Source organism: Pseudomonas sp. TMW22080 (assembly GCF_022496745.1).
Taxonomy (GTDB): Bacteria; Pseudomonadota; Gammaproteobacteria; order Pseudomonadales; family Pseudomonadaceae; genus Aquipseudomonas; species Aquipseudomonas bubulae.
Genome location: NZ_SCFF01000001.1, coordinates 399848 through 457518, shown reverse-complemented (window position 1 = coordinate 457518; position 57671 = coordinate 399848). Strand labels below are relative to the sequence as shown.

Genomic DNA, 57671 nt, shown 5'->3' with positions numbered 1-57671 from the left:
CGCAGCATATAGCGGTACTGGCTGACGGTAAAAGGCACTCGTGACGATTCCGGGTCATCGGCCGCAAACACTTCTTCACGCAGTACCAACCCGCTCAGTGCCAGAGCCATCCTGCGTCCGGAAGCAGGCGGTGGCAGTACGCTGTCTTGCTCCTTATCGGTTTCCAGGCGGGTCAGCAGTGTGTTACCTGGCGCAAGGGCCAACCTGTCGCCCACCCAGTATTGGTCCTGCGGCATATCAAGGGCTTTTCCGGTGTGAAACCAGGTCTTGCGCAGCAAGGGTGCCGTTGCTGCCTTGTCGAGTTTCTGGCCGGCAGGGCCCTCGGTGTCGGTTGCCATCAGCAAACCGAAGCCCTGGAACTTGCGTTCCAGACTGTCGTAGAAACCTTCCCTGTAAGTGAAGCGTTGGGTCAGCTGATTGCCGCTGATCTGATCCAGCTGTTGCTGCTCGCTGACCAGATGCAGCGCAAATGGCAGGCCACCGGTGCGCTGTGTCCGTTGCTGCTTTTCGTCCAGCCACTCCTGGGCACTGCTGCGGTAGGTAACCCGGCCTGATGCCCCCATGTTGTTGTCGGTACCGATCAACAAATAGGGTTTTTGCCGGACAAAGTCGTATCGCCAGTGACGGGCTGAAGGCAGAAGGACGGAGAGGATCAGGCTGGTGCAGCCCAGCCCTTGCAGGTCGGCCACACTGACCTGGCAAAAGCGGTCATGCTTGACCCCCTCGGGCCAGGGCAGCGCTGTGGGCACGGCTTGCAGGCCGTTGCCGCAGAGGTTCATGAAAATCAGTGCCCGATCGGGCTGAAGGTAGATCAGGTCACTGGCGCCGGAGCCATCCAGATCGGCCAGCAGTACTCGCGAGGCCTCGAATTCGGCGTAGGTGAAGGGCAGGGTGGCGAATACGAACCCTTTGCCAAATCGGCCCCGGCCCAGATTTGGCCAGCACTTGATTTCATCATGACGAATGCGTACCAGATGTTGCTGGCCACTGCCCAGCAGATCGCTGAACGCCATCAGTTCAGTTTCGCTATTGCCGGGCAGTGGCAGATCGTTATCGGGATGCGGCATGTCCGCGGCAGGGGCAAAACCCTGCGAGCCCTTGTTGCGATAGAGCCGCACACTGTTGCGGCCAATCAGCGCCAGGTCGTCAATACCGTTGCCCATCAGGTCGGCGAGCTGGGCTGTCGGCTGGAAGAACTCCTGCGGCAATGCTGCAAAAGGCGCGAAGTTTGCCCAGCTCCGGTCGTTTTCCAGGGTGAAAAAACCGCTCATGCCCGGCTGGGCGATGATCCACTCCAGTTGGCCGTCGCCATTGAGGTCCGCCAGGGACTGGTACAGCGCACCGGTCTGCTGCGCCACCGGGATACGCTCCAGCATTTGCAGCGGGCCATAGGCGACGTCATCAGGCTCGACCGGGTTGGCAGCCCGGACGGGTTCGCGGTAGTACCAGCTTTTGTCAGAGCGCCAGAGCACTCCCGGCAAGCCGTCGTTGTAGAGGTCAACCAGTTGATAGCGCTGGTTGTCGTTGATACCGTCCAAAGCGTCAAAGCGTTGATAGCCTGAAGGCATGCCAGTTAACTGGAAGTCGCTGTAAGTCAGCTCCAGGGGCGGCCAGTGGCAGATCTTTGCGCTGGCATCGCAGGCCTGGCTGTGCAGGGCCTGCAACAGGCTGCCTGCGGTTGCGGTGGTCATGTACTCCAGCAGCAGCCGGCGGGTCAACACCGGTTCGCGGCCCATTGCTGGCTCTTCAGGAAAGTAGTGGAACATCAGGACTTGCCGGCAAAGACGCCGGCTCGCCAGTTCAAAGCCATAGGCATAGTGACACAACGGATCACTGCGTTCCGGCCATGGTTGTTGCACCCCATAGGAAGGGAGGCGTGTCAGATCAGTTGTGCGTTCGCCGTAGTCAAAGAGCAATTCAAAATGCCATTGTTTTTGCGCCGGTGTTTCTACCGTCCACAATTCCAGATGCTCCCTGGGCACGATATTGGTGTAGCCGATACGGGCAAGGTAGCGCTGGGCGCTGTAGTCTCGAGGGCCACTGCCCCGGGTGTCAGCCTTGTACTGATAGTGGATCTGCTCGCCGTGGGGATTGAGGCTTTCCTCAAGCAGCCATTGGGCAACATGGGCAGGCGCCTGCGGATCGGCGATGCGGGCCGCGTGCGTTTTGCCAAACAGGTACAGGTTGCCGTCTGCGCCCTGGACCAGCCAGAACCCTGCGGGGTCTGACGTCGATGACCAGTGCTCAATGCGATCGAAAGTGGTTTCGTGGCGTGGCAGGTAGCGCACCACAGTGTAGGTGGTGTTCAGTTGAAACCTGTTGAAACGGCTGCTGGAACGGGTTTGCAGCATGCCTTGGGCTGTCCGTTCGGGGAGCAGTTCCGTACCTGACGGACCGATAAATACATCCTCACTGTCATAGGCGGGTACGCCCTTGAGCGTGCTGCGTGCAATCGAGCCAGCAGAGGCTGCCCAACCGGTTCCGAACGGGCCATTACCCAGGGTACTGTTGTAAGTCAGGCTAATGGCCGGGTCGAAACCCCGGCCCGGCGACAGTGGCAGGGGAACCTCGAACGATGCCGCACCGGTCATACCGACGGCTCCCCATGTGGTGCCGATACTTTGTATTGCGCCTCCGCCCTTGGGCAAGGACGGGGTTTGCACCTCGCCTGTGCCGTGTTGTTGGGTCGTCATCCCTGACCTCCTGCGCTTCTCGCGGTGTAGCGCACATGCACGATGATGTCGCTGAGGGAATTGAGCATGGATGACTGGGCTGCAGGGTTGGGAAACGCCAGTCGCCATTTGGACACTGCCCCGGTGTACTCGAAGGGCAGATAGCGTTCGTCATTGTCGAAGTTGAGGGTGAACAGGCCGCTGTCATTGAGCCCTGTGGACAGTGCGACCTGCTCCCTGACCCGCATGTTGTCGAGCATATCGTCGTCTTTTGCAGACAGGTGGGTTCGGTTCCAGGTCTGGGTCAGGGTCGCGCAAATGTCTTCATAAGGTCCGAGCGTGGCAGGCAGCGAGACGCTGACGCTTTTTATCCGGCGCAGGTAATGACCGGGGTAGTCGTCGTCGAACAGCGCCTTGCTCAACTCAAAATCCACGGTGCCATTGACGATCATTTCGTGCTTCAGCGACGCCCAGTCCTTGTTCAGCGTGGGCACCCGATCCTTGCCATGCAACAGGCGCAAGGACAGGGTTTTGCTGATTTCCAGTTCACGCTGGTTACGTTGCATATAGGCAGTATTCATGTTCTGCAGGTCGAGCTTGAGCGACTCGCCTGCGGTCAGCCCCTTGAATTGATTGTGCCAGTGGCTGCTTTGGATAAAACGGGTGTTCCAGTCCGCACGTTCAAATTGCCAGCATGCCTGTGCGCTCAAGCACAACGAATGGGCTGCGTCGTAGGCCTGATAGTAGAAAGAAGCCAGATGACTATTGAGCCACTGATACAACTGTGCGCTGGAAAAATGCTTGCTGAGCACCTCGTAGGTGAATCTGGCCTGCTCCATAGCTGTTTCCGTGTGTCTGAGTTGCAAGCGCAGCACCGTGCTCTGCTGTTCGTGGGCCTGCAGTTGCAAGTCGGCTTGAATAAGCTCCTGACGGCACTGCTCCAGGGCCTGGGACCACTCCTGGACGCGGCGGTTGAACAGCGCTGTACGATCCAGATGACCGGCATTGGCGCGTTTTTCATTAGCCATATTTCGGGCCGCAGCCTGAATCGCATAAAAGGCGCCTTCATAGCGCATCCCGCCGTTGGAAGTGCCGAAAATATTGGGTGCCAGCATCGCCAGCCCTGCAGCAGCCTCGGCTACGGATGCTTTGGTTTCCCACTGTGCGCTTTCAAGATATTGCTGGCTGGCCTGTGCTTCGGCTGGAGAGATACCCTCATTGAGCAGTTTTTCGAAATACTGCTGGCGGCTTACCAGTACCTGGCGACCGGCCAGCAGCGCCTCGCGGTTGGCTTCGTCAGCCCGCATGCCCTGGCGTTGTTGATCGACGGCGATTCTGGCGAGGTCCCAGGCATGTTGTTGCTGTAATTGAAGGTGCTCGTTCTGCTCTTTGCGCTCGAACAGCACAAGCAGGGTATTACCGAGCTGGATGACATTCTCGACCAGGGTCGCGGCATGGGCATGGACAACCTGGTAGCGATAATGGCCGATTTCCCTGGTTTGTTGGCGGGTCGCAGACAATGGGTCAGAGCTGGCATTGTGGGCGTAGTGGCTCAACAGCAGGTGCGGAGCCAGCGCGGGTGCGAACAGTGCCTGTTGCAAGGGTTTTGCGCTGATACTGAGGTGATGTCGAAGGTTGTAGAGACGACTTTCAAGTTTGTCCCAGCGTGACACCAGATCCGGATTCAGGGGCAGGTACAGGGTGCTCTGGCTTGATGCACCCAGATCCTGCAGGGTTATGGGTTGCCAGGGATCGGCTCGGCTGATTTGCGGCCTTGGCCCCAGCAGGCTACTGGCCCGAACGTACCAGAGCTTGGCCTCTGCCAGGCTATCGGCACTGGCTTGACGATAAGCGGCATCGCCGCGATTGAGCAGGATGTCCAGGTACAACATATATAACGCTTGGCGGAAACAGGACGGGCTACTGAGGGCTATCTGGTGCGGATCGTCCGGGTTGTCCTGCTGGTAACCCGGCTCTGATTTGTCCTGGGTCAGGGCGGGCACTTTCCAATATCTTGAGTGTTGCTGCGGTTCAGTTGCCCTGCTTTCTGGATCGAAGATGTATTTGAGCCAGGATTGGGCCTCGGCATAACGCTGCTCCATGTTCAATCGGCAGGCCACCAGCCAAGGAAGGAAGAGGAACAACTCCCGGAAATACTTGCCATGGGCACCATGAAAATCCAGGGAGTGGGGCTTGGCATTGCTGGTAAGCGCCGGTTCGTGCGATTGATTTGTGGCTATCGTAAACAGCCGGTCGAGACTGACATTGGCGGCGGCGCTCAGGTGTCTGCCAATAGTGGTGTTCATGTGGATCGGCGCACGAAGGGTTCTCGGTGAAGCCACATCGCTGTACTTGAGAAGGGAGCCGCTGAAGTCGATAAACTCGGCTGTTCCTTCAGGCTGCGCCGGGCTGCGTGAGATTCTGGGCGCCAGAGGTGTAATGGGGGTGGCGTTATTGGGATCCAGTTTCAGTCTCAGTGACTTCAGTGCATAACCTCGCAGGCTGCGGCTGTTATGGCGTGTGTCCGTGTCGTAAATCAATACTCCGTGAAGGATCGTGATTGGCCGGGTACCCGTGCTTGCAATGCTGCTCACTTCCTCTTCAGGCCGTAGCGTTTCAGGATTGAGTTGAATATGGGCGCTGAACAGATGGGCCGGGGTCAGGCTTGTAAATACGCCGTTGAGTGCGCGGCGGGAGGTATTGGGTTCACCGACGATATAGCTGTTGTTGCGATGGATGTTGTAAGGGTGCGGTGTGTTTTCGTCCCGTGGAGTCATGATCACGGGCTTGTAGTGGCGGGTATATAACGTGGCAATGACACTATCAAATAACCAGTCGTTCTGACTGTTCACTTGCTCATTGAGTGTGGCGTAAAAATGAAGAGTAATGCGGTGGTCGGAATGAGCGTTTTCAAACAAGGTATTGAAAGCGTCGTATTCGATGTATCTGCCTTCCAGCGAAACGTTCCAGTCTTTGCGTACGGCACTTAACCTTTGCGGTTTTACGACGCTGAGGGCGTCGTCGGGAAATTCATATATCAGGCTGGAATAGGTAACGCCGGTTTTGTGACTGGTCATTGAGACCGATACCCAGCTGCAGGGTGGGATCAGTTCGGTCTTGAGAGTCAGCAGCGAGCTATGTTCCAGCTTGAGTTTGCCGCTGCTACCGGGAAGCGGCCGCAGAAGGGCAAGATGAAGAGTAAGTTCGGCCCGGTTGGTACTCGCCCTGAAGGTTACCGACTGCTGTTCGGGGAATGCTTTTTCAAGCCTGGCGTTGACTTCCAGCGCACAGGATGTGGTGTTGAAGACAATATCGCTGTGGTAGTGCTGGTCACTTATATAAGCCTGTTTGTTCTCGAAGTTCCATCCTGTAAATGCCGGGGTCGGGGTACTGCTGACGATGTCTGTTATTGCGACGGTTTCGCTGGTCGGGGCGTGGAAATTGAAATTTCGCGAATTGTTGTAGATGAACAGGGATAAATAACGTTTCGCCAGTTTTTCGTGTTCAGCGTTGGGTTTAAGGTCTGCCACCGTGCCCCTTGAGAATAACCGCTCACTGCTGAAGTCCTGGTCGAGTCTCACGGCCTGGAAAAAGTCGCTGCGGGTGTGATCCCTGCCGGCGACGGGCTTTTGCGGAGCATGGGCGTTCAGCCCTAAAAACAAGGATGCCGGGCTAGTACTGGTGTCCAGCACTGCCACTGTTTCAGTCGCCTGCATCAAGGCGTTCTGGTCCAGTTTGTTAAGCTCTTTCATCACGCAGTATTCATCACTGCACACCCGTGGCACGCTCCAGCTGCCATCGTATTTCATGTAGCAAAAGTAAAGGCGGAACTGAATGAAACGACTTTTCAGGTAGTTTTCCAGGCGTGCTTTATAGTTTTTTTCCGATTCGTCAGGCTCTGACCAGAAATAATCAGCGCTGTAACTGGCCGCTGCCGGGGATATGCATTGAGCCCAGACAACAAACAGGCGGTTGTTAAAGCAAATCGGACGGACGCTGTGCTCCGGGATGTTTTCCGAGGCAGGCAGAGGTATTTTTTTCCAGTCAGACCAGGCGCCGGGCTGTGGTGCGTCCTGCTTGAGGGCAGGGGCACTCCCTGTGGCGGGATGCAAGTAGCGCCTGGACATATCCAGCGAGCGCCAGTAGTAAGTGTTCTCGACAGTTGATCGGGCAACAAAGTAGTAAGTGCTCTCGGCGAACCTGTCTTTTTCACCATCAATGTAACCATTCAGGGTCTTGAGGCTGCAGATCTCTTCAAATCGGGCCAAGTAGCGTTGAATGGCAGGCAGTATATTGTCCGAGTTAATTCGACATTGATTAATGTCGTTTTCAAGCTGCTGGAAGCTTTCGGTTTTATCACGGCGTAACATCGGGTTCAGATAGTTGGCCGGAAAGCTGCGCAACTGTTGAATCGCACGCCAAACCGAATAGGCATGCAGATTGTTGCGCCAGGTGTTTTGTTGTTTGGTTGTCATGCCAAGTTTGTCGTAGCCAGGCTCCAGCCCCACTGAAATGGCGTTGATATATTGCTGCAGGCTGGCAATGGCGCTGGCCACACGACTGGTAGGCACTGCCTGACTGACTTGCACATCCAGCAGCCAGTAGGTGTACAGGTCGTTGGCGTTGTTGATTGTGTGCTTGCGAGCCGGGGTTTGCAGGGTGGTGTCTTCAGGCAGCACGTAGGTGAGGTAGAACGCGAGCAAGGCATCGCGCAGCTGCTCATTGAGTTGCCGGTGGCGTTGGTCAGACATGGACATTCCTCGGAAAGATGTATGAGCGTTGCGCTCATGGGGCGGTGGCGAAGACGGCGCTGCCGACCTGCTGCCAGTCATCGGAACTGAAGGTGGCGGTCAAGCCTGTCGCCATCAGCAACATGCTTGCCGAAAGACCTGTCTGCCTGGCGGTCTCATGGCAGCGCATTAGCCAGTCCAGTTCAGTCATCGAGCGCACGCGTTTTTCCAGCAGGGGCTTTATCAATACCTCTATCTCGCTGGCGTTCCACCCCAGCATCTGGGCCAGCAATTCGCTGGTTTGCGAGTTCAGACCGGTTTGTTCGCCGTTCTGTTTTTGAGGGTTGGCCTGGTTCAGATAATTGAGCAGTGTGGCGTGGTTAATCCCGTAAACGTCGCTGAAATGACTGAACCTCTGGAACAGATACAGGGTGCTCAGGGTTAACTTGAGGGTTGAATGTGCCGATTGCTCGGACTCCAGCCAACCGGGGTCAAGCAGAAAAGCCTGCAGGGCTTCACGGCTGATGGGCAGTTGCAGCTCGGTTTCTGCATGGGGAAAGAACAGCAGCAGGTGTTTGAGGGATTCATTGGGTTTATCACTGCCAAGGGCACTGGCGAAAATACGCGAAGCTTGCCTGAAGGCCTGTTTCATCAGCTCGGGGGCCTCGCTGGCCAGGGAGGTATCCTTGAGTAATTGATCTATTTCTTTCTTGAAAGGATGCAATTGTGAGTAGGCTGCGGACAGCTGCGTATTGAGTATCTGCTTGACCCGGGCCTTGAGTGCCTGGTTGCGCCCCGCATCGGGGCTCAGGTTGACGTATTTGTCGACCATGTAGGCCACGCCTTTTTCCAGGCTGTCCGCTTTGGGTTGCGCGGGCAGCATGGACTGGACCCGGAGCAGTCCTTTGGCCAGCAGCACATTCCAGGTGTAGGCAAGGGGTTTGCTACCGGCTTCCGGTTGCGGCAAGTCCAGCTCATCGAGTGTGGATTGCGCCAGCAGATATTGGGGCATGCGTTGCAACACCGCCTCGACCTGCGTGAGCCGCTGCTGTACGGAGGAGGGCAGCAACGTGCTCTCCAGTAACAATTGCTGGCGTAACTGTTGAACGCTTTTACCGCTGTCATTGAGCCAGCTAACCGCCCAGTCCAGTTGCATCAACACATCGAGAAAGTCCGCTGGCGAGTTGCTGCCTGACTGACGCAAGCCCGGCTTGACCAGTTGCTGGTGGTAGGTTTTGCCCCCCAGCAACTGGCACAGATGATCGCAGTCCAGGACTGACAGTCCGAACATTGCGGGTAATGTGGCCTGTCGGTAAAAGCTGGAAAACGTCTCGATATTCCGGCGAGGCGTGGCGAAATATTGCTTGGTACGGGTTTTCAGCAACCCCAGGGACTGTGGTGTGTCTTCGAGGCCCAGAGCGCCACAGGCCCGATACAGAACCCCTTGTGTCGTACCGAGATCCAGCGGCTGGTTGTCGAGAGTCAGGGGGGAGTTGAGCCAGTGCGGCGGGTTGAATACCTGGTCGAATAGCGATGGGTGTTGCCCGACCCCATGAACGGGCATGTGGTAAAGCCATGCCGAAAATGTTCCGGGCGTCAGGCCATAGCGTTGGTTCAGGTAGCGAAAGACACCCATTGCACGCAGGCTGTTGTCGTTGATGGCAAGGTGTTCAGGGCTGCTGCCTTCACAACCGGCGATGCTATAGAGCAAGGTATCCAGATCTGCGAAAGGCATATTGAGCCAGCGTTGCAGGCGGATCATCCGTTGCAAACGGTCATGACGCTGTGGAGTTGTGTTTTGCAGGTGGTTTTTTTTTGATGAGTCGATGCTCAGGCCCAGTTTCTTTTGCCCTGTTCTGTAGGGGCCATTGATAAAGCGAGCGCCTGCAGTGTGATCCCGGGCAATCTGATCTGCCGTCTGCACGACGTTGCCAGACAAGCGCGGCTGATAGCTGGCGTGGGCAAGCAGTTCATGGAACTGTTCGGTGCTCAGACCGGTGTGCTGCATGAACTGTTGTTGGTCAGTGATGGGCTGGCTGTGGCCATAGTGTTTTTTGTAAAAGGTGTCTGTGCCCTGTTCTTCAAAGTCCTCGGTCAACAGGTTTTGTTGTGCAGGGCTGAGCAGGGTGAGCAGACGCTGCGCCTCATAGGCTTGCTGCTGCACCGTTCCGTACTTGTTCTCCGGCTGCTGGTCATAGGGCAGTTTCAGGCTGATGCGATAATTCAATGCACCAAGCCCCGGCTTGTTGCCCGCAAGCCCCAGCACGCATTGCTGATGGGCCAGGTCGAAAGGCAATTCAAAGGGGTAGCGTAATTCGGCCAGCACCTGATGCACCGTGCGGTCGCCGTAAATGTCGCGATGCGTGTCCAGGTAGGTTTTGACCGGTGCGTTCAGGGCCTCGTTGACCAGCGTCAGCAGTGGCAACTGACGGGAAGTGTTTTCAGCATTGATCACCAGTTCCTTTAGCGCAGGTACACGTTGAGCGAGGGTGATTTTGTCTTGAGTGCCTTTGCCGGTTTGCTCCACTTCCAGGGCAAACCGGTAGAGCGCCTGCAGATACGCCGCGGGCGAGTCGACTGCGGCGAGGGAAGTCGGTGAGCAAAAGGTATCCCAGTCGTCTTTGAACAGGGCTGACCAGGTGGGGCCCGAGTCGGGAGAGGCGGTGTCCGTTGGCATGGTAAATCTCCTGTGCACGCAGTGGGTGATCCACGGCGCGTGCAGAAAATTAGCATTGCCATACCTGGCGTCTCGGCCAGCTGAAAGCACTGAAAAGCTTGGGAATTGTCGCTGAATGACAAGCGTTCGTGTGTTCCGGACGCAGGCCTTTTATGCAAGAGGGTGAAGGCAGGAGGCTACATGCCCCCTGCAATGCAGCATGATCAGAAGTTGATCGAGGCACTCAACCTTGCCGTCAGCGGCGCCCCCTGGAAGACATAGTTATCGCCCATGTATTCGCCCACATCGCGCCAGTAGCGCTTGTCGAACAGGTTATCGACGGTCAGGCGAAACACGGTGTCGTAACCTTCGATACGGGTGCTGTAGCGGCTGCCGATATTGAAGATGGCGTAGGCGTCGGCCTGTACCGTACCCACCTGGCTGGCGTATTTCTTGCCGCTGTACTGCACGCCGCCCAGCAGGGCCAGGCCGTCGATCCAGGGCAGGGCGTAGTCGCCGTAGAGGCTGGCGCGCAGGGTGGGTACGTTGATGGTCTGGTGGCCTTCATATTCGGGCGTGCTGCTACCGCTGACCCGGGAGCGGATCGCCGCGACGCTGGCCGCAATCTGCAGCCGGTCAGTGGCCCAACCGTTGGCCGCCAGCTCAATGCCGGTGTTTTTCTGCTGGCCCTGTTGGACGTAAGTGAACTCGCCATTTTCGGGGCGAGCATACTGGTACGCCTGGCGGATCTGGAACAGTGTGGCGCTCAGGCTCATGCGCTGCCAGTCGTATTTGATCCCGGCCTCTATTTGCCGCGACACGGTGGGTGGCAGGATGTCAAAGGCATTGCTGGCAAACCACGGCGCTGTGCCACCCAGGGACAGGCCCTTGCTGTAGCGCGTATACAACGTCATGTTTTGCACCGGTTTGTAGATCAGCGCGGCCTGGGGCAGGAATTCATAGCGTTGGGTGTGGCGGGTGGTGTCGCCCTGATCGTCGAAGGTCTTTTCATCCAGACGCACTTCGCGCCCGCCGATCATGGTCTGCCATTGCTCGTTGAAGCTGATCAGGTCATTGAAAAACACCCCGTACTGGCGGCTGTCCAGGCGGCGATGGCTGTCGTTGAGGGCGCCGTTGTAGCGCTCGAGGTTTTCAGGCTCGCTGTCGATATTGCCACTGCCGAGCCAATGGTTGATGGCTTCACGATTATTCACCACGCGCCGGAATGCACTGCTGCCCACGGTCAGCTCATGACCGATTGCGCCGGTATGGAAGCGACCGCTGAGCGCTGCCTGCACCTCATCATTGCGCCGGGTATCGTCAGGGCTGCGGAAGTCATAGATGTCGTAGCCGCCCTCGGGGGTGAAGTAGTTGCCGACATTGGGTGTAACGCAGCCGACAGTACAACCGCCCCAGGCAAACGAGCTGTAGTCGTCGATCACCACCTTGCTGCGTGAGGCGCTCAGACTGCCTTTCCAGCTGTCGTTGAAGCGGTATTCGAAGTTGCCGTTGATATTCAGAGAATCAATGGTCACAGGTTTCGAGCCGCTCTGGTGCGCCAGCAGCTTTTTCGGCGAGGCGTGATGCGGCAGTTCGCTGCCGCCGAGCAACTGATAGCCCGGCACCGAACGCTGCTCCTTGTTCTGATACTCCACGTCCAGTTGCAGCAGGGCATCGGGGTTGATGTTCCAGTCGAACGCCACAGAGGCGAAGTCACGCTGGCCGTTGGCGTGATCGACATAAGAGTGAATATCTTCATGGGCAACGTTGGCACGCAGGCCGAACTGCTGTTCGCTGCCGAACCAGCCCCCCACATCGGTGGCGATGTAACCGCTGCCGCGATCGTCGGTAGACACCGTTACAGAGCGCACATCGGCTGCCCGCTTGGTCACATAGTTGACCGCACCACCGGGCTCGGAAACGCCGCTTTGCAGGCCTGAAAGCCCCTTGAGCAGCTCTACCTGCTGCTTGTTTTCCAGCCCGACATTTTGCTCGCCGGTGATGGTGCGACCATTGATCTTGTAGCTGCTGGCCGAGTTCAGCGAAAAGCCGCGCACTACAAAATTCTCGTAGTAGCCGACGGGCGCGTAGCTTTCGCCGACCGATGCGTCGTTTTTCAGCACATCGCTGAGCAGGCGGGCTTGCTGGTCTTCAATCAGGGCATCGGTAAACACCGCAATGGCGGCCGGCGTATCGAGCAAGGGCGCCGCCTCGAAACCACCGACCCAGGCGTTGTCGGCTTGATAATCGCCGTTGTCCGTGGCCGTCACGGACGTCGCCGGCAGTTCGGTCCCGGCTGCATGTGCCGCAGGCATGGCGCTGCCCAGCAGCAGGCCGAGGCTAAGCAAACTGAGAGAGAATCGCGGGGCGGACTCTCCCTGGCTGAAAGTCCGGTAAAGCATGTTCATGCACAGCTCCTGAACGGTGGGCAGGCTTGAGACCCGAGCCTGTTTCTCAAACGCGCCATCATACAGTCGCAAGCCGGGTTGCGCTTGGCGCTTCGCCATCAGGGAGCCTGGCATGACGGCCTGTCAGGGCCTGGCCCGACGGGTTTTTTGCGCAGCCGTTACAGCCTGTGGCTCAAGGCAATCCTTGATTTAGACGTGTTGCATGGGTTATAGCTAAAAAGGTCAGTCGTAGTATTACAGGAAATTAAAACGCCCTTATGGATGGAATCACACGTATCAATCGCCAGTTGGGCTCACACTTCGCATCCCTGATTGCAAGCTGTGGGCCTCACGTCAAATGCTGCATCAGTGCAGTCACAGGGTTTGTTTCCCGCTTTCTCGCAAACTTCGCTATCCCCCACCTGAGACCCTGCTTCTCGGGCAGCTGCGCCAACTGGCGCCATTGTTACATCCCTCCGCCTGATTATTTCTGACCGCCAGCCGTTCCGGTGCACTCACGCCCCGCTGTCAATGGTGCGTTCTGCTGCCCGGGATTTGTATTTGAAACCACGTTTTTGATCCAAAGCGTTTCCGCGGGCAGCCAATAATTGCTCGCGCTACAAGGAGCTGTGTTGATGATTTATTTTCAGGGTAAAAGAATTTTCAGTGCCATCTTCGATATGGACGGCACCATGTTCGACACCGAGCGCTTGCGCTTCAAAACGCTCAAGCAGGCCGCCGAGGAGATTTACGGCACGCCACTGAGTGAAGAAACACTGATCGGCTCATTAGGCCTGAGTGCCAAAAAAGCCGAGGCCCTGGCCAGGGCCAACCACGGCGAAGACTTCCCCTATGCCCAGGTTCGCCAGCGTGCCGACGAGCTGGAGCTGGCCCATGTGCGTGACCACGGCGTGCCGATCAAGGATGGCCTGCTGGAAGTGCTGGAGCGCTTGCGCAAATACGGCCTGACCATGGCGGTGGCTACGTCGAGCCGTCGCGCCATCGCCGAGGAATACCTGATCAATGCCAATGTGCTGAAGTATTTCGACGTTACCGTGTGCGGTGATGAGGTGACCCAGGGCAAGCCCCACCCGGAGATTTTCCTCAAGGCGGCCAGCGCGCTCAATTGCCTGCCAGAGCATTGCCTTATGCTGGAGGACTCGCAAAACGGTCTGTTGTCGGCCATTCGTGCCGACGGCCAGCCGATCCTGATTGAGGATATCAAGCCGCCAGCGCCTGAAGTCGCGGACTGCGCCCTCAAGGCCTACACCAGCATGCACGGTTTTTTGGGTGACCTGAACGAGTGCATGCCCGATCTCGGTCCTCCCGCGCTGACCGACAGTTTCCCGCCCACCCTCAATCAGTTCAGCGCCGGTATTCATGGTTTTGGCGCAATGGGCGGCGGTTACCTGACGCAGATTTTCTCGCACTGGGACGGCTACACCCGACCCTGCGAGATCATCGCCGCCACCCGCTCACGCATGCTGCGCGAGACCATCCAGGCGTTTGGCCGCTTCAGTGTGCGCTACAGCGCCACGTCCTTCGATCAGACCATCGATAACCTGCGCATGATCGATATGGACGACGCCGAAGCAGTGATCCGCATGTATGACGTGGCGGAAATCATCGGCCTGAGCCTGCCTGAAACGGCAATTCGCAAGCAGGCCGGGGTGATTGCCCGGGGCCTGGTGCGCCGCTACGAGCGCCGGGGGCGTGAGCTGACCATTTTGATTGTGCTGAACAAGGTCGGCGGTGCGGACTTTGTGCGTCGCCATGTGCAGGCGCAACTGGAGTTGCTGGTGTCTGCCGAGCTGTGCCGCAAAATTCTGGACAACACCCACTTTGTAGAAACGGTGGTCAGCCGCATCGTCTCAAAGTTGTCCAACGAAGCGCTGGTGCGCCAGTTGCGGATCAAGTCGAAGATGTTCCAGAACAGCCTCGATGACGAGCCTGACGCACCTCGCGCCGCACCGCGCACTCCGGTGCCCGAGTACGAGCGCCTGATCAGCCGCTTTCGACCTTTTACCCAGTCCAGCAACGCCTTGAGCCAATTGCATCTGATCCTGTTCAACAGCGAGCCGGACATGCCCCTGTACGCCCAGCGCTGCAGCAATCTGCTTGAGCGCTTGCGCCAGGTGAAGACGGTCGACGACATCACCCAGCCACAAGTCATCAAGAACCTGCTGTGGAATGGCCCGCACGCGATCATTGCCTGGTATGCGAGCCTGCTGGGGTACTCCTGGCTGGGGCAGGGCATGGGCGACCCGCGCGTCAGTGAGCTGGCGCAGCGCTTGATCGGTGAGGCAGTCGGCCCGGCACTGGTGGCCGAAAACCCGCAGATGGAAGATGCCGTGGCAGCATTTTCAGCCACCTTTCTGGAGCGCTGCAATACCTCCTTCAAGGACCCCTGTGCCCGTGTCGGACGTGATCCACTACGCAAACTGCAACGTAACGAACGGATCTTTCGCAGTATCGATCTGGCCAGAAAGCACGGGATTGACAGCAGTGCCCTGCAGTTCGGCGCGGCGCTGGCGTTGCACTATGCGCTGCGCAGCACTGACAGCAAGGATCTGGAGTGCCAGCAGATGCGTAGTCTGTATCAGGACAATGGCAGCATCGAGGCGGTCCTGACGTTTACCGGCAGCTATAACGGCCAGCCGTATCCGGGGTTGGACCCGGTCACGGATGCGGCGTTGATTGAGGCAATTGCCGGGTATTTTCATGGCCCGCTCTGTGCTGAATTCGTCATGCCCACGGCCTGAACCGATCAAGCCGTGAGCCTGAGGATGGTCCAGTCTGAAAGGTCTGTTCAAGGAGCTGACCATGAAACGACTGACCCTGGCCCAGGCTTACGAGCTTGCCGAATCGATCCTGTTGCATAACGGTTTCAACCAGGCCCATGCCCGCGCGGTGAGCGCCACGGTGCTGGCCGGGGAGCGCGATGGTTGCGCGTCCCACGGTCTGTACCGGGTATTGGGCTGTGTCAATTCACTGCGCGCGGGCAAGGTCTCGGCCGATGCCGCGCCGCGGGTGATCGACCAGGCGCCGTCGATAGTGCGGGTGGATGCAGCCGGCGGGTTTTCCCAGTTGGCGTTCCAGGCGGGTTTGCCGCTGTTACAGGAAAAAACCCGGGCCAACGGCATTGCAGCCCTGGCGATCAATCGTTGTGTGCATTTTTCCGCACTCTGGGTGGAAATCGAGCAGTTGACCGCGGCGGGGCTGGTAGCGCTGGCCTGTAACCCGAGCCATGCCTGGGTGGCCCCGGCGGGCGGCTGCCAGCCGGTGTTCGGTACCAACCCCATTGCCTTTGGCTGGCCACGGGCGGGGCGTGCCCCGTTTGTCTTTGACTTTGCCACCAGTGCCATTGCCCGTGGCGACATCGAGTTGCATCGTCGGGCTGGCAAGGCTATTCCTGAGGGCTGGGGGGTTGACGCTCAAGGACTGCCGAGCACCGATGCCAATGTGGTGCTTGATACCGGCGCGATGCTGACCTTTGGCGGGCATAAAGGCTCGGCACTGGCGGCAATGGTGGAGTTGATTGCCGGGCCCCTGATTGGCGATTTGACCAGCGCCGAGTCCCTGGCTTACGACGCGGGGAGCAAGTCATCGCCTTATCATGGCGAGTTGATTATCGCGTTTGATCCGCAGCGCTTTCTGGGTGCGGCAACCGAAGAGCATCTGGCCCGGGCCGAGGGTTTGTTTGCCGGGATCGAAGGGCAGGGCGCGCGCTTGCCGTCGCAACGCCGGTATGAGGCGCGGGCGCGCAGCGAGGCGGAGGGGGTGCAAATTCCGTTAGCCTTGTTCAATGACCTGCAGGCGCTGCTGAAGGGATAGATTTGCCGGGGTGGCGCTTGTTGTGGGAGCGGGCAAGCCCGCTCCCACAAGGGGGGAGGCGGCAACAGAGTATCTACAGTAAGCCGTTGATCAAAGACCGACATCAGGTAAGTGCGGGCGGTTTGCCAGAGCTTTGGCCATGATTCGTTCGACAAATTCACGATCTTCCCGTGGCAGGGCCAGGCGCGGGGGACGGGTCAAGGCGCTGCCGCGACCGGCAATGGCTTCGCACAGCTTGATGCACTGCACCAGGTCGGCACGGGCGTCCAGATGCAGGATCGGCATCAACCATTCATAGATCGGCATGGCTTCGGCGAAACGCCCGGCCCTGGCCAGGCGGAAGATGGTTTCGCCTTCCCTGGGGAACACATTGGACATGCCCGAAACCCAGCCTTCGGCACCCACGGCAAGGCTCTCCAGCACCACGTCGTCGAGGCCGGCAAACAGCACGAAACGGTCGCCTACTTCATTGCGGATATCGATAAAGCGGCGGGTGTCGCCCGAGGAGTCCTTGAAGCACACCACGTTGTCGCAATCGGCCAGAGAAATCAGGATGTCGGGGGTGACATCGTTTTTGTAGATGGGCGGGTTGTTGTAGACCATCAGTGGCACGTCGGCGTGCCTGGCTACATAGCGGTAGTGTTCGGCGGTTTCGAAAGGCTTGGAACCGTAGACCAGCGCGGGCATCAGCATCACCCCATCGACGCCGACCTTGCGCACGGCATTGGCCACCTTGGCGGCTTGCACGCTGGTGAACTCGGCCACGCCGCAGATGACCGGCACCCGGCCGCCGGAGGCTGCCACAGCGACTTCGGTCACGGCGATTTTTTCTTCGGCGGTCAGGGAGGTGTTTTCCCCCACCGAGCCACAGACCACCAGGCCCGACACGCCGTCACGGATGACGTTGGAAATCACCTGGTGGGTCTTGTCCAGGTTGATGCTGAAGTCATCGTTGAATTGAGTGGTCACCGCAGGGAAGACGCCACTCCAGTTGATGCGCTTGCTCATGTTTGTTGCCTCCGGTCGCTAAAATAGTATTTCGTATACGTTTAGTCGCGGTTTTATGTAGATACTCTGTTGCAGGTCAAGCCCTATTGTGGGAGCGAGCCTGCTCGCGAACGACCTTCGCGAGCAGGCTCGCTCCCACAGTTGCAGTGTTCCTGTAGCTGACGAACGCAGCCTCGCTGCGCTCGTCAGCTGCTACGGGTATTGCGTAAATGCTCTGGTCAGTTGGCACCCGGCCAGGTATCGGACAGGCGATAGCCCTGTGGCCACGGGTCGCTCGGGTCGAGCAGGTGTTGATGAGTACCGGTAATCCACGCCCGCCCGGAGATGCACGGGTAGATCGCGACGCGCCCGGCCACTTCGGTCATGGAGTCGATGTGGCAATGAAATTCCGAGCCAATGATCGAGCGGCCGATAAAGCGCTCGCCCACCTTGAGCAGCCCCTTGGCCTGCAACACCGCCATGCGCGCCGAGCAACCGGTGCCGCAGGGCGAGCGGTCGATCTTGCCCGGGCGGATCACGACCGCGTTGGCGCCGCTGGCAATACCGTTCTCATACACCACAGGCGCAGCGATCTGGCAAAACGAGATATGCGACCAGTCCGGGTTCAACGGGTGGGTGAAGCCCAGTTGCTCGTTGGCGGCGCGAGTGATTTTCAAACCGGTCTCAACGATGTCCCTGGCTTCATCCGGGCTGATGGCAAAGCCCAGTTCCTTGGCATCGGCGAGTACGAAGCTGTCGCCGCCATAGGCGGTGTCGACCTTGAGCGATCCCAGGCCCTCGACTTCGATCCAGGCATCCAGGCGGTCGGCGAAGGAGGGCACGTTTTTGATCTCGACCCGTTGTACCTTGCCGTCTCGACAGTCGGCTACGGCCTCGATCAGGCCACCGGGAGCTTCGAGCACCAGTCGGGTTTGCGGTTCGGTCATCGGCAGGATGCCGCTATCGAGCAAGACCGTGGACACGCAGATCGAGTTGGAACCCGACATGGGCGGAGTGTCGGCCGGTTCCATAATGATCCAGGCCATTTGCGCCCGTGGATCCTTGGCCGGCACCAGCAGGTTGACGTGCCGGAACACCCCGCCGCGAGGCTCGTTGAGCACAAAATTGCGCAGGGTCTCGTCCCGGGCGATCCAGCGCGACTGCTCCCATACGGTAGCCCCGGGCGGAGGCGCCACACCGCCGACGATCACGTCACCGACTTCGCCCTCGGCGTGACAGCTGACCACATGAATGACTTTCGATGAACGCATGTTCTGCTCCTATTTGACCGACTTGAGGAAGGCCGCGGTTTCCGCGTGCACAGGGTTGCCGATGACTTGATCGGGGGTACCGATTTCGTGCACCAGGCCATTGCGAAAGAACGCCACGCGGTCGGATACATCCCGCGCAAAGCGGATTTCGTGGGTGACCAGTACCATGGTCATGCCGTCTTCGGCGAGCATGCGCATGGTGTCGAGCACCTCGCCCACCAATTGCGGGTCGAGGGCCGAGGTGGCTTCGTCGAACAACATGTAGTCCGGTGACATGGCCAGGGCGCGGGCAATGGCCATGCGCTGTTGCTGGCCGCCGGAAAGCTTGCCGGGGAAGGTCTTGAGCTTGTCGCCCAGGCCCACATGGGTCAGTTGCTGCACCGCCAGGGCCTCGGCTTCGGCCTTGCTTTTGCCCAGCACCTTGCGCGGCGCCAGCATCACGTTTTCCAGCACGGTGAGGTGTGGAAAGGCGTTCCATTGCTGGAACACGATGCCGATTTTCTGGCGCAGGTGGTTAAGGTTGGTGGCGCGGTCGTGGACTGCAATGCCGTCGACGCGGATATGGCCTTTCTGGATCGGTTCCAGGCCGTTGATGCACATCAGCAGGGTCGACTTGCCGGAGCCGGAGCCGCCGATAATCGAGACCACCTCACCCTTGTTCACGGTCAGGCTGACGCCCTTGACCACTTCGAGGTCGCCGAAGGATTTGTAGACGTTGTCGATCTCAATCATTTTCTTGCCACCTTTTTTCCAGGCGAGCACCAAGGCGCGCAACCACCAGGCTCATGACGTAATAGATAAGGCCCGCGATGCACAGCACCAGCATCGGTTCCTGGATGCGGGTGACGATGGTTTGCGAGGCGCGCAGCAGTTCGACGATGCCGATCCACATCACCAGTGCGGTATCTTTCATCACGCTGAGCACCAGGTTGAGCCAGCCGGGGAAGGCCACGCGCATGGCAATGGGCAACACGATGTAGCGCAGGTCCTGCAGGTAGCTCAGGCCCAGCGAACGGCTGGCCCGGCGCACGGTAAACGGCACTGCCAGCACGCCGCTGCGCACGATCTCGGTGAAGTACGCGGCTGCGTAGACCCCCAGCACGATGCAGCCGACGCTGAAAGCGCTGATGTTCAGGCCGACGATGCTCTTGAGCGAGTTGAACAGCACGAACTGAATGAGCAAAGGCACGCTGCGAAACACATCCAGCACCCAGGCCAGCGGCAGGCTGGCCCGTGGCAGCAAGGCACGCATCAGGCCGAACAGCAGGCCGGCAACGGTGCCGAGCAAAATCGCCCAGCTGGTCAGTTGCAGGGTGACCCATGCCCCCTGCAGCAAAAACAGAAAATCGTTCCAGGTAAAGCTGGTGGAAAACATGGGCAGTCCTCAGTAACGGAACAGTCGCCAGGCCATGAGCCGGGCTGCTGCAACGATCGCCTTGGCAATCAGGTAATACAGCACCGCGGCAATGGCGAAGTATTCAAAGGTGCGGAACGTTTTGACGTTGTAGTCCTGGGTCACACCGGTGAGGTCGTTGTTCAGGCCCACGATCACCCCCAGCGAGGTCATCAGCACCGCCCAGACCATCTGGTTGGTCAGCGGGTAAAACACGATGCGCAGCAGCTGCGGTACGACGATCATGCGGTAGGTCTGGAAGGCGCTCATGCCCAGCGAGCGAGCTGCGCGTACCTGGGTTTCGGGCACTGCCTTGAGCCCGCCGCGAAAGTTCTCGGCCAGGTAACCTGCGTTGTTGAAGGTGATCCCGGCCAGCAGGGCGACCCATGAACTGACATGCAGGCCCAGGGAGCCGAGCCCGAAGTACAGGACATAAATCTGGAACAACGAGGGCGTGTTACGGGCAATGGACACCCAGGCATTACCGGCGCCGCGCAGCAGCGGGTTTTTGCTTTCGCGCATCACCGTCAGGGCCAGGGCGATCAGTACACCGAAGATCATCGACAGGGCAGCGGTCTCGAAGGTCACCAGGGCGCCGGCGAGCATGTCCGGCAAGGCGCGCAGGGCAGAGCGCCATTGGAAGGTATAGTCAAACATGGGGTGCGTTCTCCAGTGAGGCAGCAGCTTGCAGCCACTGCGGCAAGCGCCCGCTGGCCGTGGCGCTGCACGCCGCATCCACACACTCGGCGAGGCTGGCGAAGTGAACCTTGCGGCCCACCAGGCCGGGGGCGTAATGGGCGTATTTGCCCGAGTTGGTCATCAGGTTTCTGGCGGCTGGCGGAATCACCGGTTCACCGAGCATGCACCAGCAGGTATCGCTGATAATCACCGCACCAAAGGCTTCGATCACGGCGATATGCCCGGCGGCGCGGGCCTGCTCCAGCACGGTGCGACCACAGGTGATCGCCAGTACCACGTCGGGATGACGGTGGCGGCCCTGGCACAGGCTTGCCAAACGGGCGAACTCGCTGAGGGAAAAGTGCGGGTTGCCCAATGACACCACATCCACCCTGGCATCGCGGGCGCTGTTGAGCTCCTGCCAACTGAGCCGCAATTCCTCCAGGCTGAGTTTGAGCACCGGCAGCGGCCCATCGATCACCCGTGTCGGGTCGAGAGCTTCGGGGGTAACCCCGGCGATATGAAACAGCGCAGCGGCGCTGGTGGTGGCGAAGGCCGCACCGAATGCCTTGAGATCGTCCAGGTTCGGATGCTGCTGGAGCCCGGAAATCAGCGGGATCCGGCTGCCGGCCAGGGCACCGATGTGGTAGCCGAGCAGCGGGTAGAAAGAGTCGTCAAGGTTGGACAGGGGCGGCACTTCTATATGCAAACGGGCCTTGCGCTGATCTTCCAGATGACAGCCAATCAGCGGTGCCCGGCCGGTGAGGGCGATACAGATATCCAGATAGTCGGGGTACTTGAGGGTGCGTGCGCCGAGCACGCTGTTGGCGTAAACCACCGCGTTGGATTCGGCCCAGACAATCTGCTCGCCGGCCTTGGGCGCACTGTCGAGCAGATAAGGCGCGCAGGTGAAACTCAATTGTGCGCCCATGGCTATATAAGCATCGCCCAGCGCGCTGGCGGGTACACCGAGCGCCGGGTCGATACCCAGTTCGCGCCAACGGCGCTGATCCACGGAAATCGAATTGAGGGTGGTGGGTACCCGCACCTTGGCACCCCATGCCACCAGTTGTTGCGCAAAGCGCAAACTCGCCGGCCCGGTATAGATGCAGCCGTCGATATGGGCCTGGGTGATGTCCACCAGATATTTGGCGCCCTGGATATGCGCCATGCGCAAAACGATCTGCATGGCCACCTGAGCGGCCTTGCCTTGGCTGCCGTCGAGCAGTGCACGGTCGTGTGCGGTCAGCTCGATCGAGCTGTGTGCATCTTCGGTTGGCCTGTCGTTGCGTGGTGCCGGAGTATCGTCAGGCGTTGAATCGTAAAGGCTCAAACCGGTGCCATCGACCCTGGCGAACGCCTTGCCGCGCAATTGGCCAAAGGCTTCCTTGCCGATGCACAGCACCGGCAGGGAACGTTGGAACAGGGTTTGGGCCACCAGCACGCCAAGGGTCAGGATCTCGTCGGCCTCGGCCAGCACCAGCGCAGCAGGAGCATGGCCATTGCTGATCAGTTCCATCAGCACACTGCTGCCGGTACAGGAGCCGCGCCCGCTGGGGATTGCCAGCACACGGCCGGCCAGGCATTCGCCGCTGAGCGGGTGATGGCGGTCGATCACCTCGCCGCTGAACGGGTCGACGCCGCCCCAGAAACTCAGGCCGACCTCGGCGTGCAGCAGCGGGGCGGATGCACAACCATCAACCAGGCTGCGGCCTTCAAGAGAACTTATCCCGGACATGCTGGATACCTCAGTAATAAACGTGAGGTACGGTCAGATCAGCCGGTGGAATCTCGGTCCCGACCCATTTGCTCCACAGCTCCTTGTAGCGTCCGGTGCGTACTTGCTGGTTGACGAACAGGTTCAGGTAGTTGAGCAGGCCGTACTCGTTGCGCTTGGCGCCCAGGGACACGTAATCGACCACATAAGGCGCGTTACCGGCGACCTTGAGGTTTTTGTACTTGCCTGATTTAAGGGTAGCCGCAGCCACGGTGTTGGTGACCACGGTCGCCTCGATATGGCCCTGAGCAACGGCCAGCAGGGTGTCGTTCTGCGACTGATAGGCGCGGAATGAACCGCTGCCCCAGCTTTTCACGTCTTTTTCCAGGGCGATGGCTTCATAGGTGCCGCTGGTGTTGCCCAGGGCCTTGCCCTTGAGATCCTCAAAGCTGTTGATGCCGGTGTTGTCGCGGGTCAGCACCACCATCTGGAAGGCAAAGTAAGGAATGCTCAGGCCAACGGTCTTGGCCCGTTCCAGGGTGTCGGAAGTGGAGGCCACAATGACATCGGCGCGCCCGGAGACCAACGCCGGAATCCGGTCAGGGAAGGGGGTTTCAACGATTTCGGCATCGACACCGAGCACTTTTGCCAGATCGTTGCAGTAGTCCACATCAAAGCCGACGGGCTTGTTGGCCTCGTCACGGGAGCCCATGGGCGGGAAGTCCAGGGTGACGGCGCAGCGTAACTTGCCCGAACCGATAATATCGTCGAGCTTGTCGGCCTGCGCCGTGGCAATAAAGGAGGTACTGAGAACAGCGCTGAGAGCTACGGCAAGTACGGGGTTTTTCATGGAAGCCTCGGAGTCGTTGAAGGGCTGTTGATTAACGGTCTTTGGATTTCGTATACGATATTTGTTTTGCAAGGCGTGTGCCGATTTTTGCTGCAGGCCGCAATAAGGGAGCGAGCGCGGTATTTGCAGGCTTGCGTGATGGCACTCTGGTACTGGAGGGGTTGAGCGGTAGCAGGGGGGTGTTACAGAAGGGAGCATTACTGTGGGAAATGCCCCACAAAGGAACACTTGCTGGCTTTTTGGCGGTATTGGCTATTTTTTGCCCTGCGGGCAGTATGGGCGAGGTACTTTTCCCGGGAGTGTGAAGCCTATGCCTATCGATGATGACATCGGGGTGTACTACCTCAATACAGACCTGATGCTCACGGCTCCTGTTGACCTGGCACCATTGGCAGACTCAATGGCGCCTGGAGATCTGCCTGAGGTATCAATCAGTTGCCTGCATGACAGTCAGGCTGACGGCGACCTCTATCATTCTGTTTTTGAAGCCTCTGGCCCGCAAGGCAGTTACCCCACCCCTGATGAAAGCATAAGGGCCTTGCTCGATGCCATTGAGCAATTGCCGCAAGCACTGCAGCCGTTATGGCACGCCTGTACAAAAAAGACCCTGGATATTGGCTACAACAGCGGAGTTACACCACGTTCCGTCAGCCACCCGATCCCGATCGATACGTTGCTGCGCATGCAGTCATTGGGGATCGACCTGTGTATTACGGTGTACTCGGTGGGGGAGTGAAGAACACGAAATCTTGTCGCCGCTGAGGAGCGCAGCGAGGCTGCGATCGATTGCGAAGCGGTCGTAAACCCTGAGCCCCGGATGTACTTGGCCCAACGCATTAACCGATTTTACGACTGCTGTGTCGCAGTGGCGCACCAAACCGATCGCAGCCTCGCTGCGCTCCTCAGCGACTACAAGCTAAAGCGTTGCGTACAGGCTCAATGGCTTTGCGGCAAATGCTCGAACAGGGTTTTGCACACGCCGGCAATATGCTCATCCAGCAACTTGACGGCCAGCTCAATATCACCAGCGCGGCAGGCGTCAAGGATCTCCCGGTGTTCGTGATCGGCACGGTGTTTACCTGCCGACAAACTCATTTGCATACGCAGGTAGCGTTCCAGTTTGTCATTGACTGAGCGGATCAGGCTGATCATGAACGGTCGCTGCGCCGGCTCGTACAGGCAGGCGTGCAGTTCCCAGTTAAGCTCGGCCCAGCGGCCCACGTCATCTTCCCCGACAAACTCCTGGCAAATGCGTTCGGCACGGGCAAAGGTGTCTGCGGTCATGTTGGGAATGGCCAGGCGCAGCAGTTTGTCTTCAAGGAGCATGCGCACTTCGAACATCTGCGCCAGTTCGGCCTCGGAAATGCGCGTGACCATGGCGCCGCGGTTGCGCTGGAACATCACAAGCCCTTCAGCTTCAAGTCGCTTGAGGGCTTCGCGCACGGGGATTTTGCTGACATTGAACTGGCGGGCGATATCATCCTGGCGAATCGGTTCATCTTCAGCGAAATGCCCGGCGACAATCGCATCGCGCAAATGCAGGGTGATGATTTCCGATGTGGAAGGCGAATTGCCGAGGTCGGGTGCATTGAGTTTTGGATGGGCCACGGTGGTCATCATTCGCTTGTAAAAGATATATGGTATACGAAACTCAGAGGGTAAGCCTTGTGCCAGTCGCCCTGCGGCCTGTTACCTGGCACGGGTCAGCCTGCAAATGCCAGCACATTACAGGCTAGCCTGAGCCCGACTGAAGGCTGGCGACGTAGTCGGGTTAATCCTTAACCTGCTTGATGTCCTTGCGCAGGGGTTCCCCTGCAAGGTGTCAAAAAAACACCTGATCAGGCACCGGGTCATCGCGACCTGATATGAGCTTCCAGGCCCTGTCCATTGCTGCTTTCCTGAGCCATGAGCTTGACAGCGAAGCTGTAGGCATCCGTAATAGGAGAAAATGTTAACGTTAACTTAAATAAGAACAAGAGGGACACCCATGCAACGGACGGTCAAGCGTGATTACTGGCTTATCAGCGGTTTGCTGTTTTTTTTCTTTTTTTCATGGTCTTCCAGTTACTCGCTTTTTTCCATCTGGTTGCATCAGGTCATCGGCCTAAATGGCGCGCAGACCGGCTATGTATTTGCCGCGAATGCAATCGCAGCACTGCTGATCCAGCCGTTCTACGGGGCATTGCAGGACAAGCTCGGTCTGTCCCGCAAGCTGCTGGTATGGATTGGCCTGCTGCTGTGCGCCGCCGCACCCTTCGCGATTTATGTCTATAGCCACTTGCTGGCTCAGAACGTAGTGCTCGGCGCAGTGGTGGGGGCGGTTTTCCTGGCCTTTGCCATGCTGGCCGGGGTTGGCGTGATCGAAAGTTATACCGAACGGTTGTCACGGCACGTGGGTTTCGAGTTCGGCACCAGCAGGATGTGGGGTTCCCTGGGCTGGGCTGCGGCCACCTGCATTGTGGGTGTGGTGTTCAACATCAACCCCAATATTGCCTTCTACATGAGCAGTGCTGCCGGCGTGGCGTTTTTGCTCATTCTGTTTCGACTGGACCTGAGCCGGTTCAACCAACCCGGCTGCGCCAGCGGCGCAAGTGGCGCTGCACCCGTATCTGTCGGTGATCTATGGCAATTGCTCAAGTTGCCGCGGTTCTGGGCCTTCAGTGTCTATCTGACCGGGGTGTGCGGGATTTACATGATCTACGAGCAGCAGTTTCCGGTGTATTTCTCGTCGTTTTTTGCGACCCCCGAACAGGGCATTCAGGCCTATGGTTACCTGAACTCATCCCAGGTCCTGCTGGAGGCCGGCTTGCTCCTGGTTGCCCCTTGGGTGGTTGGCCGTACCGGTGCGAAATACGGGCTGATCCTGGCGGGCAGCATCATGTTTTTTCGCATTCTGGGTTCCGGCCTGGCTACAGAAACCTGGGCCATCGCCGTGTTCAAGATGCTGCATGCGGTTGAGGTGCCGATCCTGCTGGTCTCGGTGTTCAAATATATTGCGTTCAATTTCGACCCGCGCCTGTCTGCCTCGATCTATCTGGTGGGCTTTCACTTCGCCCAGCAACTCACCGCCATGCTGCTGTCGCCCTTGGTTGGCTACGGTTATGACCAATACGGATTTGCCGATGTTTACCTGGCCATGTCCGCTCTGGCTGGCGCCTGCCTGCTGCTGTCCTGGACCCTGCTGCGCAACGATCCACGGCAACCACCGGGCAAAAACGCTGTTGCCGAAGCGCTGGCATTACCCGCCATCACTCAATCAGTTACCCGTTATGAACCCTGACAAGGACCACCCCATGCACGCTGCACGGCTGGACATGGCCCATCGCGCCATTGAACAAACACTGCCCGAACGCGGCAACGACTATCGCCTCGCCTATCACCTGGCCCCGGCAGCCGGGTGGATGAACGACCCTAACGGCCTGGTGTTTTTTCGCGGCCAATACCACATGTTTTATCAGCATCATCCTTTTTCTGCACAATGGGGCCCCATGCACTGGGGGCACGCCAGCAGCGACGACCTGGTGCATTGGCAGCATTTGCCCATCGCCCTGGCACCGGGTGACAGTTATGACCGTGATGGCTGCTTCTCAGGCTCTGCAGTGGTACTCGATGACACCCTGTACCTGATCTATACCGGTCACATCTGGTTGCAAGAGCCGGGTGATGACCAGCACATCCGTCAGGTCCAGTGCCTGGCCAGCAGCACCGATGGCATTACCTTTATCAAGCACGGGCCGGTCATCGACACACCGCCTGACCCGGCCATCATGCATGTTCGTGACCCAAAGGTGTGGCAGCGCCACGGGGCCTGGTGGATGGCGCTGGGGGCACGCCTTGGGGATGACCCGCAGTTGCTGCTCTATCGTTCAGATGACCTGTTGCACTGGGACTTTCTGGGCTGTGCGCTGCAGGGGCAACGTGAACTTGATGGGTATATGTGGGAGTGCCCGGATATTTTCGAGCTGGAGGGGCGCGATGTGTTGCTGTACTCGCCCCAGGGCTTGAAGCCCTGCGGATATGACAATTGGAACCTGTATCAGAACAGCTACCGCATGGGGCAACTGGACGACAAGGGTGTGTTCAAACCCGGTGGGCCGCTCCATGAACTCGATCATGGCCACGATTTCTATGCTGCCCAGACCTTGCTCGCACCAGATGGCCGTCGCTTGTTATGGGCCTGGATGGACATGTGGGAAAGCCCGATGCCCAGCCAGGCCGAGCACTGGTGCGGGGCGCTGACATTACCCCGTGAAGTCAGTCGCGACGGTGATCGACTGCTGATGCGTCCGGCCCGCGAGCTGATTGCATTGAGGCAGGCGGGGCAGGTGCTGCAGATAGGTGCGCTGAAGTCTGCCAATCAGTTGCTGGATACCTGGGGGGCGCTGCTGGAGATTGAACTTGAGCTGGATATTGCCGCCAGCAGCGCTGAACATTTTGGTCTGGCATTGCGCTGCAGCAATGATCAGCAGGAGCGTACCTTGCTGTATTTTGATGCCATGGCCCGGCGCCTGGTGCTCGACAGGCAACATTCCGGCGCCGGGGTGAGCGGAGTTCGCAGTGTACCGATCGCGGCAGGGCAGACACGCATTGCCCTGCGAATTTTTCTCGATCGTTCATCCATCGAAGTGTTCGTCGACGATGGCGCCTGGAGCCTGAGCAGCCGAATTTACCCAAAGACTGACAGCCTTGCGCTGCGGGCTTATGCCGTCAATGGCACAGGCCATTTTGGCGAGGCCCTGGTGTGGGGGCTGGCGGATCTGAAGCTATGAAGTCAGGCCTTTTGGCGCAGGGCGCGCCGTCCTTGCTCATGCTGTTCTGACGCTATCAGGCATGACATCATGCCCGGTCAGACACGTATGGCGCGTACCCATGGCTTCAGTAAAAGATGTTGCACGGCTGGCGGGGGTTTCCCTGATGACCGTTTCCAGGGCCCTCAACACCCCGGGAAAGTTGAATCAGGAGACCCTGGCAAAAGTGCTGCAGGCCGTCGAGACCCTGGGTTATGTGCCCAGTCTTTCTGCGCGCAAGACCCGCGGCGGCCACTCCAGTGGCAAGACCATTGGCATCTTTGCCCTGGATACGGCCACCACTCCTTTTGCCGTTGAAATGCTGCTCTCGATGGAGCGTACGTCCCGCGAGCATGGCTGGAACGTGTTTATCCTCAACGTGTTTGAAGCCCCGCCCTGCCAGAAGGCCATCGAGTTGATGCTCTCCCATCAACCGGACGGCATCATCTTCAGCGCCATGCAGCTTCGCCGGGTGGACATTCCTCAGGTACTGCGCAGCGTGCCGCTGGTTCTGGGCAATTGCGTCAGCACCGAAACCGGCATTGCTTGTTATATATCAGACGATGAAGACGGACAGTATCAGGCGGTACGCCAAGCGCTGCGACAGGGCTACCGCCGTCCGCTCTGCATAAACCTGCCGCAAAGCAGTATGGCCTGGGGGTTGCGCCAACGCGGACTGGCCCGCGCTCTGGACGAGGCCGGGATCAGTGCCGCGCAACTGCCTCAGTTCGACCTGCCCGACGATGACGGCTATCAGCACACCCTTGTGGTGCTGGAGCAACAGCTGCTAGCGGGTAATGGAACTCCGCCCTTTGACCTGCTGATTTGCGGCAACGACCGGATTGCCCTGGTGGCGTATCAGTATCTGCTCAGTCGCGGCTTGCGTATTCCGCACGATGTGGCGGTACTGGGGTTTGACAATATGGTGGGGGTTGCCGAGCTGTTTTACCCACCCTTGAGCACCGTGCAGTTGCCGTATTACGAAATGGGTCGTCGCGCGGCACTGCATCTGATCGAAGGCCGGGACGACTGCGCCATCCACAAGATTGCCTGCCCGCTGGTTGAGCGCGACTCCTGCTGACCCGTTCGGTGGGTAAATCCAGGCATGAAATCTGGTAAGGCCAATTCATTAAAAAATTAATTGGTCTTGCCAATATTTTTTCCTCCGTGTAGTTTTCGAGCGGCACCCATTGTGGTCTCGCCAATACCCGGTAGCCCTTGCGCTATCGACGGAGAATAAAAAATGCTGACTGTGATCTGTAACGAACCCCGCTTGCTCACCACCCTCGAAAGCCCTATTCCCGAGCGTCGCCCCGGTGAAACCCTGATCAGGATCAAACGTGTGGGTGTGTGCGGTACCGACTTGCACATCTTTACCGGTAACCAGCCGTATCTGGAGTACCCGCGGGTGATGGGCCACGAATTTTCCGGCATCGTCGAGGCCAGCGAAGAGGGCAGCGCTCTGGTACCGGGCGATGTGGTCTACGTGATGCCTTACATTTCGTGTGGTACGTGCATCGCCTGTCGGCAGGGCAAGACCAACTGCTGCTCGCGCATCCAGGTGCTGGGTGTGCACTGTGACGGTGCCTTTACCGAGTACCTGAGTGTCGCCCATCAGTTCATTCACAAGGCCGTCGGGGTGACCCTGGACCAGGCCGCAATGATCGAATTCCTGTCCATTGGCGCCCATGCGGTGCGCCGTTCGAACCTTCAGGCCGGGCAACGCACGCTGGTAGTCGGTACCGGTCCGATCGGCATGGCCGCGGCGATTTTTGCCGGCTTGCGCGGAGCGCAGGTCACGGTGCTGGATACCCGTGACGACCGTCTGGATTTTTGCCGCAAACATCTGAATATTCACGCCGCGGTGAAGATTGGCGACGGCGATAAAGATGCGCTCGCCGACCTTACCGATGGCGATTTTTATGATGTGGTTTTCGATGCTACCGGCAACGCCCGGGCCATGGAGCGTGGCTTTGAATTTATCGCCCACGGTGGCACCTACGTGATGATCTCGGTGGTGCGTGACACGATCACCTTCTCCGATCCCGAGTTCCACAAGCGCGAAGCCACCCTGATGGGCAGCCGCAATGCCACCGTCGAAGATTTCCGCTATGTGGAGCAATGCCTGCGCGACGGCCTGATCCCCGATCAGGCGCTCAACACCCACCGTATTCCCCTCAACGAAGTGGCCAGCCGTTTCTCCACGCTGCTGGATCCGCAGCAGGGCGTGGTCAAGGCCATTATCGAGTGCTAGCAGCGCACCCTAACCGTTGAGGAACCAGCATGAAAATGAGCAACCCTGGATTACTTGTACTGACTGGCGGTGATGATGTGGCGGTGGCGCGCGGCGACATTGCCAAGGGTCAGCAACTGTTTGCCGATGGCCTGAGCGTGACTGCGCTGGCCGATATCCCGGCGGGGCACAAAATCGCCCTGCGTGCCGTTGCCCAAGGGCAGTTGGTGCGCAAATACGGGCAGTCCATCGGCCAGGCGAGTGCAGCCCTGCACCCTGGTGATCATGTTCACGTGCACAACCTGCAGATGCCGCAGACCAGCTCGAACCACACGCTGGCCAACGTGTACCAACCTACCGTCCAGGATGACGGCGGTGCCCGCTTTGCCGGGTATGTCCGTGCAGACGGGCGTGTCGGTACGCGCAACTACATCGGGGTGATTTCCAGCGTCAACTGCTCGGCAACCGTATGCAAACAGATTGCCGCGGCATTTGATGCGGGCTACCTGCGCGACTATCCCAATGTGGACGGCGTAGTGGCAATCACCCATGACAGCGGCTGCGGTATGGGCGCCAAGGGCGAGGGCATCGAGATTCTCAAGCGCACCCTGCGTGGCTATGCCGATCATGTCAATTTCGCCGGTGTACTGGTGATCGGCCTGGGTTGTGAAGTCAATCAACTGGCCCCGCTCATGGAACAATTGGCCGAGCGCAACGCGGTGCTCAAAGCAGGCCTGGTGATCCAGGACGCCGGCGGTACCCGCGAAACGGTGCAACGCGGCAAAGAGCTGGTCAACGCCATGCTCGATCAGGTCAACAGCCAGCAACGCAGCAGCGTGTCGGCCAGCCACCTCACCGTAGGCCTGCAATGCGGTGGCTCGGACGGTTATTCGGGGATTACCGCCAACCCGGCGCTGGGTGCGGCGGTCGACCTGTTGGTGCGCCACGGCGGTACCGCCATTCTCTCCGAAACACCGGAGATCTATGGGGCAGAACATCTGCTGACGGCCCGCGCAGCGTCAGCGCAGATTGCCGACAAACTGATGGGCCGTATCCACTGGTGGGAGGCCTATGTACGCCAGCATGACGGCGACATGAACAACAACCCTTCACCGGGCAACAAGGCCGGAGGCATAACCACCATCCTCGAGAAGTCCCTGGGTGCAGTGGCCAAGGCGGGGTCTACCGGCTTGATGGCGGTCTATGAATATGGCGAGACAGTCCAGCATAAAGGTCTGGTGTTTATGGACACGCCCGGCTATGACCCGGTGTCTGCCACTGGCCAGGTGGCGGGTGGTGCGAATCTGATCTGCTTTACCACTGGTCGTGGTTCTACCTATGGCTGTAAACCAACGCCATCGCTGAAAGTTGCCACTAATACCCGCCTGTTTGAGCGCATGGCGCTGGACATGGATTTCAATGCCGGAACGATTGTCGATGGCGAGGAATCGGTGGTCGAGGCGGGCGCACGCCTGTTCGCACTGATGCTCACAACCGCGTCAGGCGGCAAAACCTGCAGCGAGGAAAACGGCCTTGGCGACAACGAATTTGTGCCCTGGCAAATTGGCGCGGTGATGTAACACCCACACGTCCAAGGGCTGGCTCCAAGCTTTGTGCTACGCACCCGGGCCTGTGTGGTAGCCTTTGGCATCATTTTTTGGACGCTGCCTCGATGGTCTCCACCTTTGCTCCTTCAGAGCGCAAGCTCTATCAGAAAATCGCCGACCGATTGCGCGACTACATCGTCCAGGGTGACTTCAAGGTGGGCTCGCGCCTGCCTCCCGAGCGCGATTTGACCCAGTTGCTGGGCGTCTCGCGCCCGTCGTTGCGCGAGGCCCTGATTGCCCTGGAAATCGAAGGCAGCATCGAGATCAGAATGGGCTCGGGGGTCTATGTGGCTGCCCGACCGAGCGAAGGCGGCGCCCGTACCGGCACTCATGGCGAGAGCCCGACTGAACTGATGCAGGCCCGCGCGCTGATCGAGGGCGAAGCGGTGGTGCTGGCCTGCATGCACGGGAAAAAGAGCGACTACCGTTACCTGAAGGAGTGCATTGATGCCATGCGCGCGAGCATCGAAGCGAACCGTCCGCCGCTGGAAGACGACCGAAAGTTTCATCATCGCCTGGCAAAGATGACCGGCAATGGTGCGTTGGTGCGCATCATTACTGCGCTGTTCGATGAGCGTCACAGCCCGATTTCTGCGCAGTTGAGCGAGCGTTCGGAAAACCACGGCACCTGGGATGCCGCGGTGGTCGAGCACGAGGCCATTTTGCAGGCCCTGGAAGGCAAGGATGTGATTGCTGCCCAGACTGCCATGCGCCAGCATTTGCTGTGTTCCCAGGCGCGCTGGCTGGGGACGCTGGAAGCCCGGACAGGGGATTAGAGACAGACCGCAAAGCCGTGTAGAACCATCCACAGGCCTGAGAAACATTATTGGTAAAGCAGCAATAATCCGGTGTGGCTACAAGGTTATCGACGAACATGAAATTTCGTCCGAGTGCGCAATCGGCCACAGAAAATATCCTCTGCAGGCCTTAATCTTGACGTTTTTGTCGTATACGCGGATTGCCCATGTCTTCAGTTGTCGATGGTTTGCCCAGTAACAAACGCCTGCCTGCCGTGATCGCGATCTCCCTGGGGATTGGCATGGCGACCCTCGATACCGCCATCATCAACACCGCCTTGCCAACCCTGGCCGAAGGCATCGGCACTGACTCCGCCTCGGTAATCTGGGTAGTCAACGCTTACCAACTGGCGACCATTGCCGCGGTGTTGCCGTTTGCTTCTCTCAGTGACGTGTTGGGCCATCGCCGGGTTTTTCTCGGCGGCCTGCTGGTGTTTATCCTGGCCTCCCTGTTCTGCGGGCTGGCGTGGTCGTTGCCCACGCTGACTGCCGCGCGGGTGGTGCAAGGGCTGGGCGCGGCGGCGATCATGAGTGTGAATATCGCGCTGTTGCGCCACATCTATCCCGCCAAAATTCTGGGCAGGGGGCTGGGCTATAACTCGCTGGTGGTGGGGCTGGCTTTCACTCTGGGGCCAACGGCTGCATCGGCCATCCTGTCGGTGACGACCTGGCATTGGCTGTACCTGATCAATGTACCGTTGGGACTGCTGGCCGTTGTACTGGGCTTGCGCTCGCTGCCGGAAATTCCCAGAAGCGGACACGCGTTTGACCGGCTGGCCGCAATTTTGTGTGCCGGGCTGTTTGCCTTGCTGGTGCTGGGGCTGGGTTCGGCGGTACATGGCGCCGAGGGCGATTTAAGCCTGGGGCTGATCGGCGTGGCGCTGGTGTGCGGGGTATGGCTGATGCGCCGTCAGGCTGCGCATCCGGCACCGATGCTGGCGATTGATCTGTTCAAGCGGCCACTGTTTGCCTTGTCCTCTCTGACCGCAATCTGTGCGTTCAGCGCCCAGGGGCTGGCGTTTGTTTCGTTGCCTTTTCTGTTGCAGACGGCGCTTGGCCACAGCCAGGTGGCTACCGGTTTTTTGATGACGCCGTGGCCCGCGGTGGTAGCGGTTATGGCGCTGATTGCCGGGCGTCTGGCGGACCGCGTATCGCTGGCACTGCTGTGCGGCATCGGCCTGTTGATGTTGAGCGCAGGCATGGCAGCGCTGGCGTTATTGAACGAAGGCGCTTCGACCTTTGATATTGGCTGGCGCATGGCGTTGTGTGGCGCCGGTTTCGGGTTTTTCCAGTCGCCCAACCTCAAGGCAATCATGACCAGTGCGCCGCTGGCCCGTAGTGGTGGTGCCAGCGGCATTGTCGCCACGTCGCGGTTGCTGGGGCAGACACTGGGCGCGTCACTGGTGGCGCTGTGTTTTCACTTGTCTGCGGTCAGCGGCCCGTACCATGCATTGTGGCTGGGCTGCGCTTTTGCCCTGGCGGGTGCGTTGGCCAGTGGCCTGCGTTTGATGCAGCAGCCCGGACAGGCTTGAGGTGCGGGAGAGTCAAAAGTAGGACTCTCGCGGTGGGCTATTGATCCGGCAAGCTTTCTCAGCCGTCAGAGCGCCATGACCATTTCATGCCAGGCCATGCCGCCATGCCCGGAGGGCGATGGCTGGACGTACTGATAGTCCATGCGGGTATAGAGAGGCACATGCTGTTGTTTGCACATCAGATGGATCGAGTGCTTGCCCTGGTTGCTCATCTGCCTGACAAACTCATTCATGAGCAGCCTGGCAAAGCCCTTGCCCTGGTGTGCGGGGGCAACCACTACGGACATGATTACCACATTGGGTGCAACAGGGTCGTGGCCGATCAGCTCCTTGAAAGCCTCATCCGACATCACGACGTTGTAGGCACAGCCGCTATTGATAAACCCGACGATTTCCCCAGCCTGCTCAAGCACAAGAAACCCTTGGGGATACTGGGCGATTCGCGTTCGGATCTTCTCCAGGGTGGCTGCTTCATCGCCTTCATAGGCCGAAACCTCGATCTGATAGCAGGATTCGGCATCCTGGGGCGTTGCCTGCCTGAAGAGGGGTTCGGGCATGACCATGGCTTAATCCCCAGTGGTTGTTGTGGTGTCCTGCTCCGATTGCTCGGCCAGCTTCAGGCGGTCAGCCTTGCTGATGTACGGGTTCTTGTTCTTCGGGGCCAGCTTGGCGTTGGCCTTCTTGGCATTGGCCTTCAATATCTGGTTGATTTTTTTACGACGGTTCATGGTTGTTACCCGGTTTGTAAGTTGTTGAACGGTGTCAGCTTGAAAAAATAGCCAGGCTCATGCTGTTGCAGAGAGTGGAGCGGTCTGCGGCTTCCCATGCGGGAGCCGTGATGGGCTGGCTGGAGTAGGTGAATGTTACACGGTTAGTTGTGGCATTGAATTGATGATTGGCAGCGTTGCTAGCACACGCTTGCCTTGTTCTTCTGTGTGCAGGGCAAAGAGGACTGCAGAATATTGCCCGCAACGACAGGAAGCGCCTCTACAGATTGCTCTCATCCACATCCACATCCACATCCACATCCACATCCAGCGCCTGGCCGATAGCGTAGTAATGTCCTCCGGCGATGTAATGCAGGCTGCGCAAGGTCGGGTCGGCCGTTTCAAAGTGCCAGTGACCTTCGCTGAAAACGCGAGTGTCGGCCCAGGCCCCAACCACTTCCCCGATAAACAGGTCGTAAGTTTGTTGGTTGTGCGGTTCGGGGATCAACTTGCAGGCCAGCCAGGCTGAGCAACCTTCAACAAATGGCAGATCATGGCCAGGCATCTCGAACAGTTGCACCGCGCAATGCTCGAGTTTGTCCGGGTCATCGACCAGGCTGACGCTGCCGACCAGGCTGGTCAGCCTGATTTGGGCTACGGTAGGTACCTGGATCACAAAGACCCCGCTGTTTTCCACCAAGGCGCGGGTTTTCACGTTTTTATCCAGCACCACGGTCAACTTGGGCGGGTCGAAGTCCAGGGCGCATGCCCAGGCTGCTGCCATGACATTCTGCACCCCTGCATGGCGGGACGAGACTAGAATCGTCGGGCCGTGGTTAAGCAGTCGGTAGGCTTTGTCCAGAGGGACGGCTGCAATATGTTCGTGCATTGTGGCTCCGCAATCGGGCAGTTTTAAAGTGCGGTCAAGGCCGCCGGCTTTGACTTATCACCAGAAGGATACGACGCTGGATTCTTTATCTGAAGCGTCTTTGAACAGGAATAACCATGGCCAACCCTTACCGCGAACTTCTGGCAATACCTGGCGTCATGGGGTTGGTGGTGGCAAGTTCGATTGCCCGTTTGCCGCAGGCAATGATCGGCATCGGCATCATCACCATGCTGGTGCAGCAAACAGGGCTTTACTGGGTGGCCGGGGCGGTGGCCGGAACCTTTACCCTGGCCAATGCCCTGGTGGGGCCGCAGATATCAAAACGCGTCGACCGGTTGGGTCAGCGCCGGGTGCTGCCGGTGTTCACCGCATTCAGCATCGCCATGCTGCTGGCGTTGATCGCCGCAGCACATCTGCGCGCCGACGCACCGTTGCTGTTTGTCCTGGCGGCACTGGCAGGCACCATGCCAAGCATGCCGGCCATGACCAGGGCGCGCTGGACCCAGCTTTTTCGCGGCAAGTCGCTGCTGCATACCGCGTTTTCCCTGGATACCGTGCTAACTGAAATGGCCTTTATCCTGGGGCCGCCCCTGGCGATTGGCCTGAGCACCGGGCTGTTTGCCGAAGCCGGGCCCCTGGCGGTGGCCGTACTGCTGGCGGTAGGCGTTACGGCGTTTGTGATGCAGCGTCAGACTGAGCCACAGATCATCAAGTCGGCCAGCACTCATACAGGCTCGACCTGGCGTCTTGCGGGCCTGCCTACCATTGTCCTGGCCTTGCTGGGCATGGGCGTTATCGGCGGCTCCGTCGATGTGGCCGTGGTTGCCTTTGCCAACGCCCATGACTGGCCGGCATCTGCCAGTTTTATCCTTGCCGCCTATGCTCTGGGGTCATTGATTGCCGGTCTGGCCTTTGGTGCTTTCAGAATTGCCATGCCCATGGCACAGCAATTTTTTATCGGGATTCTGGTCACGGCCATCACTGCGGTATTGCCGATTTTTTCATCCGGTGTCTATGTCCTGGCCCTGTTGCTGTTTGTTTCCGGGGTGTCTTTCGCACCAACCATGGTGATTGTCATGAACCTGGGCACGCTTATATTGCCGCCGCAGCGGGTCACTGAGGGTCTGACCTGGATGTCCACCGGCATCAGCATCGGCGTGGCATTCGGCGGGGTGGTGGCAGGCCTGGTGATCGACGCCTGGGGCGCCCGCGCCGGTTTTGCCGTTCCTATTGTCGCGGGAGCGGTGATGGTGCTGATTGTATTGCTTGGCCTGCGCACGCTGAATGTTGCAGCACAGGCTCAGTCACAGCAGGAATTTGCCAGGTGAGTGGTAATTGCTCCTGCGCCTTGCAGGTGTCAAAGGCTGTCCGGATCCCCGAAAAACATCTGAATCCGTGATCGCAACCAGCGCTCCCCGGGATCGTTGTCCTGGGCGCCGCGCCAGGCCATATGCAGCTCGAAGCTTTGGGTGTCCAGCGGCGGGTCTTCGGCGCGCACGCCACCCGCCGCGGTAAGGGCTTCGGCCGTGTAGTCGGGCACGGTGGCGATGATATCGGTCCCTGCCAGCAGGGTGCTCAGGCCATTGAACTGCGGTACGGCGAGTACCACATGACGCTTGCGGCCCATTTTTTCCAGTTCGGTATCGATAAACCCGCTCAGGTCACCGGCGAACGACACCAGTGCGTGGGGCCGTTCGCAGAAGTCGTCCAGGCTCAGGGGGCCGGGCATGGTGTCGGCACGTAACAGTTTGGGACGGCTACGGCGCAGTACTTTGCGCTTGGCGTTGGCAGGCAGGTCGCTGGTGTAGCTGACGCCCACCGAAATCTCGCCCGAGGCCAGCAGTGGCGGCATCAGTATGTAGTTGACGCGGCGGACAACCAGGACGATACCCGGTGCTTCTGCACGCAAGCGCTTGAGCAGCAGCGGCAGCAGGGCGAATTCGACATCGTCCGACAAGCCGATGCGAAACACTGAGGTGCTGGTCGCCGGGTTGAACTCTGAAGCGCGGCTCACCGCCGTGGAAATCGAGTCAAGGGCAGGCGAGAGCAGGGCAAAGATCTCGATCGCCCGGGCAGTCGGCTCCATGCTGCGCCCGGTACGGACAAAAAGCGGATCGTCGAACAGATTGCGCAAGCGTGACAGAGCCGCACTGATGGCCGGCTGGCCCAGAAACAGCTTCTCGGCTGCACGGGTCACACTGCGTTCATGCATCAGGGTTTCAAAGACGATCAGCAGATTCAGATCGACGCGACGCAAGTCGTTACGGTTCATCGGGCAGGCTTCGCAGTCGGTTCAACAGGTAGTGAGGTAACGGATCTTACTGGCAAAACTGTTTTTTCGTCACTCGGTAGATTTTCTTTCTTGCTGGACTGTAGGAGGTTTAACTCCTGTTTATGGTGGTTTCCCCGGTTTTTCAGGGCTTCTGCTCGCTGTAAACCTGTCGGCGGATCAATGCCAGGCATGTCGACTATTAATGCTGTCTGTTAGTCTTGCGCACAAAGCCCGGATAAAGTCCCGTGGTATTAGCGATTAATTAGGCGAGGTTGGTAATGTCGCGCACGATCCGTTTTCACAAGTTTGGTCCGGCCGAGGTGCTCAAGTGCGAAGAGCACGAAGTCGCCGCGCCTGCTCCCGGCGAAGTGCAGGTCCGTGTTCAAGCCATTGGCATCAGCTGGTATGACGTGCTCTGGCGGCAGAACCTGGCACCCAGCCACGCCCGTTTGCCTGCGGGTATAGGCCATGAAATGGCCGGTATCGTCACCGCCGTCGGTGCCGGGGTTGATGATCTGGCGATTGGTGACAAGGTCGCCAGCTTTCCGGGCCAGAGCGCCAATGACTACCCGACCTATGGCGAGCTGATTTTGATGCCACGCTCCACGCTGACCCGCTACCCGGACGTATTGTCTGCGGTAGAGGCCAGCGTACATTACACACCGCTGTTGATCGCCTATTTCGCTTATGTCGATCTGGCCCAGGTCAAGCCCGGGCAGACCGTACTGATCACCGATGCCAGCCATTGCGCCGGTCCTTCGTTCGTGCAGTTGGGCAAGGCGATGGGCCTGAAGGTGATTGCTGCGACCAAGGACGCCAGTGAGCGCGAGTGCCTGCTGGCACTGGGTGCCGACAAGGTGATTGTCACCGAAGAGCAGGACTTGCTGATGCAGATCAACAAGATCACCGACAACAAGGGCGTGGATGTGGTGCTCGATGGTCTGGGTGGCCCGCAAATGTCAGTGCTGGGTGATGTCCTGGCGCCTCGTGGCAGCCTTGTTCTGTATGGTTTGCAAGGCGGTAACCAGACAGGGTTTCCGGGCTGTGCGTGCTTTCAGAAGAACATCAAGTTCTTCGTGCACTGCATCGGTAACTTCACTGGCAAGCCCGAGCTGGGTATCGCACAGGACGAAGAGGCGATGAAACGTGCCTTGCGTGATATCAACCAGCTAACTGCTGACCGGGTGCTCACACCGCTGGAGATCAAGGTGTTCCCTTTTGAGGACTTTGTAGAAGCCCATCGTTATATGGATGGTTGTCCGTGCCGGGGGCGAGTTGCTTTGCAAGTGGCTGCGACCTGAAGCCTGACAAGGCTGCGCAAAACTTCCCGTCTCATAAACGCGGCCCTGAACATAGTGTTCAGGGCCGCGTTTTTTTGTGTCTGGCCCCAGCGGACTTTTGGTTTGCTTTATCCAGAAAGAAAGTGCGGCTGAAGAACATGTCATAAGAGTGCAGCATAAGAAAGTATGTATTCTATTGAGTGGTTTTTGTAGGTTTCTTCCTGTGCGTATGTGCGTCTCGTCTCTTCCGGGTCCAAGAGTTGCAGTAAATCTGGGCGCGTCTAATTGGGCGTGCTGATAATAAGAAGCTCGATCCGGAGGATAATCCATGAACAACTTTCATGAACAGGCCATGGGCTTTGTGTATCAACAAGTTCTGCATCGGCTTCTGGGGTGTTTCAGTCGTCCCGAGCGCATTGCATTGCAGTTGTTGATTCAACGTTTATTAGTGGCGGCCGGTGGCGTGGAGCGCATAGGGAATTACCGGGTAATGGTGGTTCATGAGGGCGGCAAGGAGTGTGCCTATACATTGGCTTTTTTACGCGCCGCACAACTGAGTATTGCCGGGCGCTCGCCAGAGACGTTCAAGTTGCGCATTGCGATACTGCGCCAGCCACGCATGACCGCCAATGTGATGGAGCGAATTCAGACCCAGTGCAACGAGTTGTTTATCTATGAAGATATGCGTGTCGAGTTGTTGATTGTCGATGAGCAGAGTACAACCAGGCTGCATAAACAGACGGTTTTCGAGAGCCTGCCTTCGGTGATGAATCGTACTCAGGTGCTGATGTCAGGACACCTGACCCAAGGCGACGCCAGAGCGACATTCTTTTATTCCGACCTGCTGGCCCGGGCCAAGCTGTACCGTCAGGCATGCAGATGGGGCGCCAGGGTGGACGCCCTGATTGACCGGCGCCCGCCAAGCCATCTGGGGCAATACGTGACGTGGATCCAGCAGGTTGCAGAGCAGCACGGGCATGCACCGCCGGGTGATGACCATGAAAGTTTTGAAAACGCAGTCAAGTTGTGCAGCAAGCTGGATGATGACTATAAAGAGTTCTTGAAATTGCCTCCCGCGTATCGGGGTGAGTTTTCTGCAATCAGTGGCGGCAGCAATGATATTGACGTGATCAATATTTTTGATTGTTTATGCCACGAAGCGGACGTGTTGAGTTCTCAGGTACTGATGTTTGTGGAGGGACCATGGAATATAAAAATGCTGGACATTGAGGAGCCGCAAGCGGCGGTCGTGTTAGTGGCTGCCCACCTCCAGGGTTTGCGTGGCACTTACCAGTACGGGGTGGAATACAGTGTCGGTGCGGATGCTTACTTGCGCCGTGCATCGCTGGAAAATCAGTGCAATGAACGGTTTAAAGGTCAATTGATAAAGAGGCTCGGCGCTTCGTTCAATACACCGAAACGAATTAGAAAGTTGCACGGTGTCGCCACTCAGTACCTGGGTGAACTGCACGGTGTCAATAATGAACAGTTGGGCTGCTTTATATGTTCGCCTTTTGTTAATAAAGCCGATGACCTGGAGTCCTTTCTACAAAACTGCTACCCCGAAAAATTGCAATACATCCACGAGTTTCGACGGGTACTGATGGACCCGGACAGCACTTCGCAGGTCGATATCGCCTGGCTGGAGTCTGTAAGCGGACTGCCCCTTGCATCGTTGCAAGCGCTTTATCACATGGAAAAAACAGACGTGAGAACAAGCAACACCCTGATTGCCACATTGTGCGCTCACGACCCAAGCAAAAAACCCTGGCACCCAGTACTTGCGGGCTAAGGCAGGTGGTTTGGGGGCGGGTGAGTACCACCCCGGCCTGCTGGCGGGGACCCGGCGAACTCACCGCTCATCCAATAGCATTTGCCAGAGCCCCGGGCAAACTGATATCTGTACGCATATCCAGTATTCATGCTCAGTGGTTAGTTCTGCCTGTGATTTCCAATCCCCTCGAAGACCCGTTTTACTACCTGAAAAACTTCCGGCATGTGCTTGACTGGATCGCTGCCCGTTATGAAGACGTGCTGACTGTCGACGAGCAACGGTTTATCGCAGGTTTTGCCCAATTACCCGGCCCCTCGCAAGCGCTGTGGGTGCGCATGATCATGCGCAAGGGCGATCACTTCCGGGCCGGCAGGCTCAATTACCCGGAAATCGGTGATACCGCGCTGGCGGCGGCCCCCTTGCTGGCCCTTGGCTGGCTGGATAATCAGGCGCCCTTGGCCTTGGCCGACGTGTTTGACGTACTGCAAAAAGCGGAAATCCTGGCCTGTTTCAGTGCCCGTATCACGCAACCCAAGGGTAAAAAAACGGACTGGTTCGAGCAACTGGCTGCCGACTTTACCCAGCGTCAACCCCTTTCCCAATGGCATCCCGGCCTTACCGAGCCGCTTTACACCCTCAACCACCGAGCGCTGTGTGACCGCCTGCGGCTGATGTTTTTTGGCAACCTGGGGCAGAGCTGGTCCGATCTGGTACTGGCCGACCTCGGCCTGTTTACCTATGAGAAGGTCGATTTCAGCCACGAGTCCCGTGCTCTGGGGTGCCGGGCCGATATAGAGGGCTATTTGCAGCTCCATGCCTGTCGCGAGCAATTTGAGCTCAGTGGCGATGCCGCTGCCGTGCTGCAACAGGTGCTCGACTACCAGGCAGGCAACCGCTGGCTGCAACGGCGCCGCGGGCGCTTGTTGTTTCAGCTGGGTCAGCATCTGGAGCGGGCAGGGGATCTGACGCGGGCACTGGAGGTCTATCAGCACAGCCTGCACCCCGAGGCACGCCAGCGCAGCATTCGCGTGCTCGAACGTCAGGCGCACTATGCACCGGCATTGCAGCTGGCCGAAGACGCGCAACAGGCCCCACTGACTGATGCCGAGCTTCAGCATCTGCGACGAATCATCCCGCGCTTGCGCCGCAAGCTGGGCTTGGCGCCATTGCCCGTGGCCCAGGCAATGGCACCCGACCGGCTCGACCTGAGCCTGCCACGGGACGAAGCGGCCAGTGTCGAGCTAATGGCTGCCGCGCACTTGCACAGCGCTGCAGCGCCTGTGCATTACGTGGAAAACACCCTGGTTAACGGGCTCTTCGGTCTGCTGTGTTGGCCGGCGATTTTCGCACCCTTGCCGGGCGCCTTTTTTCACCCGTATCAGAGTGGTCCGGCAGACATGCTGGAAGATGATTTCTATCAGCAGCGTGCCGACAGGTTCGAGGCTTGCCTGGCGCAGCTCGATGATGGCCGTTACCTGACCACTATCCGCGACACCTATGCTGCCAAATTTGGCGTGCAGTCTAACTTCGTGGCCTGGAATCACCTGAATCAGAACCTGCTGGAAGAGGCATTACGGTGTTTGCCCCCTGCGCACTTGAAACTTTGGTTTCGGCGTCTGTTGCTGGATATCAGGGCCAATCGCAGCGGTATGCCCGACCTGATCCAGTTTTTTTCGGCGCAACACACCTATCGCATGATTGAGGTCAAAGGCCCGGGTGACCGTCTGCAGGACAACCAACTGCGCTGGCTGGCCTTTTGTGAAGGGCACGGGATGCCGGTGACCGTGTGTTATGTGCAATGGCAGGAGCTGCAAGGGTGAATTATCGCGTTGCAGTGCGTGCCTTGTGTGAATTCACCGCCAAGACTGGCGATCTGGACTTGCGATTTACCCCTTCGCCCACGGCGCAACAGGGCATAGCCGGGCATCGCACGGTTGCCTCGCGGCGCAGCTCGGAGTATCAGGCGGAGCTGAGCCTGGAAGGACAGTTCGGCGCCTTGAGCGTTCGCGGTCGTGCAGACGGTTATGACCCCGCGGCCAATGTCCTGGAAGAAGTGAAAACCTTTCGCGGCGAATTCACTGCAATACCGGCCAACCACCGTCAACTGCATTGGGCTCAGGCCCGGGTCTATGGCTGGTTATTGTGCCAGAGCCTGCAGTTGCCACAGGTTGACCTGGCGCTGGTGTATTTTGACATTATCAGTGAAAAGGAAACCCGCCTGCAGGAAACCTGGTCAGCATCGGACCTGCAGCAATTTTTCGAGCTGCAATGCGGGCTGTTCCTGGCCTGGGCCGAGCAGGAAATGGCCCATCGTGCGGCCAGGAATGCTGCCGCCCGTGCCCTGGCCTTTCCCCATAAGCAGTTTCGAACCGGGCAGCGGGCTTTGGCAGAAGCGGTATACAAGACCGTCAGCACCGGGCGCTGCCTGATGGCCCAGGCCCCCACCGGGATCGGCAAAACCATCGGTACCCTGTTTCCGTTGCTCAAGGCCATGCCCGGCCAGCAGCTCGACAAGCTGCTGTTTCTGACGGCCAAGACGCCGGGGCGCAAACTCGCCCTCGATGCGATGCAGGTGCTTTTTCCCGAAGGGCAGGACGCTCCGTTGCGGGTGCTGGAGCTGGTGGCGCGAGACAAGGCCTGTGAATACCCGCAAAACGCCTGCAATGGTGACTCTTGCCCTTTGGCCAGAGGCTTCTACGATCGTTTACCCGCTGCGCGAAGGGCTGCGATTGGCCAAACCCCCCTCGATCAGAAGAGCCTGCGCAATGTCGCGTTGGAGCACGAGGTCTGTCCTTATTACCTGAGTCAGGAAATGGCGCGCTGGGCTGATCTGGTGATTGCCGATTACAACTATTACTTCGACTTCAGTGCCTTGCTTTATGGTCTGGCCCAGGCCAACCAATGGCGGGTCGGGACCCTGGTGGATGAAGCCCATAACCTGGTCGAGCGGGCGCGCGGGATGTACAGCGCAAGCCTCGATCAGCAGACCCTCAACAGCGTACGGCACACGGCTCCGGCACCGCTGGACAAACCCTTCAAACGCCTTGACCGCGAATGGAGTGCCCTGCACAAGACGCAGGCGGGCCCCTATCAGGCATACCCGCAACTGCCAGCCAAATGGCTGAATGCCTTGTCTTCCTGCATCACCGCCATAGGCGATTACCTCAACGATCACCCCCATGGGCTGGCGGGAAACCTGCAGGCGTTCTACTTCGAAGCCTTGCAGTTCAATCGGGTGGCGGAGTTGTTCGATGACAATTTCCTGTTCGACGTCAGCCTGGTTGAAGGCGGCAAGCGGCGCCTCTCGCAACTCAATCTGCGCAACATTGTGCCTGCCGGTTTTATCGGCCCGCGTCTGGCGAGTGCTCACAGCAATGTGCTGTTTTCCGCCACCCTCAGCCCGCAGACCTATTACGCCAATCTGTTGGGCTTGCCGGAGGATGCGCTGTGGATGGATGTCGAATCGCCATTTGGCGCCGAGCAACTGGACGTGCAGGTGGTGAGCCGCATATCCACCCGTTTTGTCCATCGTCAGGCTTCGCTGGAGCCGATTGTGGAGCTGATTGCCAGGCAGTTCGGCCAGCGTCCGGGCAACTATCTGGCGTTTTTCAGCAGTTTTGATTATATGCAACAGGTTGCCGAACTACTGGCCGAGCGCCATCCGTCGATATCACGGTGGCTGCAGGCACGACGAATGGACGAAGCAGCACGTCAGGACTTTCTCGACCAGTTCACCCTGACCAGTCAGGGCGTCGGTTTTGCCGTGCTGGGCGGCGCATTCGGTGAAGGCATTGATTTGCCTGGCGCGCGGCTGATCGGTGCTTTTGTCGCCACCCTCGGTCTGGCCCAGTTGAATCCGGTCAATGAACAGATCAAACAGCGCATGGCGGCACGGTTTGGCGCCGGTTATGACTACACCTACCTTTATCCGGGTGTGCAGAAAGTGGTGCAGGCAGCCGGCCGGGTAATTCGCACCCAGAGCGATCAGGGGACGCTGTTTCTGATTGATGACCGTTTTGCCGAGCCGAAGGTGCAGCAACTGCTGCCGCGCTGGTGGCGACTGCAGTGACCGAAATCTCGAGTACCCCAAACCCTGTCTTCGAGGGTGCCGTCAGAGGGCAGGGGGCTGTTCAGTCGCGGTAAAAGACTTGCACCAAGTGATAGCCGAACTTGCTCTTGACCGGGCCATGCACCACCCGCAGCGGTTTTTTGAAGATGATCTGGTCAATGATGCCAACCATCTGCCCGGGCCTCACTTCGCCCAGATCGCCGCCGCGTTTGCCTGACGGGCAGGTGGAGAATTTTTTCGCCAGCACATCGAATGCTTCGCCTTTGGCGATGCGTTGTTTGAGCGATTCGGCCTCTTCGGCTGTTTTCACCAAAATATGGCGGGCTTGAGCTTTCATGTGATCTGTACCTTGGAACAGTGGGGCATAGTGCGCGGTCGCGGATTATGCCTGAGTTTTCGCCTCCGGGTGATGATGGCGCGGCAGGTACAAGCACACACGGGTGCCGCATCCGCTCAGGCTGTTGATGCTGACATGCCCGCCGGACTGCTGGGCAAAGCCGTAAATCATCGATAGCCCAAGCCCGGTTCCCTGGCCCACGGGCTTGGTGGTGAAAAACGGGTCAAAGGCCCTGGCGAGGACCCGCGGGCTCATACCGGTGCCGTTGTCACTGACCTCGAGCATGACGTAATCCCCGGAGCTGACTGATTCCAGAGTGCCGAGATCGCTGGCATTGAGGTAATGATTGGCGGTTTTGACTACCAGGGTGCCACCGTCGGGCATCGCATCCCGGGCATTGATCATCAGATTGAGCAGGGCACTTTCGAGCTGGCCGCTGTCAGTATTGACCGGCCAGATGTTTTGCCCCAGTTCCAGGATCAGGTCGATATTCGCGCCTTTGCTGCTGCTGAACAATTCCTGCAGTGATTTCACCAGCTGATTGGGGTCCAGCGGCTTGCGATCCAGCGACTGGCGACGGGAGAACGTCAGCAAGCGGTTGGTCAGCGCGGCGGCGCGCTGCGCAGAGTTGACGGCGGCATCGGCAAAACGCTCGACCTCGTCAATACGGCCTGCCGCGATGTAGCGTTTCATCAGGTCCAGGCTGGCGATAATGCCAGTGAGCATATTGTTGAAATCATGGGCGATGCCGCCCGTCAATTGCCCTACCGCCTCCATTTTTTGCCCGTGGCGCAGGGCCTCCTCAGCACGGGCCCGCTCCTGTATCTCGAGCTGCAATTGCATATTGGCCTCGGCCAATGCCCGGGTGCGCTCGGCCACACGCTCCTCAAGGGTTTCGTTAAGCTCAAGCAAAGCTTGTTCGGTGGCGCTGGCCTGCAAGCGTTGGTGGCGCCTTGAACTCTTGATTGGCATGGTACGTCCTGAATTTGAATCTGTAAGTCGGTCTGTTTAAGGCCGCATACCGGTACAAGGCTGTCAGCCTTGCTGCAAAGCCCGGTCTTGACCGTGCGACTAAGGTCGAATGAGGCTCCAGCTTAGCCTTTCGTACAATTGCGCCCCTTTTTTTGATTGAGGACGCTCACTTTGTATCCGAGCGTGTCTTCGGTCGTTTTCACCCTGCCAATGATTGGCTGCTGGAGCTTGTACATGGTTCATCCTTTTTCATTGTTGGCGCATCGCCGGGTAGCACACTTGGGCGCGCTGGCAGTGTGTGCCGGCTTTGCCGCACCGTCACAGGCCGGCGGCTTTTTTGAAGACAGCAGCGCCAGACTGGAAGCACGTACGGTGTACTTCAATCGCGATTTTCGCGATGGTAGCAGCTCAAACCCCCAGGGCGCCTCCAAGCGCGATGAAACGGCGCAAGGGTTTATCCTCAATCTGCAATCGGGCTATACCGAGGGCACCGTCGGTTTTGGCCTGGATGCACTGGGCATGCTGGGCCTGAAGCTGGATTCCAGCCCGGCCGACAGCAATAGTGGCCTGCTGCCTTCGACCGGCAGCGACCCGCGTCGTTCCAAGGATCAGTACGCCAAATTTGGCCTGACAGCAAAAATGCGCGTATCCGACACCGTGCTCAAATACGGCGCGCTGCTGCCTGATCTGCCGTTGCTCAAATACAATGATGGCCGTTTACTGCCAAACATGTTCAATGGCGCCATGCTGGTATCCCAGGAAATCAGGGATCTCAAGTTCATGGCCTCGCGCCTTGACCGTTATACCGCCCGGGACTCCACCGACTCCCAGGACCTGCGCCTGAACTGCAAAAACAAGCGTTATGGCTGCAATATCACCGCTGATCACTTCAGCATGTACGGTCTGGACTACAAGGTTAACGAGCATCTGACTGCGCAATACCACTACGGTGAATTGCAGGATATCTATCGCCAGCAGTTTGTCGGTTTGCAGGCCAATCAACCGGTCGGTCCTGGTGTGTTGTCCGCCGATGTGCGCTTGCTGAAAAGTGATGACTCGGGTTCGGCCAAAGCTGGCACTATCGACAATCGCGCATTGGGCGCCATGCTCGGCTATGCACTGGGCGGGCACAAGATCAGTGCTGGCTGGCAGCGCATGAACGGCGATACTTCAATGCCGTACCTGGATGGCAGCAACCCGTATCTGGTCAACTACCTGCAGGTCAACGACTTTGCCAACGCTCAGGAGCGTTCCTGGCAACTGCGTTACGACTACGACTTCAAGGCCATCGGCATCGACGGTCTGTCGTTCCTGACCCGTTATGTCAACGGCGACCATATCAAGGTGGTGGGCAGCAGCGAAGAGGGCAAGGAGTGGGAGCGTGACAGCGAGCTGAAATACATCGTGCAAAGCGGTACGTTCAAGGACGTCAGCCTGCGCTTGCGTAATGCCACCTACCGCACCAACTACTCCCAGTTTGCCCGTGACGTGGATGAGACCCGTTTGATCGTCAGCTATAACCTGTCGATCTGGTAAGGGCTGTAGCCGCTGAGGAGCGAAGCGAGGCGGCGATGGGTTGCGCAGCGACCCTGAAATATTGAAGGTCCTGCGGCCCTTATCGCTGCCTCGTTCGCTCCTCTGCGGCTACAACGGTTATAGCAGCTGTTCGCGGTAGGGCAGGTCCGGGCCGGTTTTACTGCAGGTCAGGGCTGCGGCACGGCTGGCGAAGTCGAGCAGGGCGTCCAGTTGCACCGCACTCAGGCCCTGTATGCCTTCGATCGAGTCCAGCCCATGTCCGGTCAACCATGCAATCACTGCGGCCTGGAAGGTATCCCCCGCGCCCACGGTATCGGCTACATCCACCAGGCTGGCGGGCACCGAACGCTGCCCATGTTCGCGACTGAACACACTGGCGCCCTGACTGCCCCGGGTCAAAAACACCAGTTGGCAACGATGGTTGAGCCATGACCGGGCAATCTCCTGCGCGTCCTGTCCCGGGTACAGCAGCTCCAGGTCTTCATCACTGACCTTGATCACATCGGCATAGGGGATCAGTTCCTTGATCCGCTGACGCCAGCGTTCGATGTCCGGCTCGGGATTAAGGCGCACATTGGGGTCAAGGCTGATCAGCCGTTGCCCGCTCTCGCGCTTGACCAGTGCCAGCAACGTATCGCCCACCGGCTGCACCACCAACGAAAAAGACCCCACATGCACACCCCGCACCTCGGGCCCCAGCAGCGGCAGGTGATGGGCGTGCAATTGCCGGTCGGCGCAGCCCTCACCGCGAAAGCTGTAGGCGGGCGAGCCGTTGGCATCCAGCGCGACCATGGCCAGCGTGGTGGGCGCGTCCAGATCATGCAGGTATCGCGTGCTCACGCCTTCATTCACCAGCACCTGTTTCAGCCGCTGGCCCAGGTAGTCGGTCGACAGCCCGGCAAACAGTGCGGTGTCGACGCCCAGGCGACGCAGGCCCACCGCCACGTTGAAGGGTGAACCGCCAGCAATGGCCTTGAAGTCCACCTGGCCCGTCGGCGTACTCTCAGGGGACCGGGCAAAAAAATCGAATAAGGCTTCTCCGCATACCAGATACATAACATTTACTCGGTTAAGGCTGCGACCTGTAGTCGGTAGCGTTGATAGAAGTGTTCGTAGGCCCGGACGTTATCGGCCTCGGGCCGGGTTTCACCCGCAGGATCCAGGCGCACGCAACGCCGGCACAGATCAGCCAGTGTCGGTGAGTCAGCAGCCACACACCAGGCAGCCTGAATTGCAGCCCCCAGTGCGGCGGCTTCGCTCTGCTCAGGGCAGACTACCGGGGTGGCCATGATATCGGCCACCAACTGGCGCCACAGGGGGCTTTTTGAACCGCCGCCTACCAGGCGGATGACGTGGCTTTGCAGGCCGTTGCGGCGCAGCAGATCGAGGCCGTAGCGCAAGCCATAGGTGGTGCCTTCAATGGCTGCGCGGCACAGATTGGCCTGGGTCATGTTGGTCAGTGTAAGGCCCTGAAAATTGCCGGTGGCATCGGGCAGGCCAGGCACCCGCTCGCCGTTGAGGAAGGGCAGCAGACTGACACCCTCTGCGCCTGCGGGTGCCTGCCTGGCCATCTGGTTGAAACCCTCCACAGACAAGCCGAACAGCTCGCGCACGGCACCGGTGACATTGGTCAGGTTCAGGGTACAGATCAGCGGCAGCCAGCCGCCGGTGCTCGAGCAGAAGCTGGCCACTGAGGCCTCGGGACGGGCCTGTGGCTGCGGGTCAAAAGCATAGACCGTACCCGACGAGCCCAGGCTCATGGTGATGATTCCGGGTTCGATATTGCCGGTGCCAATGGCTGCCATCATATTGTCGCCGCCCCCGCTGGATACCACGGCATCGGGGTTCAGTCCCAGCAACTGCGCGATAAGCGGGCGGATACGCCCGACCGGTTGGCGGGGCTCGATCAGCCCGGGCAGTGCCTGCTCCAGATGGCCGTCGGGATCGATATGATGCAACAGTTCGCGATCCCACTGGCGAGTGCGCACGTTGAAATAACCGGTGCCGGACGCATCACCGTATTCGCTGCAGCAGCGTCCGGTCAGCCAGAAATTCAGGTAGTCATGGGGTAACAGGATATGGGCAGTGCGTGCCAAAATCTGAGGATGATGGTGTTTTGTCCAGAGCAGCTTGGAGACCGTGTAGCCTGGCGCGATCACCAGGCCCAGCCGCTCCAGGGAGCCGGTTTCGCCGCCCAGCCATTCTAACAGTTGGTTGTTTTCGCCAGTTGACTCGGTGTCACACCACAGTTTGGCCGGGCGCAATACATCGCCTTGGCTATCGAGCAGCACCAGCCCGTGTTGTTGTGCGGACACGCCTATGCCCTGAATCTGCTGGCCGCTGATGCCGGCTTGGGTCAGGGCCTGGCGGGTAGCGTGTTGCAATGCATCCAGCCATTGCCCGGGATCCTGCTCGCGCCGCCCCTGTGCGCCCTGGATTAACGTGTGTGGAGCGCTGCCCAGCCCGAGCACCTGGCCGGACTCGCTGTCGAGGATCAGGGCCTTGGTGCCCTGGGTGCCGCAATCGATGCCCAGGTATAAGTGGGTTGTGCTCATGGGAACCTGCTCTTAGCCAGATCAAAAGCCTCTAACAGACCCTCTCCGCAGGGATAAGGGACTGATCGGGGATAACGGTGCACTTGCGACTGCTCAATTCAGCACCCTCTGCCAGAGAGGGCTGGGGTGGGCTTCAAAGATGAAGCAGATTTTCCAGGGTTTTGCTCACCCCGACATCACGCAAGCTGTTCAGGCACCACTCGAACGCAGCTACAAACTCGGCAGACCGGGGAATGGCGCCGCCAAAGATCTCTTCAACGCTCAATAATCGCTGCACGATCAACTCATCATCCGCCACCAGGGCCTGGCAAAACTCCGCTCGCGGGTCGGGAATGGCATAGTGCAGCCCAGTTTCATCAACTCCCTTGAGATACATCACCCAGGCTGCAACCACCAGTGCCGCACGTTTCAACTCGCCACCATCGCTGATCAGCCGGTTGATGGCAGGCACGGTGAACTTGGGAAGCTTCGACGAGCCATCCGAGCACACGCGCTCCAACTGGTCGGCAATGGCCTGATTGGAAAAGCGTTCCACCAGGGTGTTCTTGTAGGCCGTCAGGTCAATGCCGGGCACCGGCGCCAGTTGCGGCGTTACGTCCTGATCCATATAGGCACGCATATACGTCACGAACAGGGGATCGCCCATGGTTTCGTGAACAAACCGATAGCCCTTGAGGAACCCCAGGTACGTCAATGCCAGATGACTGCCATTGAGCAGTTTGATTTTCATCTCTTCATAAGGCGTGACGTCGTCGGTGAGTTGTACGCCCACGGTTTCCCATGCCGGGCGGCCGCAGGCAAATTTGTCTTCGAGTACCCACTGGATAAACGGCTCGCAGACCACCGGCCAGGCGTCGTCTATACCCAGTTGGTCATGCAGTTGCAAACGATGGGCGTTACTGGTCATGGGCGTGATGCGATCCACCATGGCATTTGGAAAGCTGACATTGGCAGCGATCCAATCATGTAGTTCAGCACCGCGCAGCGCGGCAAAAGCCAGCAGGGCCTTGCGCGCGACAGCGCCGTTGTGGGGCAGGTTATCGCAGGACATCAGGGTAAAGCCCCGGATACCGCTGGCCTGGCGTCGGGCCAGGGCGGCGCATAGCACACCAAACACGGTTGTCGGTGCTTCGGGGTGGGTGAGATCGTGCTGGATCTGTGGCAGTGCAGACATAAATTCGCCGCTGCTGTCATCGATGCAATAGCCGCCCTCGGTGATGGTCAGCGAAACGATGCGAATAGCCGGGCTGGCCAGCTTGTCGATCAGTGCATTGATGCCGTCTTCGGCCAGCAGCATGCCGCTGATAGAGCCGATGATGCGGCTTTGGGTGTCGTCGCTGTCGCCCAGTTCGAACAGGGTATAGAGGTAGTCCTGACCGGCCAGAGCGTCGCGCACCTTGCGGTCTTCGCCCCGCAGACCGATGCCGCAGATGCTCCAGTCCAGATCCTGGCCCCGATTCATCAGAGCATCGGTGTAATACGCCTGGTGGGCGCGATGAAATCCGCCCACGCCGATGTGGGCAATGCCCTGCCGGGTATCGCTGCCAAGGTAGGTGGGTTTGGCCACCAGGTTGGTAAGGGTGTCGAGGTTTCGGCGATTGAGTTTCATGGGGCAATCTCGTGGGTTCAGGCAGCTGCGCGCAATGGACGGGTCAGGGCCAGGCCCCCGGCATCGAATAAATGGCAATGTTCACTGTCCAGGTGCAACTGCAACTGCTCGCCATAGCGGCTGGCCATATCACCGCGCACGCGCATGGTCAGCGGTTCACCGCAGGCAGTATTGACGTGGCAATAGGTGTCGCTGCCCAAGCGCTCGCCGACATCGGCAGTCACACTCAGGGTGCACTCACCGGGTTTGGCCAGGTTCAGGTGCTCCGGACGAATGCCCAGGGTGACCGGGCTGCCCAGGCTCAGCGCAGGGCTGCTCAGGGGTAACTGGATACGGGTGCCGGCGTCCAGCTCGACTTCGCAACCCTGGCTGTCAACGCGGCTGATCCGGCCTTTCAAAAAGCCCATTTTCGGTGTGCCGAGAAAGCCTGCAACAAACAGGTTGGCGGGGTGGTGATACAGCTCCAGCGGTGAGCCAACCTGTTCGATCCTGCCGCCATTGAGCACCACCACCTTGTCGGCCAGGGTCATGGCTTCGACCTGATCGTGGGTCACGTAGATCATGGTTGCTTGCAGTTCCTGATGCAGGCGTGCCAGTTCCAGACGCATTTGCACCCGCAGCGCGGCATCGAGGTTGGACAACGGCTCATCAAACAGGAAAATCTTGGGGTTGCGAACAATCGCCCGGCCAATGGCCACGCGCTGACGCTGACCACCGGACAGGTGTTTGGGCTTGCGCTCAAGTAAGGGTGCCAGTTCCAGAATGCGGGCGGCTTCGTTGACCTTTTTTGCCACTTCGGCCTTGGCCACGCCTGCCAGGTCGAGGGCAAACGACATATTTTTGCGCACGCTCATATGCGGGTACAGAGCGTAGGTCTGAAATACCATGGCCAGATCGCGCCTGGCCGGGCTGACTTGAGTGATATCGCGCCCGTCCAGCTCGATGGTGCCGTCCGTCACTTCCTCAAGCCCGGCAATCAGGCGCAGCAGTGTGGATTTACCGCAGCCCGACGGCCCGACAAATACCACGAACTCACGGTCGTTGACCTCAAGATCAATGCCTTTGATGATCGAGAAACCTTCAAAGCCCTTGTGCAGATTGTTGATTCTCAGGTTGGCCATAGTGGGCCTCCAATCAGTATTTTTATTTGACTGCGCCGAAGGACAAACCGCGCACCAGTTGCTTCTGGCTGATCCAGCCAAAAATCAGGATCGGTGCGCAGGCCAGGGTCGAAACGGCCGACAACTTGGCCCAGAACAGGCCCTCGGGGCTGGAGTAGGACGCGATCAGTGCAGTCAGAGGCGCGGCGCTGGAAGAGGTCAGGTTCAGTGACCAGAACGCTTCGTTCCAGCACAGGATCAGCGACAGCAGCAGGGTTGAAGCCAGGCCGCCCTTGCTGATCGGCAGCAATACGCGCACCACCTCCTGCCACAGCGTGGCGCCGTCCAGCCGTGCGGCTTCGAGGATGTCTTTGGGAATATCCTTGAAGTAGGTGTAAATCATCCACACCACGATCGGCAGGTTGATCAGGGTATAGATGATGATCAGTGCCGCCCGTGTATCCAGCAGGCCAAAGCTCTTGGCCAGCAGGTAGATGGGCATCAGTACACCCACTGGCGGCAGCATCTTGGTGGAGAGCATCCACAGCAGCGTGCCCTTGGTGCGCTTGGTTTCGTAGAACGCCATCGAGTAGGCCGCCGGGATAGCGATCAGCATGCACAGGGCCGTGGCAGTGAACGAGATCACCACCGAGTTCCAGGCGAAGTGAAAGTAACTGCTGCGCTGTTCGATATGCAGGTAGTTCTCCAGCGTGGGCGTGAAAATGAACTGGGGCGGCGTGGCAAAGGCGTCGAGTTCGGTTTTAAAACTGGTCAGGAGCATCCAGAAGATCGGGAAAAAGATCAGGATGGCGATGGCCCAGGCCAGGGTGCCCAGCAGCAGGCTTTGCAGGCGGCGCGATTGTTGTAGTGTCATCACTGAGCCCTCACGGCTTGTCTGTCAGGTTTTTGCCGAGCATGCGCACCAGAATGATGGCGGCAATATTGGCGATGACCACGGCGATCAAACCGCCGGCCGAGGCCATGCCCACATCGAACTGCACCAGCGCCTGGTTGTAGATCAGGTACGCGAGGTTGGTGGATGCATAGCCCGGGCCGCCGTTGGTGGTGGTAAAGATTTCGGCGAACACCGACAACAGAAAGATGGTCTCGATCATCACTACGACGGCAATGGGGCGCGCCAGATGGGGCAAGGTCAGGTGCCAGAAAATCGCGATGGGGCCGGCACCGTCCAGCCGCGCGGCTTCTTTTTGTTCCTGGTCCAGAGACTGCATGGCGGTCATCAGAATCAGGATCGCAAAGGGCAGCCATTGCCACGACACAATGATGATGATCGACAGCAGCGGGTAGTGCGCCAGCCAGTCCACCGGCTGGGCGCCAAACAACTTCCACACGGCGGCCAGGACGCCGGATACCGGATGGAAAATCAGATTTTTCCAGATCAGCGCGCCCACGGTCGGCATGATGAAAAACGGCGAGATCAACAGCACCCTTACGATGCCGCGGCCCATGAATTCGCTGGCTTCGAGCAGGGCGCTGATCAGTACGCCGAGCACCACGCTGATCAGCAGCACACTGCCAACCAGCAGCAAAGTGTTGGTTGCGCCGGGCAGGAAGCCCGAATCGGTGAGGAAGTAGGTGAAGTTCTCCAGCCCCACGAACTGGTTTTCGCCGGGATAGAGCAGGTTGTAGCGGATCAGTGAAAAGTACAGGGTCATCCCCAGTGGCACGATCATCCACAGCAACAGAAGCGCCACAGAGGGCGTTACCAGAAACCAGCCGGGATTGAACAGGCGCGGACGCCGCCCCGTTGGCGGGGCGTCGAGCGCGGCAATAACAGTCGAAGTCGTCATCGTCAATACACCTGAATTGCTTTGCGTCGGAGCGAGCCTCCTCGTGAAGGAGTCGACGCGGTATTCGCGAGCAGGCTCGCTCCCACAGACCAGAGTTTGGTGTTGGCAGTGCTACTTGGGGTAACCCGCCCGCTTCATTTCGCGCTCGGTGCTCTGCTGGGCCGCGGCCAGTGCCTGGTCCACGGTGGTCTGGCCAATCAGCGCGGCACTGAACAGCTTGCCAACCTGGGTGCCCACCGCCTGGAACTCCGGAATGGTGACCAACTGGATACCCACATAAGGGACGGGCTTGAGGGTCGGGTCCTGAGGGTTGGCAACTTTCAAGGACTCGAGGGTGACCCTGGCAAAGGGTGCAGCTTTCAGGTACGCCTCGGTGTAGGTCGAGGCCCGGGTGCCCGGGGGTACATTGGCAATGCCGTCTTTTTCCGCCACCAAAGCACCGTATTCTTTGGACGTGGCCCAGGTGCTGAATGTCCTGGCGGCGTCCTTGGCTTTGGAACTGGTGGGTATGGCCAGTGCCCAGGAGTACAGCCAGGCACTGCCTTTATCGGTCACAGCATGGGGGGCGAAGGTAAAGCCGACATGCTCGGCGACCTTGCTCTGGCTACTGTCGGTGACAAACGAGCCAGCAACACTGGCATCGACCCAGATCGCACATTTGCCGCTGTTGAACAGCGCCAGGTTTTCGTTGAAACCATTGCTGGTCGCACCCGGCGGGCCTGAGGCTTTCAGTGTGCCGACATAAAAATTCAAGGCATTTTGCCACTCGGCCCCGTTGAACTCCGGTTGCCATTGTTCATTGAACCAGCGCGCGCCGTAGGCGTTGGCGATGGTGCTGATCAGCGCCATGTTTTCACCCCAGCCCGCCTTGCCGCGCAGGCAGATGCCGTATTGTTCCTGGTCAGGTTTGTTGAGGGTGCGGGCAAAGCCGGCGATCTGTTCCCAGGTCGGATGCTCGGGCATGCTCAGCCCGGCATCCTTGAACAGGTCGGTACGGTAATAGGTCATCGAGCTTTCGGCATAAAACGGCAGGGCATAGAGCGTGCCCTTGACGGACAGGCCGTCGCGAACCGCCGGGAACACATCGTCGATGGCATAGGTGGCGGGCAAGTCGGTCATGGGCTCAAGCCAGCCCTTGGCACCCCAGAGTGCGGCTTCGTACATGCCGATGGTCAGCACGTCAAATTGTCCGCCCTGGGTGGCAATGTCCGTGGTCAGGCGCTGGCGCAATACGTTTTCTTCCAGCACCACCCAGTTGAGCTTGATCTCGGGGTGCTCGCTCTCGAAGGTTTTCGCCAGCTTTTGCATGCGGATCATGTCGCTGTTGTTGACCGTGGCAATGGTCAGGGTTTGCGCGCCTGAACTGATGCCACTCAGGGTCATGCACGTGGCGACACATAACGCTTTGACAGGAATATTCATTGAGCACTCCACTTCAGCGGCCTGGCGGCTTTTGAAGGACGGTTATTGTTTTTATAGCGGCTCGCACGGGGCAAGCGCCTGGGCCGATTACAGCCCTCAATCACCGGCGTGACAAATCACTGGAAGCACATCAATCGATACTATTTTGCACTGCGCAGGCGTTCACTCGGCGCACGCTGGTTTTGCTCGGTCAAACGCTGCACCGCCAGGCGACGATAGTGTGACGGGGTCATTCCTTTGAGTTGCTGAAAGCGACGGTTGAAGTTGGAAATATTGTTGAAACCTGACTCGAAACACACATCTGTGACGGGCTTTTGACCATCGGCCAGTAACTCACAGGACTTGCTGATGCGCAGTCGATTGACGAACTCGATGAAGCAGCGCCCTGTGGCTTGCTTGAATACGCGGGAAAAATAGGTGGGCTTCATGCCCATGTAGTCGGCGACTTCTTCTAGCGGCAGCTCGCGGGTGTAGTGGCTGAAGATATAGTCGACGGCCCGGTTGGTGCGATCGATGGTCTGCTCGTCGGCCAGATTTCCGGCGGTGACCCCAGACAGCAGCTGGTAGTCATCACAGCCGGCCAGCAGTTCCAGCAGGATGAGGAAATGGCCAAGCCGGGTGATGCCGCTGGAGCCGGCAATTGCCTGCATCAGGTCCATAGCCTTGCGGATCGTGGCTTTACAGCGGAACTCGATCCCGTGGCGCGCCCGTTCAAGCATTGGCGTGAGGGACTTGAGTTCGGTGAGTACCGAGGCGGCGTTCTCAAGCAGTTCATCGGTGAAGTTGACCAGCATGTCGCGGGTGGGCACCACCTCGTCACCGGCCACCTGGCTGATCCAGTTATGAGGCAGGTTGGGCCCGGTGAGGAATAATGTTTCAGGGTGGAAATTACCGATATATTCGCCCACAAACACCTTGCCGCTGCTGGCAACGATCAGATGCAACTCGTATTCCTTATGGAAGTGCCAGCGCACCAGCGGACAGGGGAAGCCATGCTGGCGATAGATGATCGACAGGCCATTGTGGTCGTCCATCAGTTCGTAGGACGGGTCTGTGGCGCGGGCGGGGCGGGTCATGGGCTGGGCCGTCGTCAGTCTTGTTATGGCGTGGATCATGCCGGTTCCTGCGGTTAAGTCCAGTCAGATTTGAGGGTATTACAGGATGAAAACACTGTTGTTGATCGGTATCGGCGCCGGAGACCCGGAGC

The 57671-nt window shown here is 58.8% G+C and carries 42 protein-coding genes and 1 pseudogene (2 of these 43 running past the window's edge); 17 read left to right on the top strand and 26 right to left on the bottom strand.

What is annotated here, in order from left to right; all coding sequences use genetic code 11:
- The 4 genes from EQV96_RS02015 to EQV96_RS02000 all read right to left on the bottom strand — a co-directional run.
- Positions 1-2693, bottom strand: partial view of a SpvB/TcaC N-terminal domain-containing protein gene (locus EQV96_RS02015; RefSeq protein ID WP_240881173.1) — the 5' portion only. Its footprint begins 1771 nt before the window's first position; 2693 of the gene's 4464 nt are visible here — the first part of the coding sequence; it begins with the start codon at positions 2691-2693; its stop codon lies beyond the left edge, outside the window.
- Complete coding sequence (locus EQV96_RS02010; RefSeq protein WP_240881172.1) at positions 2690-7423, bottom strand: neuraminidase-like domain-containing protein; 4734 nt, start codon at positions 7421-7423, stop codon at positions 2690-2692. The genes EQV96_RS02015 and EQV96_RS02010 overlap by 4 nt, the downstream gene beginning before the upstream one ends.
- A 34-nt stretch (positions 7424-7457) precedes the next feature.
- Positions 7458-10079: a Tc toxin subunit A gene (locus EQV96_RS02005; RefSeq protein WP_240881171.1), complete on the bottom strand. Its 2622-nt coding sequence runs from the start codon at positions 10077-10079 to the stop codon at positions 7458-7460.
- A 203-nt stretch (positions 10080-10282) separates the two neighbouring features.
- On the bottom strand, positions 10283-12466 hold the full coding sequence (locus EQV96_RS02000) for a TonB-dependent siderophore receptor (protein ID WP_240881169.1): 2184 nt from the start codon (positions 12464-12466) through the stop codon (positions 10283-10285).
- Positions 12467-13080: 614 nt separating this feature from the next.
- Here EQV96_RS02000 and EQV96_RS01995 point away from each other — a divergent pair.
- Positions 13081-15207, top strand: coding sequence for an HAD family hydrolase (locus EQV96_RS01995; RefSeq protein ID WP_095000335.1), 2127 nt, complete (start codon positions 13081-13083; stop codon positions 15205-15207).
- Between the two features lie 61 nt (positions 15208-15268).
- Positions 15269-16279: an Ldh family oxidoreductase gene (locus EQV96_RS01990; RefSeq protein WP_095017991.1), complete on the top strand. Its 1011-nt coding sequence runs from the start codon at positions 15269-15271 to the stop codon at positions 16277-16279.
- Between the two features lie 90 nt (positions 16280-16369).
- Here EQV96_RS01990 and EQV96_RS01985 read toward each other — a convergent pair whose 3' ends face one another.
- The 7 genes from EQV96_RS01985 to EQV96_RS01955 all read right to left on the bottom strand — a co-directional run bounded on the left by EQV96_RS01985 (position 16370) and on the right by EQV96_RS01955 (position 23175).
- Positions 16370-17287 (bottom strand): dihydrodipicolinate synthase family protein, encoded by a 918-nt coding sequence (locus EQV96_RS01985; protein ID WP_240881167.1) that lies wholly within the window; start codon positions 17285-17287, stop codon positions 16370-16372.
- Positions 17288-17505: 218 nt separating this feature from the next.
- Complete coding sequence (locus EQV96_RS01980; RefSeq protein WP_240881165.1) at positions 17506-18537, bottom strand: proline racemase family protein; 1032 nt, start codon at positions 18535-18537, stop codon at positions 17506-17508.
- A 9-nt stretch (positions 18538-18546) separates the two neighbouring features.
- On the bottom strand, positions 18547-19269 hold the full coding sequence (locus EQV96_RS01975; RefSeq protein WP_095000331.1) for an amino acid ABC transporter ATP-binding protein: 723 nt from the start codon (positions 19267-19269) through the stop codon (positions 18547-18549).
- The gene (locus tag EQV96_RS01970) at positions 19262-19912 is read right to left on the bottom strand and encodes an amino acid ABC transporter permease (protein ID WP_095000330.1); all 651 of its coding nucleotides are present in this window, start codon (positions 19910-19912) and stop codon (positions 19262-19264) included. The genes EQV96_RS01975 and EQV96_RS01970 overlap by 8 nt, the downstream gene beginning before the upstream one ends.
- Before the next feature lie 9 nt (positions 19913-19921).
- Complete coding sequence (locus EQV96_RS01965) at positions 19922-20587, bottom strand: amino acid ABC transporter permease (protein ID WP_095000329.1); 666 nt, start codon at positions 20585-20587, stop codon at positions 19922-19924.
- On the bottom strand, positions 20580-22346 hold the full coding sequence (locus tag EQV96_RS01960) for an aconitase family protein (protein WP_240881163.1): 1767 nt from the start codon (positions 22344-22346) through the stop codon (positions 20580-20582). The genes EQV96_RS01965 and EQV96_RS01960 overlap by 8 nt, the downstream gene beginning before the upstream one ends.
- 10 nt (positions 22347-22356) lie before the next feature.
- Positions 22357-23175, bottom strand: coding sequence for a transporter substrate-binding domain-containing protein (locus tag EQV96_RS01955; protein ID WP_095017987.1), 819 nt, complete (start codon positions 23173-23175; stop codon positions 22357-22359).
- A 310-nt stretch (positions 23176-23485) separates the two neighbouring features.
- Between EQV96_RS01955 and EQV96_RS01950 the strand changes: the two genes are divergently transcribed.
- Complete coding sequence (locus tag EQV96_RS01950) at positions 23486-23911, top strand: hypothetical protein (RefSeq protein ID WP_240881162.1); 426 nt, start codon at positions 23486-23488, stop codon at positions 23909-23911.
- 200 nt (positions 23912-24111) lie between these two features.
- On the opposite strand, the gene EQV96_RS01945 is transcribed toward EQV96_RS01950, so the two are convergent.
- The gene (locus EQV96_RS01945) at positions 24112-24792 is read right to left on the bottom strand and encodes a GntR family transcriptional regulator (protein ID WP_240881161.1); all 681 of its coding nucleotides are present in this window, start codon (positions 24790-24792) and stop codon (positions 24112-24114) included.
- Between the two features lie 370 nt (positions 24793-25162).
- On the opposite strand from EQV96_RS01945, the gene EQV96_RS01940 reads away from it, so the two are divergent.
- The 7 genes from EQV96_RS01940 to EQV96_RS01910 all read left to right on the top strand — a co-directional run bounded on the left by EQV96_RS01940 (position 25163) and on the right by EQV96_RS01910 (position 34131).
- A complete protein-coding gene (locus EQV96_RS01940; RefSeq protein WP_095019982.1) occupies positions 25163-26455 on the top strand; it encodes an MFS transporter in 1293 nt (430 codons plus the stop codon).
- 13 nt (positions 26456-26468) lie between these two features.
- Entirely contained in the window at positions 26469-27944 is a 1476-nt protein-coding gene (locus tag EQV96_RS01935; protein WP_130871520.1) for a sucrose-6-phosphate hydrolase, read from the top strand.
- Between the two features lie 100 nt (positions 27945-28044).
- Entirely contained in the window at positions 28045-29043 is a 999-nt protein-coding gene (locus EQV96_RS01930) for a LacI family DNA-binding transcriptional regulator (protein WP_095000324.1), read from the top strand.
- 162 nt (positions 29044-29205) lie between these two features.
- Entirely contained in the window at positions 29206-30216 is a 1011-nt protein-coding gene (locus tag EQV96_RS01925; protein WP_095000323.1) for a zinc-binding alcohol dehydrogenase family protein, read from the top strand.
- A 29-nt stretch (positions 30217-30245) separates the two neighbouring features.
- Positions 30246-31775, top strand: coding sequence for an altronate dehydratase family protein (locus tag EQV96_RS01920; RefSeq protein WP_240881160.1), 1530 nt, complete (start codon positions 30246-30248; stop codon positions 31773-31775).
- A gap of 92 nt (positions 31776-31867) precedes the next feature.
- Positions 31868-32578, top strand: a complete 711-nt coding sequence (locus tag EQV96_RS01915; RefSeq protein WP_150628443.1) for a FadR/GntR family transcriptional regulator — start codon at positions 31868-31870, stop codon at positions 32576-32578.
- A 188-nt stretch (positions 32579-32766) separates the two neighbouring features.
- Complete coding sequence (locus EQV96_RS01910) at positions 32767-34131, top strand: MFS transporter (protein WP_240881159.1); 1365 nt, start codon at positions 32767-32769, stop codon at positions 34129-34131.
- 65 nt (positions 34132-34196) lie between these two features.
- On the opposite strand, the gene EQV96_RS01905 is transcribed toward EQV96_RS01910, so the two are convergent.
- The 3 genes from EQV96_RS01905 to EQV96_RS01895 all read right to left on the bottom strand — a co-directional run bounded on the left by EQV96_RS01905 (position 34197) and on the right by EQV96_RS01895 (position 35727).
- Positions 34197-34688: a GNAT family N-acetyltransferase gene (locus EQV96_RS01905; RefSeq protein ID WP_323165882.1), complete on the bottom strand. Its 492-nt coding sequence runs from the start codon at positions 34686-34688 to the stop codon at positions 34197-34199.
- A gap of 9 nt (positions 34689-34697) precedes the next feature.
- Positions 34698-34859, bottom strand: a complete 162-nt coding sequence (locus EQV96_RS01900; protein ID WP_095031598.1) for a DUF2986 domain-containing protein — start codon at positions 34857-34859, stop codon at positions 34698-34700.
- A 259-nt stretch (positions 34860-35118) separates the two neighbouring features.
- Positions 35119-35727: a flavin reductase family protein gene (locus EQV96_RS01895; protein ID WP_138738009.1), complete on the bottom strand. Its 609-nt coding sequence runs from the start codon at positions 35725-35727 to the stop codon at positions 35119-35121.
- A 116-nt stretch (positions 35728-35843) separates the two neighbouring features.
- On the opposite strand from EQV96_RS01895, the gene EQV96_RS01890 reads away from it, so the two are divergent.
- The gene (locus EQV96_RS01890) at positions 35844-37055 is read left to right on the top strand and encodes an MFS transporter (protein WP_240881158.1); all 1212 of its coding nucleotides are present in this window, start codon (positions 35844-35846) and stop codon (positions 37053-37055) included.
- 29 nt (positions 37056-37084) lie between these two features.
- Here EQV96_RS01890 and EQV96_RS01885 read toward each other — a convergent pair whose 3' ends face one another.
- Entirely contained in the window at positions 37085-37999 is a 915-nt protein-coding gene (locus tag EQV96_RS01885; RefSeq protein WP_095000309.1) for a LysR family transcriptional regulator, read from the bottom strand.
- Positions 38000-38277: 278 nt separating this feature from the next.
- On the opposite strand from EQV96_RS01885, the gene EQV96_RS01880 reads away from it, so the two are divergent.
- The 4 genes from EQV96_RS01880 (at position 38278) to EQV96_RS01865 (ending at position 45122) form a co-directional block, all read left to right on the top strand.
- Entirely contained in the window at positions 38278-39300 is a 1023-nt protein-coding gene (locus EQV96_RS01880) for a zinc-dependent alcohol dehydrogenase family protein (RefSeq protein ID WP_095000308.1), read from the top strand.
- 331 nt (positions 39301-39631) lie between these two features.
- Positions 39632-41071 carry a hypothetical protein gene (locus tag EQV96_RS01875; RefSeq protein WP_240881156.1) on the top strand — a complete coding sequence of 480 codons (1440 nt, stop codon included), beginning with the start codon at positions 39632-39634 and terminating at the stop codon, positions 41069-41071.
- 152 nt (positions 41072-41223) lie between these two features.
- A complete protein-coding gene (locus EQV96_RS01870; RefSeq protein ID WP_346769598.1) occupies positions 41224-42873 on the top strand; it encodes a VRR-NUC domain-containing protein in 1650 nt (549 codons plus the stop codon).
- Positions 42870-45122 carry an ATP-dependent DNA helicase gene (locus tag EQV96_RS01865; RefSeq protein ID WP_240881154.1) on the top strand — a complete coding sequence of 751 codons (2253 nt, stop codon included), beginning with the start codon at positions 42870-42872 and terminating at the stop codon, positions 45120-45122. Before EQV96_RS01870 ends, EQV96_RS01865 begins: the two co-directional genes overlap by 4 nt.
- Before the next feature lie 61 nt (positions 45123-45183).
- Here EQV96_RS01865 and EQV96_RS01860 read toward each other — a convergent pair whose 3' ends face one another.
- Positions 45184-45459: a peptidylprolyl isomerase gene (locus tag EQV96_RS01860; protein WP_083369510.1), complete on the bottom strand. Its 276-nt coding sequence runs from the start codon at positions 45457-45459 to the stop codon at positions 45184-45186.
- A gap of 78 nt (positions 45460-45537) precedes the next feature.
- A pseudogene (locus EQV96_RS01855) lies at positions 45538-46383 on the bottom strand (ATP-binding protein); the annotation flags it as partial.
- 282 nt (positions 46384-46665) lie between these two features.
- Here EQV96_RS01855 and EQV96_RS01850 point away from each other — a divergent pair.
- On the top strand, positions 46666-47967 hold the full coding sequence (locus tag EQV96_RS01850; protein WP_095000303.1) for an OprD family porin: 1302 nt from the start codon (positions 46666-46668) through the stop codon (positions 47965-47967).
- Positions 47968-48084: 117 nt separating this feature from the next.
- Here EQV96_RS01850 and EQV96_RS01845 read toward each other — a convergent pair whose 3' ends face one another.
- The 8 genes from EQV96_RS01845 to EQV96_RS01810 form a co-directional block, all read right to left on the bottom strand.
- On the bottom strand, positions 48085-49023 hold the full coding sequence (locus tag EQV96_RS01845; protein WP_095024700.1) for a carbohydrate kinase: 939 nt from the start codon (positions 49021-49023) through the stop codon (positions 48085-48087).
- Between the two features lie 5 nt (positions 49024-49028).
- Positions 49029-50522, bottom strand: coding sequence for a xylulokinase (gene xylB / locus EQV96_RS01840; RefSeq protein WP_240881152.1), 1494 nt, complete (start codon positions 50520-50522; stop codon positions 49029-49031).
- 133 nt (positions 50523-50655) lie between these two features.
- The gene (locus EQV96_RS01835; RefSeq protein ID WP_095017969.1) at positions 50656-52131 is read right to left on the bottom strand and encodes a mannitol dehydrogenase family protein; all 1476 of its coding nucleotides are present in this window, start codon (positions 52129-52131) and stop codon (positions 50656-50658) included.
- Positions 52132-52148: 17 nt separating this feature from the next.
- Positions 52149-53252: a sn-glycerol-3-phosphate ABC transporter ATP-binding protein UgpC gene (gene ugpC, locus EQV96_RS01830; RefSeq protein WP_130871511.1), complete on the bottom strand. Its 1104-nt coding sequence runs from the start codon at positions 53250-53252 to the stop codon at positions 52149-52151.
- A 22-nt stretch (positions 53253-53274) separates the two neighbouring features.
- Positions 53275-54108 carry a carbohydrate ABC transporter permease gene (locus tag EQV96_RS01825; RefSeq protein ID WP_130871510.1) on the bottom strand — a complete coding sequence of 278 codons (834 nt, stop codon included), beginning with the start codon at positions 54106-54108 and terminating at the stop codon, positions 53275-53277.
- Between the two features lie 7 nt (positions 54109-54115).
- Positions 54116-55042, bottom strand: a complete 927-nt coding sequence (locus tag EQV96_RS01820) for a sugar ABC transporter permease (RefSeq protein ID WP_095000297.1) — start codon at positions 55040-55042, stop codon at positions 54116-54118.
- A gap of 111 nt (positions 55043-55153) precedes the next feature.
- Entirely contained in the window at positions 55154-56464 is a 1311-nt protein-coding gene (locus EQV96_RS01815) for a sugar ABC transporter substrate-binding protein (protein WP_095019968.1), read from the bottom strand.
- A 140-nt stretch (positions 56465-56604) separates the two neighbouring features.
- Positions 56605-57540 carry an AraC family transcriptional regulator gene (locus tag EQV96_RS01810; protein ID WP_240881589.1) on the bottom strand — a complete coding sequence of 312 codons (936 nt, stop codon included), beginning with the start codon at positions 57538-57540 and terminating at the stop codon, positions 56605-56607.
- Between the two features lie 85 nt (positions 57541-57625).
- Here EQV96_RS01810 and cobF point away from each other — a divergent pair, with 85 nt between their 5' ends.
- Positions 57626-57671 carry the start of a precorrin-6A synthase (deacetylating) gene (gene cobF, locus EQV96_RS01805; RefSeq protein ID WP_095032581.1) on the top strand. 716 nt of this gene lie beyond the right edge of the window, so only the first 46 of its 762 coding nucleotides appear in the window; it begins with the start codon at positions 57626-57628; its stop codon lies off the right edge, out of view.

Bases quoted from the DNA above. Each gene is read 5' to 3' on its own strand.
- EQV96_RS02010 (WP_240881172.1), bottom strand. From the start codon at position 7,423: ATGTCTGACCAACGCCACCGGCAACTCAATGAGCAGCTGCGCGATGCC.
- EQV96_RS02005 (WP_240881171.1), bottom strand. From the start codon at position 10,079: ATGCCAACGGACACCGCCTCTCCCGACTCGGGCCCCACCTGGTCAGCC.
- EQV96_RS02000 (WP_240881169.1), bottom strand. From the start codon at position 12,466: ATGAACATGCTTTACCGGACTTTCAGCCAGGGAGAGTCCGCCCCGCGA.
- EQV96_RS01995 (WP_095000335.1), top strand. From the start codon at position 13,081: ATGATTTATTTTCAGGGTAAAAGAATTTTCAGTGCCATCTTCGATATG.
- EQV96_RS01990 (WP_095017991.1), top strand. From the start codon at position 15,269: ATGAAACGACTGACCCTGGCCCAGGCTTACGAGCTTGCCGAATCGATC.
- EQV96_RS01985 (WP_240881167.1), bottom strand. From the start codon at position 17,287: ATGAGCAAGCGCATCAACTGGAGTGGCGTCTTCCCTGCGGTGACCACT.
- EQV96_RS01980 (WP_240881165.1), bottom strand. From the start codon at position 18,537: ATGCGTTCATCGAAAGTCATTCATGTGGTCAGCTGTCACGCCGAGGGC.
- EQV96_RS01975 (WP_095000331.1), bottom strand. From the start codon at position 19,269: ATGATTGAGATCGACAACGTCTACAAATCCTTCGGCGACCTCGAAGTG.
- EQV96_RS01970 (WP_095000330.1), bottom strand. From the start codon at position 19,912: ATGTTTTCCACCAGCTTTACCTGGAACGATTTTCTGTTTTTGCTGCAG.
- EQV96_RS01965 (WP_095000329.1), bottom strand. From the start codon at position 20,587: ATGTTTGACTATACCTTCCAATGGCGCTCTGCCCTGCGCGCCTTGCCG.
- EQV96_RS01960 (WP_240881163.1), bottom strand. From the start codon at position 22,346: ATGTCCGGGATAAGTTCTCTTGAAGGCCGCAGCCTGGTTGATGGTTGT.
- EQV96_RS01955 (WP_095017987.1), bottom strand. From the start codon at position 23,175: ATGAAAAACCCCGTACTTGCCGTAGCTCTCAGCGCTGTTCTCAGTACC.
- EQV96_RS01950 (WP_240881162.1), top strand. From the start codon at position 23,486: ATGCCTATCGATGATGACATCGGGGTGTACTACCTCAATACAGACCTG.
- EQV96_RS01945 (WP_240881161.1), bottom strand. From the start codon at position 24,792: ATGACCACCGTGGCCCATCCAAAACTCAATGCACCCGACCTCGGCAAT.
- EQV96_RS01940 (WP_095019982.1), top strand. From the start codon at position 25,163: ATGCAACGGACGGTCAAGCGTGATTACTGGCTTATCAGCGGTTTGCTG.
- EQV96_RS01935 (WP_130871520.1), top strand. From the start codon at position 26,469: ATGCACGCTGCACGGCTGGACATGGCCCATCGCGCCATTGAACAAACA.
- EQV96_RS01930 (WP_095000324.1), top strand. From the start codon at position 28,045: ATGGCTTCAGTAAAAGATGTTGCACGGCTGGCGGGGGTTTCCCTGATG.
- EQV96_RS01925 (WP_095000323.1), top strand. From the start codon at position 29,206: ATGCTGACTGTGATCTGTAACGAACCCCGCTTGCTCACCACCCTCGAA.
- EQV96_RS01920 (WP_240881160.1), top strand. From the start codon at position 30,246: ATGAAAATGAGCAACCCTGGATTACTTGTACTGACTGGCGGTGATGAT.
- EQV96_RS01915 (WP_150628443.1), top strand. From the start codon at position 31,868: ATGGTCTCCACCTTTGCTCCTTCAGAGCGCAAGCTCTATCAGAAAATC.
- EQV96_RS01910 (WP_240881159.1), top strand. From the start codon at position 32,767: ATGTCTTCAGTTGTCGATGGTTTGCCCAGTAACAAACGCCTGCCTGCC.
- EQV96_RS01905 (WP_323165882.1), bottom strand. From the start codon at position 34,688: ATGCCCGAACCCCTCTTCAGGCAGGCAACGCCCCAGGATGCCGAATCC.
- EQV96_RS01900 (WP_095031598.1), bottom strand. From the start codon at position 34,859: ATGAACCGTCGTAAAAAAATCAACCAGATATTGAAGGCCAATGCCAAG.
- EQV96_RS01895 (WP_138738009.1), bottom strand. From the start codon at position 35,727: ATGCACGAACATATTGCAGCCGTCCCTCTGGACAAAGCCTACCGACTG.
- EQV96_RS01890 (WP_240881158.1), top strand. From the start codon at position 35,844: ATGGCCAACCCTTACCGCGAACTTCTGGCAATACCTGGCGTCATGGGG.
- EQV96_RS01885 (WP_095000309.1), bottom strand. From the start codon at position 37,999: ATGAACCGTAACGACTTGCGTCGCGTCGATCTGAATCTGCTGATCGTC.
- EQV96_RS01880 (WP_095000308.1), top strand. From the start codon at position 38,278: ATGTCGCGCACGATCCGTTTTCACAAGTTTGGTCCGGCCGAGGTGCTC.
- EQV96_RS01875 (WP_240881156.1), top strand. From the start codon at position 39,632: ATGGGCTTTGTGTATCAACAAGTTCTGCATCGGCTTCTGGGGTGTTTC.
- EQV96_RS01860 (WP_083369510.1), bottom strand. From the start codon at position 45,459: ATGAAAGCTCAAGCCCGCCATATTTTGGTGAAAACAGCCGAAGAGGCC.
- EQV96_RS01850 (WP_095000303.1), top strand. From the start codon at position 46,666: ATGGTTCATCCTTTTTCATTGTTGGCGCATCGCCGGGTAGCACACTTG.
- EQV96_RS01845 (WP_095024700.1), bottom strand. From the start codon at position 49,023: ATGTATCTGGTATGCGGAGAAGCCTTATTCGATTTTTTTGCCCGGTCC.
- xylB (WP_240881152.1), bottom strand. From the start codon at position 50,522: ATGAGCACAACCCACTTATACCTGGGCATCGATTGCGGCACCCAGGGC.
- EQV96_RS01835 (WP_095017969.1), bottom strand. From the start codon at position 52,131: ATGAAACTCAATCGCCGAAACCTCGACACCCTTACCAACCTGGTGGCC.
- ugpC (WP_130871511.1), bottom strand. From the start codon at position 53,252: ATGGCCAACCTGAGAATCAACAATCTGCACAAGGGCTTTGAAGGTTTC.
- EQV96_RS01820 (WP_095000297.1), bottom strand. From the start codon at position 55,042: ATGACGACTTCGACTGTTATTGCCGCGCTCGACGCCCCGCCAACGGGG.
- EQV96_RS01815 (WP_095019968.1), bottom strand. From the start codon at position 56,464: ATGAATATTCCTGTCAAAGCGTTATGTGTCGCCACGTGCATGACCCTG.
- EQV96_RS01810 (WP_240881589.1), bottom strand. From the start codon at position 57,540: ATGACCCGCCCCGCCCGCGCCACAGACCCGTCCTACGAACTGATGGAC.